The following is a 57,671-nucleotide window of genomic DNA, read 5'->3' as shown; positions in this document are numbered from 1 at the left end:
AAAAGCTAATATAGCTTTTCCCATAGCACTACAAAAGGCAGGTACCCTTCTACCTATATCTAACTCTATTCTTAGAGGCTCCTTTGTAATTATTTTATCTAGATATACAACATCGTACTTATCTAATATTCCTATGTTTACAGTCTCATGGCACAACTCGAATAACTCTTCCAAAAAAGGTCGTGCTACTTTTCTTAAAGGCATTCTATTTGCCACTTTATTTCCCAGCTCAAACAGCTTTATCGTTGCATAATATTTCCCATTTATATTATTTTGATTCACATATCCCATGTGTTTAAAGGTGCCTAATATTCTGTGAATCGAACTCTTTCCTAACCCCGAAGCCTTGCTTAATTCTAAAATACTCATCTCATCATATTCAGATAAAATTTCTAGCACCCCGAAAGATTTAATTAAAGAGTTTATATAATAGCTCTGTTTTGAATTATCATTTTCTATACTTTCCACTATAGCGTCCTCCAAAGTACAAATTTTAATTAATTATATCATGTTTTATACATATTTTTCCATATCAGAATTGATTATAAATTTGAAAACGAATCTTAAATGTATTTATATTTCTAATAAATTATAAAAACCCTATAAATTTAGACTAAAGCTAAATTTATAGGGTAATTTTCTTATTTGCGTCTTATTTTATTAACAGCAGTTACGACTGAAACTGTTATTATTGTAGATATTATCGCTTCTGGAATACCATTAGCTGCAGCAATTGTAATTATACCTTTTTGAGCAGCACTAGTACTTAAATGCAGTGCTTTTGCATATGGTTCTAAGTATAGTAAATAAATCATTCCTAGAACTCCGCAAGTATTAGTCAGTGAACCTATTGCTGCTGCAACAGACATGTTTAGTACCTTAAAGTTAGTTTTTATAGCCTTATACGTATAATAAGACGTTAATGCTATAAGTACTCTAGGAAGTACTGATACCAGAGGGTTCAAAAATATAAATGATACTGGTGTTGGAGTAGTTATAGCTTGTACAATACTGAAAATACCAAATATCAAGCCAACCATAGCCCCTACTACAGGCCCCTCTAAAATAGCTCCTATAATAACAGGAATATGCATTATAGTAGCCTTTACCGGTGGAATAGGTATAAACCCTAATCCAGTTACTCCTAGTACAATTGATATTGCTGATAGCATTCCAATTGTAGTGATTTGTCTTGTGTTAAATCTTGTTGTCGTTCTTAATCCTCTTTCCATAGTTTCCTCCGTTCTTATTCCTACTTTGGATATAATTCGGAATAGTTTTAATAAAATAGATGTTCAGTTTCATACGAATACCGACATTTTAATTTTATCACTTAAAATAAAAATTTCAATATGTAAACAATTAATCTAAATTACATAAAAATACTAAATTAAACGTCAATTTTAACAATTATAAAAATAAAAAAATGATTGTGCTTTAATTGATTTTAAAGCACAATCACCGTCATTATTTAGATAATTCTAAAGCTACATCAGCAGCAAGTTTTGCATTATTGTAAACAAGCTTAATATTTGATTCTAAGCTATTTCCGCCTGTTATTTCTTTTATTTTAGCAAGTAAGAAAGGGGTTGATTCCTTACCTTTTATTCCTTTTTCTTCAGCTTCTTTTACTGCATCTTCAATTGCTTTAGTTATTGTATCATAGTCCATTTCATCTTCTTCTGGAATTGGATTTGTAATTACAAGTCCTCCATTTAGACCTAAATCCCATTTTGCTTTTATTGTATCTGCTATCTCTTTAGCAGAATCAACTCTATAGTCTACTTTAAAACCGCTTTTTCTAGTATAGAATGCTGGCAATTCTTCTGTGCCGAATCCTATTACAGGTACCCCGTTAGTTTCTAGATATTCCAAAGTTAAACCTAAATCTAAGATTGATTTTGCACCAGCACAAACTACTGCCACATTTGTATGAGCTAACTCTTGAAGGTCAGCTGATATATCAAAAGTTTCTTGCGCTCCTCTGTGAACTCCTCCAATACCACCAGTAGCAAAGACTTTTATTCCTGCAAGTGCAGCTATTATCATTGTAGTTGCTACTGTAGTTGCTCCATCTAGTTTCTTAGCAACTATAAATGGTATATCTCTTCTACTTGTCTTAAGCACATTTTGGCTTTTTCCTAAGTGTTCAAGCTCTTCATCATTTATTCCTACTTTTAATTTTCCATCTAGTATAGCAATTGTTGCTGGCATAACGCCTTTATCTCTTAGTATTTGTTCAACTTTTTTTGCTGTTTCAACATTTTTAGGATATGGCATACCATGTGATATTATAGTAGACTCTAATGCTACTACTGGCTTTCCTTCTTCCAATGCCTTTTTTACCTCTGGTTTTATATCTAAGTATTTTTCTAACATAATTTTAACTCCTCCATTTTTTTAATTACATTTTCATGTGACATATTAGGATTTATTGTATTACTATGAGACAGAGCTAATATAGAAGCGCTCATAGCAAATCTTACTGAATAATCTATTGTAAAATCTTTAGTTTTACCATAAACAAGTCCTGCTACAAATGCATCTCCTGCACCTGTTGCATTTACTACCTTAATTCTTGGTGTTTTTACTATATTTTCATCTATGCCGTCATTATAGTAAACCCCTTCTTCCCCTAATGTAATAAATACTCTTTTTATGCCTTGGTTTAAGAAATACTCTCCACATCTTTTTAAATCATCGTTACTTTTTATTTCTATACCTGAAAGAATTTCAGCTTCAATCTTATTTGGCTTAATAGTATGGAAATTACCAATAATATTTTTTACCTTTTTTGCTTTTGACGTAGATACTGTATCTAGAAAAAATTCTGTGTCTCTATTGCTTGTAACAATATGTTCTATAGTTTCTTCAGGAATATTTGTATCTACAACACATATACTGGAGTTTTCTATTACATGTTTCTTCTTTTGTATAAACTCCGCTGTCATGCCTTCAAAAATATCCATATATGCAATAGCTGCATGCATATCTCCCTCTTCATCAAGTATACATAGATAAGTAGAAGTAGATTGTCCTTCAAGTATTAAAGAGTGCTGCATATCCATTCCTATAGCTCTTGCTTCATCTAGTATCTTACTTCCGTATACATCATCTCCTAAAGCCGTAATGAGTTTAACTTCTGATCCAAGCTTTTTAAGATTTTCACCTATATTTCTACCTACACCACCGAGAGATATTTTAACTACTCCAGGATTAGAATCCTTAGTAATCAGCTTCTGATTAGGAAAGCCTTGAATATCAATGTTCGCACCACCTACAATACAAACATAGGGTTCTTCATTCAATATATAGCCTTTGCCCTTTATATATCCCTTCTTCATCAAGTTTGTTATATGCACTGCAGCAGAAGAACGGGTAATACCTAAAGCATCAGAAAGCTCTTTCTGTGCTATCATTGGATTTTGTTTAATTAGCTTTAAAATTTCTTCTTCTCTATTAGTCATAAAATTCCCCTCAATGTTAAATATCTTATTTTCTTAACTTTTGCTTATTAACTTAACTTATGTTTATATTAACATAATGTAATATATTTTGCAACCATAAAAAATAAAAAGCTGAAAAAACTTATCAGAGCAATTTCATAGTTAGTTTTCCTGTAAGCCAGCTATGTTATTCAACCACTCAATTTTAAAGTTTCTTCAGCTTTATTTTTATCCGATCGCTACCATTGCTAACACCCCCATCTTCTATCAAAGTGGGGGATAATCACTGCTACGCGCCTGGATAAGTTCTGCTAAGGTTCAGATGAAGAAAGTCATCCTTATAAGCAAATTCCATCCTAACCTAAGAATCACTTGATAGTGCTGATTCAAAGATTTTTAGAACATCCTCAGCATTTAGTTTTCTAAAGTTACCTATCTCACCATATCTTACTGCACCTTTAGCCATTGTTTCTAGATTTTCTCTATCTATCCCAATCTCTTGGAGCTTTGTTGGTAAACCTAGAGATACAAAAAACTCTCTTGTCATATCAATAGCCTTGTTAGCTATTTCAAATTTATCTCCTTCTGAATCAATTCCCCAAACGTTAACTCCGTACTCAACAAAGCCATCTACTGTATCATCATTTAAGATGTATTTCATCCAGTAAGGAGTTAACAATGCCAAACCAACACCATGAGTTATATCGTAGAATGCACTTAATTCATGCTCCATAGCATGCACAGACCATTCAGTTTCCTTACCATAGCTTATTAAACCGTTAATTGCCAAACTTGAAGTCCACATTAAATTTGCTCTTGCCTCATAGTTCTCAGGTTCCTTATATGCTATAGGACCATATTTTATACAGGTCTTAAGCATTGCTTCTGCCATTCTGCTTTGAAGGTAAGCAGATTTAGTATTACTAAAATAGTTTTCATAAATATGGCTCATTATATCCGCTGTTCCTGCTGCCGTTTGACTAGCTGGAACAGTAAAAGTATATGTTGGATCTAAGATTGAAAATTTTGGTGACATATCTGGATGTGCTGTTGCTAGTTTTTCATTTGTATCTAAATTACTTATTACCGCAAATGGATCCATTTCTGAACCTGTTGCTGCAAGCGTAAGTATTGTACCAATAGGCAGCACCTTCTGTATTGGCGCTTTTCTAGTTAAGAAATCCCATGGATCTCCATCATAGTAATTAGCTGCAGCAATAACCTTTGCACAGTCAATTACACTTCCTGCGCCTACAGCTAAAATAAAATCTATGTTATTTTCCTTACAAAGCTCTGCTCCTTTTCTTACACTTGTAATCCTAGGGTTAGGCTCTACCCCTGATAGCTCTAAAAATTGTATATTTGCGTTATTAAGTATTTCTACAACTCTATCGTATAGTCCGCTTTTTTTTATACTTCCTCCTCCATACACTAATAAAACTTTAGAGCCATATTTCTTTACTTGCTCTCCTAAAACACTTATTTGGTCTTTTCCGAAGAAAACCTTTGTTGGAATATCATAATTAAAGTTTAACATTTTTACATTCCTCCTTTTGTTTATTTGTTATATTAATTATATTTCTGTGAAAAAATCCTTTCAATACAGTACTTTTTAGTTTCATAGTTTCTCTAAGGTTACTTCTAAATTTATCTTCTTAATCCCTTTCAACAGGAAAGCCTTCCTGAAAATACTCTTTAGGATATAATAAATCAATAATCTTATCTTTACTACACTTTCCATTTTCCATAAATACATCTGGTATACCCTTAAGAGATATTCTTACATTTTGAATATTAAATATATCACAAACATTCTCTATGCATTCCACCACTGACTTATCTTTATTTGATTTTATATACTTCTCTATTTCTTCATTTTTTAGCCATTCTACGTCACTTGAATAATTTTCATCGAAATTTACCACAGTACATTTTAATTTGCTTTTATCATTTCCCGAGATAGAAGACATAAAAAAGGTTTTTACCATAATATCATCAAAAGGTAGACTATACCCAGCAAAGATAATATGCTTTGCATTTTTCATCAACAGTCCCATTTCAGTTTTTATTTCTTCTAAAGGAGGTATACTTCTCTTTTTGGCTAAAGTCTGCATTATTAAAGGCATATCATATGGATAAGTTACTTGGCCGCAGTAAGGACATTCAATTGCTCCTCTTCTATATTCACACTCTTTCTTGGTTTTATACTTCCAGTTTTTCTGAAGTCCTCCAAATACTGATGGTCCAAAAACCTCAGTAGAGAGCCTATCCCATTTAGCACCAAAGGTAGTTATATACTTTCCACACTCAGGGCATATCCTTGAACCAAATACACCATGAGGGAATAATATTTTTCCTATCCTTACTATTCTAGATGGATATTTATAATCATTAACCCTTTTACATTGAGATTCATCAGAGGTATACCATATTTCCGATTCATCCTTTCCAATCTCCGTTGATGCTATTCTAGTACCAAAGTCATCAAATAATCTAAGCTTTAATCCATCCTTCATGTACATAGGATTGTCATTTTCTTCTTTATGAGCATTAAAAATATTCCAAAGAAGTATTGGATCCCAGTTAAAGGATACTATTGCATAGGAGTAAAGGTAAAACCTTCTTGTATCCCTTTTATACCCCCTATCTTCAAAGCACTTAGCTTCTTCTTTCATAAGTTCTGTCAAAATTTTTGAAAATTGATAGTATGGATTTACAAGTTCTTCGTCCATATAACCTGGGCTGCTTTGCACACTAAGTCTTTCCAGTTCTTCAATGAGCAGAATTAGACACCTTTTAGCACCAATAATTCTCTCAACTCTTAGAAATTCTGTTTTGCCATTGCAAAATGCGTTGAATCCCATACCATTCTCTATTAGTTGATCTAGCATTGTAAAAAGCTCATGCATGTTTAATTTAGTGTTAGTATTTATAATAGTTGCTAATGCCTTTAAATCATATATTTTTGATAGCTTAGAGTCTTTAGTTAAATCCTCTATTACCAGTTTTTTAAAAGCATTTTTTAGTTTTTCATTCTTATTTTCTAAAAATGAAAAGTCATTTTTATTAATTTTTATTACTAATTGTATTAATTCCTTTGTTGCATATAATCCAAGTGATTTAGTAGCTCCCGCACCCCATAAAATTACTGTTTCAGGCCAGTATCTCTCCGGCATTTTATCACCCCTATCATTTATACTATCTTTATTTCGTAAGTTAAAAATTTTGCGAGGCAAAATTTTAATAGAGGACAGAGGACAATTGACAGAGGACAGTGAAGGTGAGTTTTCTTCCTTACGTCAGAAAACTATCATATCTTTAAGCTCGTTTCGCTAATGCGAAACATTGCATTATATATAATAAAGATTTTTCGCAGCGTAGCGGAGAAAAATTCTCCTTCACTGTCCTCTGTCCTCTGTCAATTGTCCTCTAAAAAAATTACGTCGTAATTTTCTTACAAGTGTATATTAACCTTTATCTATAATTTATATTTGGAATTCAAAAATTTTTATTCGAATTTCATTTTGAGTGTTAGAGCGGGTAAGTCACCGGATAAAATTTCTCTTTATTGTAATACTATATTTGAAATATACTATTATGCCTGAAGGGAGAATCTTTATGAAAACACTACATTATAATGTATCTGGCTTAGCAGGAACTCAAAGTAAAACTAAAGTAAAAAATGCCTTGGACGAAATTGAAGGTGTTCAAGATGTGGCTGTAGATCTTGCTAGAGGAACTATTGAAATACAATACAATGAGCCAGCTAACCCTGGACAAATAGAACACTGCATAAGGCACACTGGTTATGATATAACTTCTGAAAATACAAAATGAAGTCTGGATATAGGGTGCTAGGCCAAAAGTTAACTTATACTTCGGGCTATGTTTCCAAGCTTCATTCCGTTAAAATCTTTTAGCCAGTCTAAAGCTTGTGTTTTAGACGACCTAAGAACTTAGATAAACTCGCTATGCTCAAACACTATCTAAGGTTCTAAGGTTGTCTTAAAACCCTTCGCTAAGACTGACACAAAGTTTTTAAATCTACCTTCAGCTTTGGAAACATATCCCTTCGTATAAGTTAACTTTCTGGTTACTTTCCCTGCATATTTTTTCTACTTTCTTTCTAAAGTTTTAAATAGGTGCTCATATTTGTTATCTTCGTCAATTTTACATTTCTTCAGTTCAATAACTTTCCAATCCTTTTCATCATATTTAGGAAAAAAAGTATCTCCTTGTATGTCTGCATCTATTTCAGTTATGTACATCTTATTTGTATATGGAAATAATAATGAAAAAATTTCTTCTCCACCTATTACAAAATATTCTTTTTCATCTTTAATATATTTTTTTAGATCCTCTTCATTATTAACTATAGTAACTCTGTTATCATCCACCTTATAATTTTTATCTCTTGTAAGTACCACGTGATGTCTGTCTGGTAATATCTGCGGAAGAGATTCAAAGGTTTTTCTTCCCATAATCATTGTCTTAGTTTTACCTGTTGTAATTTCTTTAAATTTCTTTAGATCATCTGGTAAATACCAAGGTATTTTGTTATCCAATCCTATAACATTATTGTTTGATATTGCAACGACAAAACTTAGCATTTTCTTTCCTCCGCTTCAAAACAACTTTATTATTATATATATTTTACCTCTTAAATGTTTTATTTATCAATATAAAGTTAAAGCTGCTGGATCACTTCTTCCAGCAGCCTCATATTATACTATAATTATATTTTTACATCCGTTCTTGCTAGCTATAACCTTAAGCTCTTCCATCATTTCATCATTAGGTTGAACAGCTTCTATTTTATCCGTACGTACTCCAATAGGTCTATATTTTATAATCTTATACCTTATTTCAGGATTTAATGATGCTATAAGTTTGCTTATTTCATTTACATTATTAAAATTATCTAAAACACCTGGCACTATTACAGTTCTAACCTCGTATAACTTATTTATGCCAGCAAGATACTCTGCGTTTTTTAATACTATATCATTGTCTCTTCCTGTTAGCTTTATGTGTTCATCCCTATCAAAGGATTTTATATCTAACATTGCCATATCCATTAGATCTACAAGATCTTTATTCTTACTAAAGTCTGTAGATCCATTTGTATCAACAAATACTGTAAGATCTAACTTTTTTACCTTTTCAAATAAATCTACTAAGAATTTATTTTGAAGGGTACATTCTCCTCCTGATACGGTTATCCCTGAAATAAAGGGCTTAACTTTTATAACTTCTTGTAATATTTCACCTACACTCATTGCTTTTGTCTTAGGACCGCAACTATTCTTACATACCTTAATACATTCTCCGCAATCCTTGCATTTTTCTTCCTGCCATATCACTGAGTCACCTACCATAGATATAGCGCCAAATTTGCAGCTGAATAAGCAGGTTCCACACTGAGCACATCTTTTTATTGTTTCAGGATTATGGCAATATAGGCAGTCAAAATTACATCCTTGAAAAAATATAGCCATCCTATTTCTTGGTCCATCTACCATACTAAAAGGAATAATTTTATTTACTAGTCCTTTAGACATTATCTCTTACCTTTCTTTCAAGTATTCTTGAGTTTTTCACAGCTCCGAGTCCAAGGGCTACTGTGTCCTGAAGTACCTGTTCCCCTCTATTTAACTTTTCTATATCAGATTTTTTTACTAGATATCCTGTTATTCTTATTACATCGCTATCTGATGAGTATAAGGAGAAATATCTCATTCCTTCTCTAAAGGCACCTTTTATTATATCCAATACGGCTCTAGGATTATTTTTTGCTGTTATTTCAAAAGGGAATATATCGCCTATGCCTGATGGGAAGTATTTATGGAATTTAGCACTTTGCAATAAGTGAACAGGTAGTTCTGGCTCCTCACCAATAGGTATTCTGCATCCTGGACTTGTGCCTTTATCTGTTTCAATTCCTACCTGAGCATGTAATAAAAAGTGATTATCAGTTGCACCACAGTATGGATTTATTCTGTTGTTCACTATTTCATACATTTTATCAATAATTGAAATTCCTAATTTATTAGCACATTCGCTATGTCCAAATCTATCCTTCTTTTCTTCTGCTTTTAGTAAAGTATTTACACACTCAGCTAATCCAAACATCCCAAACATAGCTGAAAATCTATCTTGACTTATTAAGCCTTCCTTTACCAAGAAACTGCTTTCAAAAAATGAGCTTTCCTCTACAATAAACTTTATTCTCTCATCAATATAATCTGACATCTTTGACATAGCATCTGTGAGTGTATTATTTATAAATTCTTCTACACTGTTAGCTTTTTTAGATAATCCAGCTAAATTTAGTCTAACTAATGTATAACTTCCTCCCCCTATATATAATCCATTGTAACAACTTGCAATACCGTAATCACCATACTTATTAAATTCTTCAGAAAACATCTCATGATTTGCAAAGCTTGGCTTTGCTGTAACTAATGCTGTACTTACTGCATCTGCTGCAAAATCATCGGAAGTATCTTTGCTATACTTTAAAGTTATATTAGGTATAGCTGTTTGAAGTTCTCTTTGAACTTTTAATATTATTCTTCCAGCTTTAGTCTCCATAGGTCCGATATTAGCATGGCAAAAAGAATCAGTTATAGTTCTATCTATGTGCAATAAAAATAATTTTATTGCCTTGTATGCTTCTTCTTCATTATCTATAAATGGATCAAGCAACGTATCAATATTTCCTATATATACTGGCATAGCAGTAATTGACGGAACATGCTTGTACAATATCAATAAATTATTAGTTGCTTCCCATATATCCTTTGCAGGCTCTAAACCTAGAAATTCACTTCCCCGATTCATAAATTTTTCATAATCTGGAACTATATATCTTGGTCTGTATGGGGCATTTCCTTCATTTAAGTCACAAATTATCCCCTCATCTCTTAATTCCTGTATCTCTTTACTTATATTCAGTACATTTAGGCTGGCCTCAGCCTCTCGAGCAAGAGTTAAAACCTTTTGCTCATATGTTAACGTTTTATCTTTTATTACATTTAAAGTATTTTCCATATTACTTCAACTCCAAATAAAATTATTTTTACTTATTATAATTTTATAGTCATTATCGCATTTTGCAAAGTCTTTATTTTCCAAAATATTAAGCGAATAAGATTTCTCCAGAATACAATTCTGGAGAAATCTTTATTTTTAATAATTTAATCTAAATTTTAATACAGGCTTTGAAGCTTGATTGTATATAAGAGTTAATTGAGGATCATTCTTAGGTACTTCAAATGTTACTGTGCCATCTACCTCTCCCCCAGGCACCAAACTTCCTGAGTCCAGTCTTCTATTAAAGCCCTTTGGAGCTGGGCTTTTTATCTGTCCTTTTGAATTTTGAAGCTGATAAAATGCTTCATTATAGTCTATATTACCACTTCCGATGTTTTTTTCCTTTAAGGTAACTATTATAAATTCATTCCCCTGCCCTGATTTTATATAATCATCTCCAAAAGACTTTTGAAAGTTAGTTATTATAATAGAAGTACTGCCTATCCTGGCCTCCTCATTAATTCCATATATTTTTCCTTCTGAATTTTTGCTGATACTAGTACTATTATTTATTGTCATAGGATTAAATGCTTTAAATAAATTTCCTGTCATTGTATTTGCTAAATTTTCATTTGGTTCTATAAGCCACATATTTTTATCTTTATTTTTAACAAGTTTTATATCCACGTCGTTGGTAACAGTAGGAACTGAAGATTCATTGAGATTCTTAGTGTAGTACTGCTCTATTAACTGATTTATATTGTCCTGTGTCATTTGCTCACCATTTAACGCTTTGCTATACAAGCCTGGGAATATATCTGTTACCATTTTTCCACTGATTTTATTCAAATCTGGTGAGGTAATCTTTGTTTTAGCTATGGCTGTATCCCCAGAAGTATTTGATGATATTACTTGATAACTTAATTTTGAAAATATTAGTTTAGCAAGTCTCTCATATTCAGGTCTATCAAACTTTAAACCTCCTACACTTGCTGAATCATTTCTCGATAAATACTTTGAGGCTGTTTGAATATCAGATTTTTTAAGTGCATCAAAAAAGTTATTTATTGTGGTATCTGGCTTCACAGCACAACCGATTAGAGATAATACTACTATTAAACAAGTTGAAATGCACAATAGTTTTCTAATTTTCTCCCTCATATTTTCCTCCTTAATGCATCATCAAAGTAATTTTCATATATTTTCCACGTATTACTTATATTTTTCCTTAACTTCTTAATAATTATTACATATTCTTTCTTATTCAGATATAACTTTAAAAGTCATCCTATCTTGATATTGTCATTTCTACTGATGCAAGGACTTCTTTAAATCCTAATTTCATTTTTCAAATTAAGAACTTACCCAAACTTACTAATAGACTAATATTTAATTGACAAAATTTATTATGTTTTGTATCATTTAATTGTTAACAACTATTTAAAAAATCAGTTAACAATAGTTACGTAATAGGAGGCCATTATCTATGAAAATGGAAACTAGAGAATTAATTCTAGTATCACTGTTCGCAGCTCTAACAGCTATAGGCGCCTTTATTAGAATTCCAATTCCCTATGTACCATTTACTCTTCAATTTTTGTTTTGTGCTTTTGCTGGAATACTCTTAGGTTCAAAACTAAGAGCTATATCACAGATAGTCTACGTTTTGGTTGGACTAATAGGAGTTCCTGCATTTACAGAGGGAGGCGGATCGGGATATATTTTTAAGCCAACCTTTGGATATCTAATAGGTTTTATTGTAGCGGCTTATGTAATTGGAAAAATAACAGAAAAAATAAAAGAACTAAATTTAATAAAAGCACTATTAGCTACTCTATCAGGATTATTTTTCGTATATTTATTTGGCGTTTCATATTTATACCTAATCTACAATTTATATTTAGGACAAATCAAAAATGTAGAATGGGCAATATTTTATGGATTTACAGTATGCATAGGTGGTGATTTATTCTTAAGCTTAGTTGTAGCAGTAACTGCTATAAAAGTAGCAGCCTTTGCTAAAAAAAGTAGACTGACATTAAATTAAATGTAGGAGAGAATAGAATGGAAAGTATAGTCTTAAAATTAGAAAAGAAGATAAATGAAGGAGGAAAGGTTAATTTTGAAGAAGCTCTTCTGCTTTCTAAAGTAAAAGATATAGAAGAACTATTTAAAGCAGCAGATAGAATCCGTAATAAATTTAATGGAATAAAAGTGGATTTATGTTCAATTATGAATGCAAAATCAGGAAGATGTTCTGAGGACTGCAAATATTGCGCTCAGTCAGCCCACTACCATACTAGTGTAGAAGAATACAGCCTAGTAGATGAAAAAGAGGCTTTAAAGTTGGCAGTGGAAAATGAAAAAGAAGGAGTAAATAGATTTTCCCTTGTTACTAGTGGCAGAGGGCTACAGGGGGAGGACTTTAAAAAAGCCGTAGGCATATATAAATTCCTTAAAGAAAATGTGAAAATAAAGCTTTGTGCCTCTTTAGGAATAATAGGTTATGAAGAACTTGTAGAATTAAAAAAGACAGGAATCTCAATGTACCATCATAATCTAGAAAGCAGCAGAGAATACTATGAAAAAATATGTACAACCCATACTTATGACGAAAGAATAGAGACTATAAATAATGCAAAAAAGTCAGGCTTAAAGATCTGTTCTGGTGGAATTATAGGCATGGGTGAAAGCATGGAGGACAGGATAAAACTAGCTTTAGAACTTCAAAATTTAGAAATACACTCTATTCCTGTTAATCTGCTGAATCCTATAAAAGGTACACCTTTAGAAAATACCCATCCATTAGCTCAGGAGGAAATATTAAAAACCATAGCCATTTTTAGATTTATAAATCCTAAGGCTTATATTAGATTAGCTGGTGGAAGAAATCTTTTAGAGGGCTTTGGAGTAAACTGCTTTAAAGTAGGTGCCAATGCTACTATCACCGGAAATTATCTAACTACTTCTGGGAATAAAATTGCAGAGGATATAAAAATGATAGAAAACTTAGGATTAGAGGTAGGTATAAAAAAACGCACTTACTAAAAAGTAAGTGCAAGAATAAAAGATTAAATATATTTAAATTAACACCTGGTTTATTATAAGTTCTCATACTGCAGTTTGTAAAGACTATAATAAAAACCTTTTTTGGCCATAAGTTCCTTATGGTTTCCTATTTCTTTTATTTCTCCTTTATGCAAAACAATAACAGTATCAGACTTCTTTATAGTTGATAGTCTGTGCGCTACTGCAATAGTAGTTCTGTTTTTCATAAGCTTTTCTAAAGCCTCTTGAATTATTGTCTCTGTTTCTGTATCAATATTTGAGGTAGCCTCATCCATAACTAAAATTGACGTATTAAAAACCAATGCTCTAGCAAAAGAAATAAGCTGTCTTTGTCCCATCGAAAGGGTTGTTCCTTTTTCATTAATCTTATGCTTATATCCATCATCAAAGTTTTCTATAAAATAATCTGCATTTACATGTTGGGCAGCTTTTTTCACATCTTCTAATGATATTTCTTTATTAAATAACTTTATATTAGTTTCAATGTCTCCTGCAAATAAAAATACATCTTGAAGTACTAATCCTATATTTCTTCTCAGCTCCTCAGTTTTTATATCTTTTATATTTATGCCATCAATAAGTATTTCACCTTTCTGATTTTCATAAAAACCGCAAAGCAAGTTTATAATACTTGTTTTCCCCGCTCCTGTAGCTCCTACAAAAGAAACAGATTGTCCAGGCAATATTTTAAAAGAAAGATTCTTTAAAATCCAGTTTTCAGATTCATAAGCAAACCACACATTTTTAAATTCAATTTCTCCTTTTGCCTTATTTAAATTACATCCATCGCTATGCTGGTCCTCAATTTTCTCATCTAGTATACCAAATATTCTTTCAGAAGAAACCATGGAGCTTTGATATGTGTTATATTGGTCCGTAAGCTCAATAATAGGTTGAAATAATCTATTTATGTAATTAATGAAAGCATAAAGAGTTCCTACTTCTATAGTTCCTTTAATGAGCCTTGTACCTCCATAAAATAATATAAGTGCTAATGATAAGGTTTTTACTACATCCATGAAGGGTCTAAAGACACCAAAAAGTATGATTTGCTTTAAGTTTGCATTGTAATATTCTTCATTTATATTTTGAAACTCATTGTATTTTTTGTTCTCCATGTTAAATATCTGAATAATTTTCATACCAGATATATGTTCTGATAAAAAGCCGTTTATAGAGGATAATTTATTTCTTATTTCACCAAAAATTCTTCTTGCTCTTTTTTTAAATAAAAGTGTAACTCCAAACATTAACGGCGTAACTAAAAGACATATTACAGTAAGCTTTAAGTCCAAACTTATCATAACTAATACTATTCCTATCATAATAAATACATTCTGCAAAAAACCTATTACTACATCTGTAAACATATCATTTAAAGAATCTGTATCATTGGTAACCCTTGTCACTATTTTCCCAATCGGGTTTTTATCGAAATAGGATATAGGAAGCTTTTGTATATGACTAAAAACTTGCTGCCTCAAATTCATAATTATTTTTTTAGCTGTACGCTCCAAAATATAAGTTTGAAAGTAACTTAAAATAAATTCTATAAGCATAAGTACAAGATAAATTAAACCTAAGAATTTTATTCCTGCTTCACATTGATTTGCTGTTAAAGCACCTGATAAGCCTTTTCTTATATAATCATCAATTACTATTTTTACAATATAAGGTCTTGCTAGCTGAGCAGCTGATACTACAAGGATTAAAGTGAGCGACAGCAAAAAATACTTCCAATAAGGACCTACATATTTTATTAACTTTTTTGTTGATTCTCTATCACCTTTTTTATAATTTTTTTCATCAGTTCTAAATCTTTTTCCCGAAGAACCTTGTGAAAATCCCCCGCCGCCGAAACCTCTAGGCATAAACATCCTCCTTAGTAATTTTCAGATCTCTCCTGCAATATCTGTTTTTCATACATTCTGTGATATAACCCACCTATTTTCATAAGATCTGCATGAGCACCTCTTTCTACTATGCTTCCTTTGTCTAGTACAATAATCTCATCTGCATGTTTTATACTAGAAACTCTGTGAGATATAATCAGGCATGAACAATCTTTTATAATATATTTTAATCCATCCAATATATTTTTTTCTGTCTCTGTATCAACTGCTGATAAACAATCATCTAATACAATTATAGAAGGTTTTTTTATTATAGCCCTAGCAATGGATATCCTCTGTTTTTGACCACCAGATATATTTACACCGCTTTCACCAAGCATAGTATCAAATTTATCTGGAAAGTCCATTATATTATCATATACCTGACTTATCTTTGCTGCATCCTCTATTTGTTTTATAGTATAATCTCTTTGAGAAAAAGCTATATTATATTTTATTGACTCAGAGAATAAAAAATTATCCTGAGGTACATATCCTATGTTATCTCGGAGAACCTTAACAGGTATTTCTGTAATGTCCATATTGTCCATTATAAGCTGTCCTTTCTCTTGAGGATTGTACAATCTTAAAATTAAATTTGCTAAGGTGGACTTCCCACTTCCAACCTTTCCAACAATGGCTACAGTTTTTCCAGGCTCTAAAGTTAAATCTATATTTTTTAGTACAGGTTTAGACTCCTTACTATATGAAAAAGTTAAGTTTTTAAAAACTACTTTTCCGCTAAGTTTAAGATTATCAAACTTATTTTTAAAATCTGATTTATCATGTACTTCAGGTTTTTCATTAAACAATTTCTCTATTCTACCTTTTGATGCCTCTCCTCTTTGAACTATATTAACAATTCTTCCTATAAACTTTATAGGTCTAATTAAAACTCCTATATAGCTGTTTACAGCAATAAAATCTCCTATAGTTATTTGTTTTTTTAATACTAAAGAAGAACCATAAACCAATACAATCAAATAAGAAACAGCACTTAAAAATTCAATTAAAGGATAAAATACTCCCCAAACCTTAACCAGTTGTATGTTTGTCTCATAATTTCTTACATTTATTATCTTGAAATTCTCAATTTCCTCTTTTTCCTGTACAAAGGTTTTTATAACTCTAATACCTGCGATATTTTCCTGGACTTTTTCAGTTAAACTAGCAAAAGATTCTTGTACTTTTTTAAATCTATTATTTATTACAATCCCAAACTTTGCTACTACAACTATTAAAATTGGTATAGGTAAAAAAGCCATGATCGTGAGTTTCATATTTATAGTTTTTCCCATAGCTATTATACTTAGAAGCATAAGGAAAAATGTATCTATAATTAAGTTAACACCTCTACCTAAAGCTAAACGTACTGCATTAACATCGTTTACTGAAAGTGCCATCAGTTCTCCAACACTGTTTTTGTTAAAGAAACTCATAGAAAGCTTTTCTAAATGTTTAAATATTGCATTTGTAGTTTCGTATTGAAATAATATTGATGCACCTGTTATCTGTAGCCTGCTTAAGTAGTTTAATACAAAAATAGATATTGCAATAATTACTATAATAGATGAGTACATGCCAACATTGTTAGCATTTATACTTCCAGTTTGAATACCATCTATAATTTCCCCGGTAATTCTTGGAATAGAAACTTGTAGAATATTTATTAAAAGTAGAGCCATTGCTCCCTTTGCATATCTCATTCTATTTTTAAATATAAAATTTTTTACTCTTCCTGCCACCCTGTCACCTACCTTGCATAATATTTAAGTTAATTATATTCCAATTGGTGCCAGGTAGCAAACAAACATAAGAATAAATTTACTATCAAATAATTAAAGCCTGTAAACAACAAATCTTGTCTACAGGCTTTAATTACCTATAATCTTATCAAGTGATTCTTAGGTTCAGATGGAGTTGCTTATAAGGATGACTTTCTCCATCTGAACCTTAGAAGAACTTATCCAGGCGCGTAGCAGTGCTTATCCCCCAGTTAAGCAGAGAGCCTAAATCTTAAGCAGGCATCCAAAATCTATGATTTTGAGATGATCGCTTACACAGCGTGCTGATTTAGTGCGAATCGCTTACTCCTTCGACAATAGGAGAAGGAGTTTCATACAAAGAATGGAGGTGTTAGCAATGGTAGCAATCGGATAAAACTTTTCTTAATTGTTTTAATAATAATACCCCTACTATTGCAGGAATAATTTGCCCTATACATATGCTTATAGCTAGTACTTTATATGGAACATGTATTAAAAGTGATAGCCAAATTGGAACTACAAGTCCTGGTATAAAAACTATAGGAAGTGTTACAAACCAGTCATTTAGATTAAGTTTCTTAATCAAATAAGCAAGTCCTGAAGCCAATATTCCAACTGCTGCTCCACCGACCATATCAAAAATTCCAAGTCCCCCCATTAGTGTGTTGCTAATAAGGTTTGCTATTCCCATTGGTACAATTAAAAATGGAAATATTCCACCTAATGCATATAATGAAGTGGCAATTCTAATTTGATACTGTCCAAAGGCAAAACTTTGTGTAAAATACATAACTATTACATACATTCCGATAACAAGCCCAGAAATGACTAATTTTTTTATAGAAGATATATTTTTATCTTTAACAACATTAATTTGCATATTGACTCTCCTTTTAACTATATAAAAACTAACTGACCGCCTAGCAACCCTATAGATTATATTCTATAGGATCTTTATATCCTGCTTCCTTAAAAGCCTTTAATCTTAACATGCAGCTATCACAAGTTCCACAGGCTAAAGCTTCTCCCTTGTAGCAGGACCATGTTAAGCTATAATCTACTCCAAGCTCCATACCGAGCTTTATTTCTTCAGCCTTTGTCATATTAAGAAAAGGAGCATGTATTTTTATTTTTCTTCCCTGTTCTACCGCACAAACAGTTCCATGATTGATTGCATTTTCCATGGCATTTATAAATTCTTCTCTACAGTCTATATATCCGGAGTAGTCAACCTCACTTACACCTATGAATATATCCTGAGCGCCTATAGCTTCTGCATAGGATGCAGCATAAGCTAAAAATATCATATTTCTTGCTGGAACATAGGTAACGGGTATGTCTTTACTATCCTCTTTTCCCTCAGGAACCTCTATATTTTTATCAGTTAAAGCAGAGCCTCCCCAAACGTTCATGTTAGTAGTAACAATTACATGTTCTTTAACTCCTGCTTTTTCCACTACATTTTTAGCACAATTAAGCTCTTTATCGTGCCTTTGCCCATAATCAAAGGATACCGCATAAACTTCAAAGCCTTCTTTTTTAGCTAAATAAACTGCCGTACTAGAATCCAAGCCTCCAGACAACAAAACTACTGCTTTTTTCATTACAATCCCATCCTTTCAGCATAATAACAACATCCTAAAGCTCCATTAAATTGAGCATCTTGTAAATTTATTATTTCAGCATAATCTTTTTGCAAATATGTTTTTAAAGCATTATTTCTTGCTACTCCACCTGATAAAACTAAAGTCTTACCATAAAACTTTTTAAGCAAAGGTTCTAATCTTTTATATAAGGAATAATTTACCCCTGCGCAGAGTCTATTCATATCGATTCCCTCAGCAATTTTTCCTATAAGCTCCGATTCTGAAAAAACTGCACAAGTTGAGTTCAGTTCTACTGGATTTTCATAGTATTCAAACATATCATTTAAGGGCATTTCAAGAACATTTGCCATATTTTCTAAGTATCTTCCACAGGATGCAGCACATTTTTCGTTTAACTCTAAATCTGTTATGATTCCTTTTTCAACCTTAACTACCTTTACATCCTGTCCACCTACATCTAAAAGAATAAAATCTTTAAGCTCTGTTTGAAATAGTACTCCATAGACATGAGCTTTTATCTCATTTATAGGAGTAAAAAAACTTAAATCTGTATTATTTCTTCCATAACCAGTGGATACTGCTGAATCTATTTGTCCTACATCTAGTTTGTCAATATTAACTATTATTTTTCCATCGAAACTACAGTAATCTCTATAAAAAGACATAGTACTTATCTTAAACCTTTTTATTATTTTTTTATCATCTAACAGTACAAGCTTTACTTCTCTACTTCCTAAATCTATACCAAGTCTTCTCACATCTTCACCTTCTTTATTATCTGCATTAAGCTATTTTTGAAATTTTTTCAAGTCTAACAACATATCTAAAAATGCCTCGAGCCTAAGCTTTGTTCTCGCATCCAAAAAATTCAACTTATCTCCTTCTACATTAAGTACAGGAATATCTAGCTGCTTTTTCATTACTATGTCTTCTATTTGTCTGTAGCAAAAAGCCTGAGTATAATGTATTATTCCATCTATTTTTCTTTCTTTTATTTGCTTTTTTATATCCTTTAATCTAAATTTAATATCATAAGGGTAAGTATAATCATAATACTGTTCATATATATTTTCCGCTTTATCAGCCCTTGGGAAAGCAAATTCTCTTTGAACTTCATTGTATACAAAATGAGCATCAAAATTTTCAACATAATCATATATATCACAGGTCATTGGCGGAACACCTATATATCCAAGTCTTATTTTTTTATCAATAGGGCTTCTTTTTTCTATTTCTTCAATTTTTTCACGAAGCTCTTCCTCAAATTTATCTACATTACTATTAAAATCACTGCAGCTTACCTGATATAAGTGGTTTTCAAAACCAGACACCTTGTTATTAATAAAGGTAAGCTCATCTAATTTTCTTGCCTTAGCTCTTGCTTTATTTAACCTTTTTCTTATCTTCTCAACATCACTTAAATTTACATCAAACATATCCATGAAGTTATCTAGTGATCTTTTAACATCCTCTAATTTACGTCCATGTGGATATGCAAAAGGGTAAATTTTAACTCCCTGCATATCTAATACTTCCTCAAGCGCCTTTGTATTAGAGCAGTCGCCTTCTGTAACTCCCACTAGTTCTTTTATTTCATGCTCAACACATACTCCATACATACCTTTTTTCCAAGCACAGCAGCTTTTTGGGAATCCTTTCCTTTCAGCTATATCAATATACTTAGAGTAATCTTCTGATGTAACAAAAATATTATTAAGATCAACAACTTCATAGTCAGCAGCAATTAAGATTTCTATAGGTACTGTAGTCGTTACTCCAATCTTTTTCATAGTTCACCTCGTTGGGATATTGTTCATATTTAACCAATAAAAAAAGGGCTTAGCCTGCCCTAAAAAATACGAAATTAAACTAAAATGACCAACAAAAAATAGAAAGAGGCACTCCGCCCCTCATATACAAACAATCTACTAGTCTTAATAGTTAATTCCATAGTTTTGTTTATAGACAGGATGGTTACGAACTGTCTTATTCGGTTTTATAAATCTTAGTATATTTTAATATACCTACATAAGTTTGTCAAATGGCTTCCCTTCCTTCTTTCGAAAAAATAAGCACAAGTATTTCTACTAGTGCCTTTGTGAAATATATATTTAATTATAAGGGGACAGCTATTTTCTCTAAGTCTTTATTAACTTAGGACAATTATTATTATAAATGGTAATTGTTACATTATTGTGTCGTCTAAGTTAAATAACTATTTATTTTATTAACGTTTTGTAAAATAAATAACCACCTGAAGTTAATAAATACTTTTTTAGGAAAGCTACCAATATATTTATATAGATTCTATCAAAAAAATTTTTATAAATCCGTAACATTTTTCATCCTAGTACATATTATAGTACTGTATGTAAGAATTTTATGGAGGTACATTAATGTACAGAAACGAAAATTTAGATTCTAATCAAAATCTTAATGAAGTAGTTAGTCCAAATCTTGATGAAACTCGTCGTCATCATCATCACCATCATCATGGCCATTATAAACATCATCATTTCGGAATGTGTTGTCCTATGATGTTCTGTTGCCCAATGATGCATGGTCAGCAAATGATGCCTCATCAGATGATGCCATCACAGGTTTCCCCTGCTCAAATGATGCCTACTCAAACAATGCCGTATAGCATGGAACATAAAGAAAAATGTAAATGTATGGATCATATGAAATATAGAGATGATGAGGATGATAACGCTGATGAGGATTTCAGACAATATTATCATCGCCCTTACCACCATCATTATTATCCATATTATCCGTATTACCCTTATTATCCATATTATCCTTATCATCCATATTATCCTTATCATCCATATCACCACTATCACCATCGTTAATAAAAAACTCTATCTAGTATGTACTAGATTAACTAAACATAACTGCAGTTTAAGCTGCAGTTATAATTTTTTCACTATTTTCTTTGGAAAATAGTGAGCGCCTACGTCCATATTAGTACTATGAAAAGGATGTACATAATGTACTTTTCAATGATTTACTTTATTAATTTTCTGAAAATTAAGAGGAATAAATAATGTATTTGTAGAATGGAGTAAATATACATTATTTTAAGGAGGAATTTTTATGAAATCATTGAAAGGTACAAAAACTGCTGAAAACTTAATGAAGGCATTTGCAGGAGAATCCCAAGCAAGAAACAGATATTCATATTATGCTTCTGCTGCAAAAAAAGAAGGATACATACAAATTTCTAATTTATTTATAGAAACAGCTGAAAATGAAAAAGAGCACGCGAAAAGATTTTTTAAATTTCTAAATGAAAACTTAAAAGGAGAAATAGTAGAAATAAATGCAGCATTTCCTGTTTCTCTAGGAGATACTAAAACAAATCTTCTTGCAGCGGCAAAGGGTGAGAATGAAGAATGGACAGACCTTTACCCTGAATTTGCAAAGACTGCTGAAGAAGAAGGTTTTCCCGCTGTAGCAGCGGTTTTTAATAAAATAGCTGAAGTAGAAAAGCACCACGAAACAAGATATAGAAAATTACTTGATAATTTAAATAATAATATGACATTTACAAAAAATGAAACTGTTTTATGGAAATGTAATAACTGTGGATACATCCACGAGGGTGAAAGCGCTCCATTAGCATGTCCTGCTTGTGCACATCCACAAGGATATTTTGAAGTGTTTGTAGAAAATTATTAAAAAAATCATCTCAAAACATACTTTTATGAAGGATTTATTGATAATCCTTCATATTTTTTTAAAACCTCCTGAATATTATAGTAATGTAGTTTACTTATCTGGAGGTATATTCATGTATCGAAATGAAAACCAAGACCCTAATCAAAATGCTAATCAAGAAATCAATCAAAATTTAGATGATACTCGTCACAAACATCATCACCACTGCAAACATGATTATGAAATGTGTTGCCCTATGATGTATTGTTGTCCTATGATGTGCGGTCAGCAAATGATGCCATCACAGGTCTCTCCTGCTCAAATGATGCCGACGGAAATGGATTATAAAGAAAAATGTAAGTGTGAGGATCATATGAAGTATAGAGATTATGATGACAGCGATGATGATGACGAATTCAGACAATATCATCATCGTCCATATTACTATGGTTATCCACCTTTCCCATTCTTTATGTTCTATCCATTCTATTAATCTCATGGATGATTATAAACTTTATTAACAATGTATAACTTTAACATAGAGATAATTGAGTTTTATATCTCAATTATCTCTTAATATTTTTAGAATACTTCCTCGGAATAAAATTGAATCTTTGTTCCATCTCTATATATTAATTGAAATTCATAAAATTGGCTTCTATCAGTATCCTTATATTTAATATTTTCAACATCTTCATATTCAATTACAAACCTTCCCTTTTCATCTGATATACTTACATTGCTGTATTTAATGAAACTACTGCTAACCCTACTCTTTTTAACTCCTTCTGAGAATTCAATTGACTTTAGCTGCATACAAGTTATACAACTGCAATAATCTGAATTCATTTTAATTACAATTTTTTTGCCAATAAAGGAATTTAAAAGTTCTTCTAACTGTTCACGTGTCATTACGTACCTCCCATTACTATTCTATATTATTTAAAATTATTTTCATTTATCCGATCGCTGCCATTGCTAACACCCCCATTCTTTGTATGAAACTCCTTCTCCTATTGTCGAAGGAGTAAGCAATTCGCACTAAATCAGCACGCTGTGTAAGCGATCATCTCAAAATCAGCACTCTGTGTAAGTGATCATCTCAAAATCATAGATTTTGGATGCCTACTTAAGATTTTGGATGCCTGCTTAAGATTTAGGCTCTCTGCTTAACTGGGGTGATAAGCACTGCTACGCGCCTGGATAAGTTCTTCTAAGGTTCAGATGGAGAAAGTCATCCTTATAAGCAAACTCTATTTGAACCTAAGAATCACTTGATAAAACTAGACTATCTAAAACTATATATTATCTATTTCGCTTATAATATACAATTTTGAAGAGTATAACTATCTACTTATTGAAAAATTAAAAATAAAAAGTCAGATAGTGTATTGTCCTATCTAACTTTTTTACTTAATTACATAATATAATGTATAATACTTTATTATTTGGTTAATATTTAAATAACAGTCTAATACTGTTATAGTTATTTGACTCCCCATTTAAATATATCATATACAAAACAGCTCTAATAAGAGTTGTTTTGTTTTTTTATAAAAACTTCATTACCTATTTAAGATTTTCAAGTTTTATTTTTAAACTTATAGCTTGTTTAACCTCTTTTAGAGCACCATCAATTTCCGAAGTGTATTTCTTTCTTTTTTCTCCATCTTCAATAATATTGCCTGCTAGACTTTCTAATATATTTATTTTCTCAAGCTCAATTTTATAAAAATTATATCTATCTAAGCAGTCATTTATTATTTTATTTTGAACTTCAATTAATTCATCAATAGCCTTTCTCCTAAGATCCTGCCCATTTATCTCTTGAAGTATGTCCATACATCAATACCCCCTTTACTATTAAAAAAATAATTTTAGATTATTATTTAATTTATTTATAATGCAGCTAATTTGTGATATTTATGTACTAATTTTCATAATGGAAATAGTTATCAATATTTTATATTCAAAATAGGCCTTGTTTATTCTTTTAATTTATAAGTATATAAATTAATTTTCAGTATTAAAATTTTATAATTTAAAAGGAGGGTGTCCCCTCCTTTTCTTAGTTTAAATACTACTTTCTTCTAACTATAGCATCAGTCATAACTGCAGCTCTCTTATTTTCTTTTATATCGTGTACCCTAACAAAATCATATCCCTTCATAATTCCTATAACAGTAGTGGCAACCGTACCTTCAACTCTTTCGTCCGATGGTAAGTCCAAAGCATTTCCAATCATCGATTTTCTGGAAGTTGCCAAAAGCACTGGATATCCTAATTTATTTAGTTCTTCTAAATTATCCATTACAATTAAATTTTCTTCATAATCCTTTGCAAAGCCTATACCTGGATCTAATATTATATTTTCTGGTTTTACTCCAGCCTTTAATGCTATGTTTACACTTTCCTCCAAATCCTTTAAAACATCTTCCATAAGGTTACTATAATTCCTATTGTCTCTATTATGCATTAAGCAACAGGGCACTTTGTACTTCGCAGCTACTTCTGCAATATATGGATCTTTCTTAAATCCCCAAACATCATTTATTAATGCCGCCCCTTCTTTTATTGCCATCTCTGCAACTCTACCTTTATAGGTATCAATTGATATTGGTACATCTATTTCCTTGGACAATGCTCTAATTACAGGAATGACTCTTTCTAATTCCTCTTCCTCTGATACAGGCTTATGATTAGGTCTTGTAGACTCTCCCCCTATATCTATTATATCTGCACCTTCAGCTACCATTTCCTTAGCATGATTTATTGCTATCTCTATATCGTTAAATCTTCCACCATCAGAAAATGAATCTGGGGTAACATTAAGTATCCCCATTATGTAGGTTCTTTTACCAAGTTCAAAGTCTTTTTTTCCTATTCTCATTATTTTTGTCATAGTATTCCTGGCTAGCTGTGACTTTATATATAGGGAAACAAACTAGATATAAGTTAACTTACCGACAAGTGACCCTATAATCCTCAACTAATATTCCAGATTCCCTCCTTGTTAATATTTTTCTTTTATATAATTTTCATAATATTGTCTTATATTTTCTATAATAATATTGTCTTGAAACTCCTTATTACACAGAGTTGATACCTTCATAATTCCCATAACGCTATTAGTTAAAAAAATACCATCAGAAGCTACTAAATCTTCTTTTTGAAATTTTCCTTCTACTACTTCAAAATTGTTTATAATGAATTTTCTTACTGTTCCATTAAGCAATCCGCAATCAACAGATGGCGTATATATTTTTTCGTTTTTAATAAAATATACATTTGAAATACTACCTTCTGCCAAGTTATCTTCCGTATTTAAAAATAATACTTCATTATAACCTTCATCAATGCATTTATCGTGTTCCAAAATATTTTCAAGATAATTTAGTGACTTTAAATAAGTCATTGTTGAATACTTATTTCTTCTTATAGAACTTATTTTTACACTAAAGCCTTTTTCATATTGTTCTTTTGAATAACTGTTTTTTCTATCAGTGAAAATAACATTTTTCTCTGTGGCCACTAATTTTAAAATACAATCTGTACATTTTAATTTATCTATCGCATATATTACATCATCTTCTTCTATGTATCTATTAATCCCTATAACTTTAAGGTCATTATTTATTCTATTCAAATGCTCTTTAAGAAACACTGGCTTATTCTTAACTAATATGGTTTCAAAAAGTCCTCTTCCAAAATAAAAACCTTGATCCAAAAAAACTTTTTGCCCCTCTATCAGTTCCCCATTCAAAACTATCATAAGTATTATCACACCTTTTAAGAATTTTGCGACGCAATATTTTTATTTTACGAATTGCAGCTATAGCACTCTCATCAAAGCTTTAGCCTTATCTAAAGTTTCTTGATATTCATCTTCTTTTAGAGACTCCCATGTAATTCCTCCGCCAACTCCAAGATAAGCTTTTTTGTCTTTCATAAGTATAGTTCTTATAACTATGTTGAAGTCAGCATTTCCGTCAAATCCGAAATATCCTATACATCCTGTATATATGTTTCTTCTTGTAGGTTCTAATTCTTCTATAACCTCCATAGCTCTAACTTTAGGTGCTCCAGTTATAGACCCTCCTGGAAAACAAGCTTTTAAACAATCTACTGCAGTATATTCATCTCTAAGTTCTCCTACTACAGTAGACACTAGATGGAATACTGTGCTGTATTCTTCTAATTTGAATAATTCCGTAACTTTTACGGAAAAAGGCTTACAGACTTTACTCAAATCATTTCTCTCTAAGTCTACAATCATCAATAATTCTGATTTATCCTTTTCACTATTTATAAGCTCCATCTTATTTTTCAAATCTTCTTCACAATTTTTTCCTCTGGGCCTTGTACCCTTAATAGGTCTTGTCTCAACAATATTACTTTTTATCTCTAAAAATCTCTCTGGTGAAGATGATACAATGCTGAAGTCCTCAATATTCATAAATGCTGCAAAAGGTGCTGGATTTATGTGTCTTAAATTTTTATAAACCTCATAAGGATCTTTTGTTGTATCACAACAAAATCTTTGAGTTAAATTGGTGATGTATATATCTCCAGTTCTTATATACTGTCTAACCTTTTCTACAGTATCTATGTACTCGTCTTTACCAAAGTTTGATGTGAATTCTGTATTGCTTTTATTTAATTCATCATATTTAACCCTGTTCCCTTTTAATATTCTATTTCTTATTTCTCCAACACTATTTTCACTTGACTTTAATATCCCTAAACCAGTAATATAGGTTTTCTTTTCTAGATTGTCAACTACAATAGCATTATCATAAAAATAAAAATAACAATCAGGTATTTTTACTTCTTCTAAAGCCATAATAGGAAACTTCTCTATAGTTCTCCCTAAATCATATGAAAAGTATCCAATAGCTCCTGCTATATATGGAAGTTCCGTATTATTTTCTACTTTATATATATTAATGAGCTTTTTAAGTTCTTCAAAAGGTTCTCCACTAACTTTTTCTCCATTTATAGTGCATATTTTTTCTTCATATTTAAATGTAGTAAAAGGGTTTAACCCTACAACGGAGTATCTTCCTAAATTTTTATATGCCATAGCACTGTCTAGAATCGAAGCTGTTTTATCCTCTTTAAATAATGAATATATATCAAAAGCATCTAGCTCTGTTTTTATTTCTTCAACCAAAACCTGCATATAACTATCCCCCAGTTCATTTATTTTTATCTAAGATATCCTCCAAAAATATACTAGCATACTATCTATTTATTTTTTTGAAGATACCTAAACTTATTAAATTCTCTTGCTTCTTCTAAAAAGCTTTTAAGCATTTGGTGTCCGAACTCTGTAAGTTCTGCTTCAGGATGAAACTGCACACCTTCAACAAGGTATTCCTTATGTCTAATTCCCATCACCACTCCATCAGAAGTTTCGCAAGTTACTTCAAGGCATTCTGGTATGGTCTTTCTATCTATTATCAAGGAATGATATCTTGTAACCTTCACTGGGTTTTTAATTTTTTTAAATACTCCACTATTTTTATGATAAACTTCAAACACCTTTCCATGTACAGGCTCCTCACCTTTAACTATATTTGCATTAAAGGCATATCCTATACTTTGATGTCCAAGACATATTCCTAGAATGGGAATCTTGCCGCTAAATTTTTTAATTACGTCTACACAAATACCGGATTGTTCAGGTGATTTAGGCCCTGGTGAAATTATAATTCCTTCTGGCTGCATCCTCTCTATATCTTCTAAAGTTAACTTATCGTTTCTACAGATTTTAACGTCTTCTTTTAGTTCTTCTAAATATCTTACCAAGTTGTACACAAATGAATCATAGTTGTCAATCATCAGAAACATGATCTTCCTCCTCGATATTAAATTATGCTATTTGTGAAAATGTTATCTATCTACATTATATCATTTTATTACAAATTATGTTATTCTGGACAGTCAAAAGTTCTATAAAAAAGTTAACCCTTTTAGGTAAAAGAAGGAATTATACCTACACTAAATGCTATTGAAGATAATTACAGTGATTTTTTAATTTTTAAAACTTTCTAAAATGTAATATTACAGTTAGGTAATGCCTTTTTCAGCTTCTCTTTCTCCTCATCACTAATTGGATTTCCAGCTAAATTAAGTTGAGTTAATTTAGTTAATCCCTTTAAAACACTTACATCACTGATTTGATTATTACTTAAATCGAGTTCACGTAGATTACTTAATTCCTTTAATGCACTTATATCATTTATTTGGTTACCATCTAATTTAAGAAGTATCAGCTTATTCAAACCTCTTAAACAACTTATATCACTTACTTCACTATTTTCAAGATCTAAAAACTCTAAACCAGTTAAATTTTCAATGCCAGTAATATCTTTTATCTTTGTATCGTCATCAGCTTTGATACATATGCTAAACATATATTGAACATCTTCTTTATAAAGACTACGTTTAAGTTCATACGTCTCATCGCCTAACTTTCCCATGCGATTTACTTCATCTCTTATATTCTTTTCAAAATTTGTATCTTTAAATATTATCTTTCCTGCATCTAAATCTTCCAAGTATTCTAAAGTTGATTTGCTAATTCCAGCCTCTCCACCAAGCACCTTAAATTTACTAAAGTGCTGTGATCTTATAAAATTCAATGTTTCATCACTAGGCTTATCTCCTACCAAAATTATTGGATTCCCATTTAAGGCTGCTGGAGCTGACCCACTTAATGCATCTGCAAATTTTTCTGAATAAGCTAGATATGCACTGTTTAAATCCAACTTGTCTGCAAAAGCCTCTATAATCTTTATATTATTTTCATATGTATTTGTTCCAACTATCCTTTCTACACTCGGAAAATTAGATATTACTTCATCGCTGATTACAGAACTGCCACCTAATACATAAGTCTTAGGAATACTTTTACTCGAAATAAAATTTTTAACTGAAGTAGGTATTTTATCTTTTGGTACTAGTATAATAGGCATATTCAATTTGCCCGCCATTGGTGATGCTGAAAGTGCAAATATAAAGTCGTCATCTATACTAACAATAATTCCATTATCAGTTCCTATTTGTTCTGCTACTTTTACTGAAGTTTCATTTCTATCTTGCCCGCTGTATCTTGTAGTCTGTATTCCTAAGCTCTTTATAGCTTGTTCAACGCTTTTGTTTACCACAAAATCTCCACCAACTATAAAAACATTTTTTACCTTAAGTCTCTTCAACTCATTTAATGTATTGGTATCAAGCTTATTCGATTGAGTAAGTAAAATAGGTGCATTATACTTTTTAGCTAAAGCTGATGCACTCAATGCATCTGGAAAATTTTCTCCGTTAACTATTACTGCATAATCAGAGCTTGTCCATTGATCATTTACAACCTCAGCGCAGGTTTCATACCTGTCGTTCCCCCATAACCTTTTACTCTCTATCAAAGACTCAGCTTTTGCAGGTGTCGCAACTGCAAGTACTAATGCTAGAACTAATCCATAGATAAAATTCAATTTTCTTTTACACATATAAACCTATCCTCTCTTGCTATTCTTATTAATACCTAACTTTTTATGTATTCCATAAATAAAAGAATTTCTTTGGAAATGCCAGCAAAACCACAAGTTTAATTTTAATAGTTGTAATATCTTTAACATCATACTTATGAAGATCTCTTTGTTGTTTATTTGATACCTCCCTTACCTCTTTAATGCACTACCCCCCCAATATGTATAGTTTACTACATATTGGGGGGTAGCTGAAGTAAAATTCCAAATATTTTGAAGCTATTTTGTTATGTCTTTAACCAATGTTTTTATATCCACGGTCTTATTTAGCATTCCATTTTCCTTTAGAAAATCTTGAGTTTTCTCCAATTCTTTTATGTCCTTATCTGTAATTTGCGGATTAAAATCATACCAGTTATACATTTCCTTAACCTTATCTATTGATATATTAGTTTCCTCTGAAGCTAATTTATATGTTTCTTCTGGGTTATTTTTCATAAAATCCAAGCTCTTTTCATGAACATTCATATATCTTTTAGCTATATCTAAATGTTTATCTAAAAAATCACCTCTTGCAGCTATTACTATACTGGCATCTAATATCCCTTCACCGGTAGTAACTATTCTAGCTCCTTTTTCTAGAGCCTGTGGAACAGCTGGACCTGCCACAAGAGCCACATCAACACTGCCAGACATTAAGGCAGAAACACCTTGAGGTATTCCCATATTTACAAACTGCACGTCTTCAATTTTCATATTTTCCTTCTGTAATGCTCCAAGAAGAAGTTGGTGCAGTATAGTTCCTTTAGGTCCTGCTATCTTTTTCCCTTTTAAATCCGATACTGTCTTTATTGAAGGGTTCTTCGTCATTATTGTAAATGCCTTTGGCGCTCTGCTGTACATACCTATTATTTTAATATTTACTCCATTAGCAGCAGCCATAATAACAGAGGTTGCTCCTATTGCATTACAAAAATCTAAAGATCCTGCTGCTACTGCTTCTGTCATTTTTGATCCCTCTGTAATTTCAGGGAAAGTTACTTTTATGTCGTCCTTTGAAAACTCATTTTCAAATAAGCTCTTCTTCTTTTCAATTATAGATGGTACATTCAAAGGAGCCTTTACATAAGAAATATTTATATTTTTAACCTTCTCTACTGATTGTTGTTTATTCTTATCGTCCTTTGAACCTTGAGTTGAAGCACACCCTGTTAATGATGCAATAATTAGTAGCATGCAGCTAAATATAATACCTGCCTTATTTAGAATTTTCATCTACATTATCCCCCTAATTTAAAAGAGGCTGTCTCAAAATGAATTTTAGCTACAATATATTGCACTATTTTTCTACTTTGAGACAGTTTCCTATATTTATATTACAGTTTAGAATCTTAGATCTCTTTCACCTTTTTCTATCCTTGCAAGCTTTTCTATTGTTTCCCTGCGAACTCTTTCATCTGGAATATTTAATAAATTCTTTTCTATAGTTTCTACTCCAACAGCACGTAATTCCTCATCTGCATAATCTATTAAATATTCTTTAAATGTTAATATTGCATTAGGTAAACAGAAATTGTGTATTGTGCCACTCTTTGCAAACTCCATAAATCTATCGCCAGTTCTTCCAGCTCTATAGCATGCAGTACAATAACTTGGAATATAACCGGATTTACAAAGATTTTTAAGAATTTCAGATGGTGTACGATGATCAGCTACTTCAAATTGAGGCTTTTCATCAGAATGCTTAAGTGCATTCTTCTCTGAATAGCTTCCAACCCCTACACATGAACCAGCACTTATCTGTGATATTCCAACTGATATAACCTTATCTCTAAAGTTTGATTCTTCTCTAGTTGAAAGAATCATTCCAGTATACGGAACTGCAAGTCTTAAAACTGCCACTATCTTTATAAACTGTTCATCTGTAATTAAATATGGAAACTCTTTAATGTCTACTCCATCTGCAGCTCTTAATCTTGGCATTGATATAGTATGTGGACCAACCCCTGTTGCTTTCTCAAGATGTTCAGCATGCATAAGCATAGCCACAGTATCATATTGATGATCATACAAACCATAAAGTACACCTATTCCTACATCATCAATACCTGCAGCTCTTGCTCTATGCATAGCTGTGGTATGCCAGTTATAATTATGTTTTGGTCCAGTAGGATGCAATTTTTCATAAGTTGGTTTATGGTATGTTTCTTGGAAAAGTGTATATGTTCCTATTTCTGCGTCTTTTAATCTCTCGTAATCCTCTACAGTAGTAGCTGCAATGTTAATATTTATACGTCTAATACTTCCGTTCTTAAATTTCATTGAATAGATAGTTTTAATACAGTCGATTATATAATCTAAAGAACAATTTTTAGGATCTTCTCCCGCTTCCAGCACAATTCTTTTGTGACCTAGAGCTTCGATGTGTTCTATTTCTTCTTTTATCTCATCCATAGTTAACTTTCTTCTTGGAAAATCTTCATTCGAACACTTATATCCACAATATTTACATCCGTTAACACAATAATCACTTACATAAAGTGGTGCAAATAGCACTATTCTGTTACCATAAATAGTTTCTTTTATCTTTCTTGCAGCACTAAACATTTCCTCCAGTATTTCTTTGTCCTCAATATTTAATAATACCGCTGCTTCCCTATGTGTAAGTCCCTTACAACTTTTTGCCTTTTCAATAAGACTCATCACATACTCTCTGTCATTTGCCTTTTTCTTTCCCTCTTCTATAGACTCTCTTATCTCTGAGTCTATAATAAACTCCTCTGCTAAATACTCTCTCATTTTTATTCCTCCTATAACTTTTCAAAATATTATTCTTTTAAAGTGATATATTTCAGTAAAAATTTGTAATTTTATTTCAAAAACAAGTGAAGTATATCTTCTCTTAGTTTTAAAAATCGTAAATCAGTTGTATCTCTATAATATTCTAGGGGTACTGATATTTCACTTGATACTTTCCCATCATCCATTACTACTACCTTTTGTCCTAAATAAATAGCTTCTTCAACATCATGAGTTACAAATATAACTGTCTTTTTATTTTCTATAAAAATATTTATAAATTCATTTTGAAGCTTTCTTCTATTAAAAGCATCCAGCGCTCCTAAAGGCTCGTCCATTAATATTATCTCTGGATCATAGCAAAGTGTTCTTCCTAAGGATACTCTTTGAGCCATACCTCCTGAAATTTGTGATGGATATGCATCTTTGAAGCTTTCTAAACCAAGCATTTCAAGGTACTTGTGAACTATGTAATAAGTTTCTTCCTTATTTTTATTTTTCAGAAGCGGAAATGCCATGTTTTGTTCTACAGTAAGCCAAGGCATAAGCCTTGGTTCTTGGAATACTATTCCCACTCTTCTTGATATATCTTCTTCTTTATTATCAGAAGTAAACTCTATTTCACCACAGGTTTGCTTTTCTAGTGAACATATTATTCTAAGTAAAGTAGTTTTTCCACATCCACTTTTTCCAACAATGGTGACAAAACTTCCATCTTCTATATATAAATTTATATTATTAAGAGCCAGAATTTCTTTATTATTTATATTAAAATTCTTGTATAGATTCTTTACTATAAGCCCTGCCATACTTCACCTCTTTTCCATGGAAGCGCATAAACTTATTTGTTAACTTAAGAAATATATAATCAATAACATATCCTAAAATGCCTATAGAAAAAATGCCCACTATAATAATATCTGGCCTTGATAACTGTTCTGCATCCATTATCATATAGCCTATACCAGATGATGCTGCAATTAATTCTGCTCCCATCAAAGCTCTCCAACTATATCCTAATCCTAGCTGTACACCTGTTAATATTGATGGAACCGCTTGAGGCAATATTATCTTGAAAAATTTATCTTTACTACTAAATTGAAAAACCTCTCCAACTTCTAAAAGCTTTTTATCGTAGTTTGTTACTCCATTTAACGTACTTGAGAATATAGGGAAAAAGGTTGCAAGAAATATAACTGATATCTTTGAAAGTTCTCCTATTCCAAACCATAATATTAGTATTGGAATCAGTGCAATCGGTGGAATATGTCTGTTAAACTCTAAAATTGGTTCTAAATATGGCCTTGTTTTTTCATTCATACCTACCAAAATTGCAAAAGGAAAAGCTACTGCAAAGGTTATAATAAAACCTATAAATACCCTATAAAAACTTACTGTTAAGTGCTTAAATAATACTCCACTTTTAATTAACGTATATGCAGCACTTCCCACTGATAGCGGGCTTGGTATAATATAATCATTAAATATATGTAATGCAGATCCTACACACCATATGGTAATAATGATAAATGGTATAAATAGTCCCCTTACTATCTTCATGTAATTCTCTCCTCGAAAATTATTACAAAAAACAAAAACTTTCCCTAAAATACTTTATCTATCAAATCAGCTTAAATTGAAAAATTTAAGCCATTGACTAGTTAGAATTTCTTCTTTTAAGAATAGAATTCTTTCTTAAATAGGAAATTCATTGTATTTTTAGGGAAAGTTAGATTATTCGCAAATTATAGATATATAAAATATATACCGACTACCTACTTATAAATCTACAATCCCTTCAGATCAGAACATTCCTCTCTGTTAGGTTAAAAATATAGATAGTGTTATTTATGCATCAAATATTCCAGAAGCTTTCCAAAATTATCTGAATTCATAAATAACTTGGTTAGTTATAATTTTATCACTATATTTGCTAATAATCAAATGTAATAATTTAAAATTTACTTTAATATTATTTATTCATATTGTTCTCCATCTTTATTGTTCCATCCACTTTCATTATAAGCTCTCTTTTCAATAGTTTGCTTTATCTGGTTTTTTGAAAACCTCGTTCCTTCTCTAAACCCTTTTTGTTTATAGTTTCTTTTGTCACCTATCTTCATATATAAATTCCCTCCGTTATTTACCAATTTATAAAAAGTTTTTGCACTTTTTTAATTAACTTATCATGCTTATTATTTATAATATCCTATAGTAATAGCTATTATACTTGTACATATTACCTATACTTTAATTCGTAATATAAAAAAATGCGAAGCATTTTTTAGAGGACAGTTGACAGTGGACAATTGACAGTGAAGGTGAGTTTTCTTCCTTACGTCAGAAAACTATTATATTTTTAAACTCGTTTCGCAAATGCGATACATCGACCAATGTACTCTAATTCCACTTTTTGTTTTTAACATAATATATCCTTAGAATTAGAGTTATTACAAAAGTAATGCCTAATATAAAAGTCATACTTGCCATCTTGTGGTTCGGAAAGTAAACCCATATAAACAAAACAGGTATGCATATGACAAAATCGCAAAGCAAAAACGCCATCACAACTAAATCGTTATTTTTAAGATAGTAATAATAATAGAAAGCTATATCCCAAATAGCTAGTGAAATCATAAATAATAGATATGAAATACTTCTAAATCCATTTTTAATTAAATCTCCACTAAAATACTGAATACCTTCACCACTATAGAATATACTAATAACTTGAAACAAGCATCCTATAATAAAAACAACAACACCTGCTTTAATAAGCATTTTTGTGAATATACTACGATTTCTCAATATATAGTTCATTTCATTTACTACAGAGTTGTCTTTTCCAAAGTTCTCTAGTGCCTTATCTATACTCTCCTCCTCACTTAATCCTTGCTTTTTTAACTCCTCAACTTCCTCATATAAATGCGTTCTCATTTCTTCTTTCAATATTTTTGTATCTTCATCTGCATTATCGAAATTCTCATAAATTTTATAGATATAGTCCTCAATTTTATTCATCTAATATAACCTCCATAAAATTATTTAATAATGATTTTAAAAGTGCCCATTCTTCTACCTTTCCTGAAAAATACTTCCTGCCTTCTTCAGTAATTCTGTAGTACCTTCTTCTTCCACCTCCGGTTCTTTCATCATCATTCCAATATCCTTCTAAATAATTCTTTTTTTCTAGCCTTTTTAAGGATACATATAAAGTAGCTTCCTTTATTTCAAATTTTTCTTTTGATTTCTCCTTTATTCTTTTAGCAATTTCATATCCGTACATATCATTATCTTGTAAAACACATAATATGATTGTGTCAATATAACCTTTCAGTATTTCTTTATCAAATTCCAATGAGTAAACCTCCTCAATAAATTTATTTTATTATATAAACTACTTTATAATGTTAAGTACTATTATACTATATAATAATGTAAACTACTATATTATGTGATGTAGTTTTGTAAAATTTTATAAGACATATTTATAAATTATTTGACAATAATTTTGCATTTATTTCTTAAAATACTTTAATTCACCAAATTAAAATATTAACCAACCAAGTTGATATAATATACTTTTAGTGGTATATTTATTTTACAGGTGTATATACACATGTAAAATAAATATGTATTCTGGGGGAACTTATATGGAGATTAATTTTAAAGATGAAATATTAAAATTAAAAAAAGAAAGAAATGCTATAATTTTAGCCCATTATTATCAAAGATCCGATATTCAGGATATAGCAGATGCAGTTGGCGACTCTTACTATCTAAGTAAAATAGCCAAAGATTGCAAGGAAAAAGTAATAGTCTTTTGTGGCGTAAAATTTATGGCTGAAAGTGCCAAAATACTTTCTCCTAAAAAAACTGTATTACTTCCAGTAATAGATGCTGGGTGTCCTATGGCAGATATGGCCGATGCTGAGGGTGTTGAAGAATTAAAGAAAAAGCATCCAAATGCAAAGATTGTATGCTATATAAATTCTTCTGCAGAAGTGAAAGCTATGTCTGATGTATGCTGTACTTCTTCCAACGCTCTAAAAATAATAAGAAATTTAGAAGAAGAGGAGATAATATTTTTACCTGACAAAAACTTGGGAAGTTATATTCAAGAACAAATTCCTGAGAAAAAATTTATTTTATGGAATGGGTTTTGTATAACTCACAAAAAAGTTAGACCTGAAGAATTAGCTAAAGCCAAAAATTTGCATCCTGATATACTAATTGCAGCCCATCCCGAATGCGAAAAACCTGTTAGAGATGCTGCAGATTTTATTGGAAGTACAGGAGAAATCATAAAATTTGTTAATAAAAGCTCTAATAAAAGATTTCTTATAGCTACTGAGGAAGGAGTTCTTCATCAAATGAAGCTAAATGACCCTAATAAGGAATTTTATATTCCTGGCGGCGGAATGAGTTGTATCAACATGAAAAAAACCTATTTAAAAGATGTATATAATTGTCTTTTAAACATGGAATATAATATAGAGTTAAAAGAGGAACTACGACAAAAAGCTTACAATGCTTTATCAAACATGCACAAGCTTGGAGGTTAAAATATATGGAACTTATTACCGATGTTTTGATTATTGGTACTGGTGTTGCTGGGTTATATTCGGCTCTAAACTTAAGCGATAATCTTAATGTAGTTATGATTTCTAAAGGAAGAAAAGATGAGTGTAATACTGCTTTAGCTCAAGGCGGAATATCTGTAGCAAGAGGATATACAGACATAGATCTTTTTACAGAAGATACCTTAAAAGCTGGGAAATATGAGAATGACATTGATGCTGTTAAAGTTCTAGTAGAAGAATCCATAGATAATATAAGTGCTCTTTGTAAACTTGGAGTAGATTTTGAAAGAGATATAGAAGGTTTATGTTTTACACGTGAAGGTGCCCATAGCATTAATAGAATTGTTTATTATAAGGACATAACTGGAAAAAGAGTTGAAGAAATTCTTTTAAATAAAGTAAAGTCAAAAAATAATATTACTATATATGAAAATTGTGAGCTAGTAGAGATATTAAAAAATAATAATATGTGCACTGGAGCAATTTGTATAAAAGATAATGAACAAATAGATATTCATGCTAAGGTTAGTATATTAGCAACAGGTGGCATAGGAGGAATCTTTAAAAATTCTACAAATCAAAGAATAATTACAGGTGATGGCATATCTATAGCTATACGAAATAATATAAAAGTTAAAAATTTAGACTATATACAATTTCATCCTACAGCATTCTTTGATGAGAGTCTAAATAGTAGAAAATTTCTAATTTCAGAATCAATACGGGGTGAAGGAGGAAAACTTATAAATAACAGAGGCGAAAGATTTGTAGATGAATTACTTTCAAGAGACATAGTTACAAAGCATATATGTGAGGAAAAGATAAAAACTAATTCTAAAAATGTTTATCTTGATGTTAGTTTTATGAGTAAAGATTTTTTATTAAAAAGATTTCCCAATATATATGAAGAGTGTTTAAAAAATGGTGTAGACATATGCAAGGAACCAATTCCAGTTTCTCCTGCACAACATTATTTTATGGGAGGAATAGATGTAAATTTATACGGACAAACCTCCATGAGCAATCTATATGCCTTCGGTGAAGTTAGCTGTACAGGTGTTCATGGCGCAAATAGATTAGCTAGTAATTCCCTATTGGAAGGTCTAGTATTTTCAAGAAGAGGTGCTGAGAAGATAAATAAGGAAATAAAAAGCATGCAAGTTAAAATAACAAAACCAGAAAAAATTCAATGCACCTTAGACTATTATAAAAATTTAAATAGAGATGTTTTAATTAATACATTATGTAAATTGAGAGGAGACATAAGGAATGAATTGGTCACTTGCTGATGATATTATAAAAAGTGCTCTTAATGAAGATATACAATATGGAGATATAACAACAGAATCTATAGTAGACAGCGGACAAAAAGCTGCTATAGAACTAATTGTAAAAGAAGATGGTATAATAGCTGGAATTGAAGTCTTTGAAAGAGTTTTTCATATCCTTGGAGATGCAGAGGTAAAATTATATATACAGGATGGAGCGGAAGTTAGAAAAGGCGAAAAACTTGGAGAAATCGTAGGCAACACTAAAACTTTACTTAGTGGAGAAAGAGTTGCCTTAAATTTTCTTCAAAGGATGAGTGGAATAGCTACTCTTACAAAAAAATTTGTAAAAAAACTTGAAGGAACTAATGTTAGACTTTTAGACACAAGAAAAACTACTCCTAATATGAGAATCTTTGAAAAATACGCAGTAAAAATTGGCGGAGGAACTAATCACAGATTTGGATTAAATGATGGAGTTTTAATAAAAGATAATCATATAGATGCAGCTGGTGGGATTAAAAATGCTATTGATTTAGTAAGAAAAAATGCTCCTTTTGTTAGAAAAATAGAAGTAGAGGTTGAAACCTTAACTCAATTGAAAGAAGCTTTAGAGTGTGGTGCTGATATAATTATGCTTGATAATATGAATATAGAAATGTTAAAAACTTCAGTAGAAATTATAAATGGCAAAGCTCAAATTGAAGCTTCTGGAAATGTTACTTTAGATACAATAGATTCTATAGCTAAAACTGGAGTAAATTTTATATCTACTGGAGCACTTACTCATTCTTTTAAAGTATTAGACATAAGCATGAAAAACTTAAGATATCTATAACTTTAATTTTTTAGAGGACAGAGGACAATTGACAGAGGACAGTGAAGGAAGACTTTTCTCCGCTACACTACGAAAAATCTTTAAATAAAAATATTGTAATTTTAGAAAACTTTCTATAGTATTAAACCTTCTTATAAAACTCAAAATAAGTATGTAATAGATAGTTTATGAGGAGGGCTTTCATAATGGGAAATGAACAAGACAGAGAAAAAAATTCCTTAATAGAAAAAAGAAGACTTGCAGAAAAAACTGAACATCGTTTAGATGAATTAATTACTACTGTGGAAAATTACACTAGAACTGAAAGACATCTTGAGCAATATTCAGAAATAGGCGATCCTAAAGGAAAAGCTCATGCAAGAGATATTCAAGCAGCTAGAAAGGCCGAAATTCAACATTTAAAAAATACTATAATATATGGTGATACTTATGACGATCATCCACTTGAAAATCTTAAAGAAAATATAGAAGATACAAAAGAATATGTAGAGCATTTTGGTTCAAAAATGGATGATCAAACTCTTAAAAATATAAAAGAAAAACAGGAAAATAGAGAAGAAACTTATGATCAATTAAGATTTGACTAAAACATTGAATAACTACCTTAGATAAAATTGTATTCTATCTAAGGTAGTTATTATTTTAAAAAATATTGATTATATTTCTCTAGCTGTTCTTTTTGTAGCAGCATTCAAAGCATTAAATAATACAAAAGCAGCTATAGTATTTATTAAAGTTGCAGGCAGCACTACTGATATAAATAATACCTTAAAACTTGCAGGCAAACCTACTGTTATTAAAGCTGCAAATAGAAATGATGATCCACTTACTATAGTGCCTATTACCGCAGTTAAAATAATTTTCACTTGATTATTAGGTATATTTCTTAAAGGTATCAATAAAAAGAATATTACATTCATAGTTACTAGTTTATCCACTATATTTGCTAACTGACCTCCAGGAAAAGTTGTTGTGGCAGCTGATAATAAACCTGCTACAATTCCAGCACTTAAACAAGTTTTATAATCGTCATTCAAAATTAATATGATAAATAGCATCACAAGAGAAAAATCTGGCTTCATTCCTAATAATATAGGTGGAGCAATTTGGTGAATGACTGCACCTATTCCTAGAAATAGTGAATTTATAATAATTCTTTTTAAATTTATTCTTGAATTCATAAAAAATCTCTCCTTTAAATAATAATTTTCTATATATTTATATTTAATGAAAATTCATGAGCGCTCTTAAAACTTTCACTAAAACCTCAAATAGATAGCTTATTTAAATAAGCTTAGTTTTTATACAAAATAAAAAACCCCATCCTAAAAATTAGGACGGAGTTATCCGCGGTACCACCTAAATTGTATTTAAAAATAATAATAATTAAACACCTCTCATCTTCAAGCACCAACATGCTCTAGCCATTATAACGTACGGCTAACGGTAACCACTACTCTTCAAGAATCTTGAATTTCGATTTACTCCTCTAAGGTCCATTCACTATTTGTTTTCATACTGAGATCCCACCACCCTCAGCTCTCTGTGATTAAACATAATAGCTACTCTTCCTCGTCAAAGGATTGCCATTTATTAATTTAATAACATTATAATACTGTTAATCTATTATTGTCAATATAAACAAACATTTTTTATCGATTTGCATAATATGCTAACAAATTCCAAACCTGTCCTTGGTAAATTCCCACTATTATCCTCTATTCTTAATATAAGTGGAAGCTCTATATGGTAGCTAATCCATCTTTTATCAATTATTGTTGCTGACTTGCTGGCCTTGTAGTATATTTTATTAAAGTCTGCATTTATATTTATTTTTTCAAGATTTCGTAAATCCTTATTATTCTCATCTTCTTCTAATTGAGCACCAATAATTCTTCTTATTTCATCTTTTAACTTTATTGCATAAAACTCATCTTCTTTACTTCCTGAAGATATTTCAATATCATTGCCACAATGTTCTACTCCATGACCATGAATTTCAACCAAATATTTTGGATTACATTTCTCTAATGCCACGTAATAATCACTATAATTATTGTTCTTCTTTTTATTTGGGTCTATAAAATAATTACATGCACATAAAAAGTTGCAATTTAAGCTTTCTGCTATGTTATATCCAACATACCCTGTGTTTTGATCTCCATATATATGTTCCTCACAGGGCATCATAAAAGTCCCTACTGGAGTATGATGTGGCACACCTATTACTATATTCGATTGATGATTCATTCTTGAAATTAATATACTTGTGTCATTTATTTTTAATATGTCTGCTATACTTGGATACAAAAAATCACCTCCAGATGCCAACTTATAGATATACTTATTATGTTCCGTCTGTAACAAAAGTTTTCTATTAAATCATTCCCTTTGCTGCAAATAATTGAATTTTTCCTAAATCAATGAATTGTTATAAATAGAATAAAACATGCCACACAGGGAGAAAATAAACTCTGAAAGGGGAGTTATAAATGGTTAAGAAAAAAGCTGAGGTATTTACAAAAGACAAGGAATATAAGCACAAAAATAAAAATCAAGAAACACGAAGAGTTGCTAAAGAAACACCGGGACTATCAGGAAAATTTTCAGCAAAGTAATCTTTTAATATGAATTAAAAGATTTATTTATTAAATAAAATTATAAAGGTGAGATGAATTTATGAGTAAGAAAAAGGTATTTAAAAAAGATAGTTCAAATAGTATCCTAAATTCCATAGCACAATCTATGAAAGATCATAATGAAAATAGTTTAGATTCAACAACTGGATATATGGACCACGGTAATGACTCTATTTACCAGGCAAAGGGAAGAGTTATGCGTAATAATGATAACGGTTCACACTTTTAAAACCATCCCTCTAGTTTTGTCTTGTGCATATTGCCTCTGGACAAAACTAGAGGGACTTTAGTTCATACCTATACTATACTCTTATCTTTATTAAATAAAGTATCATAAAAATAATTAATGATCTCACTTCTTTTTATTATCCCTATGAAAGTTCTATTGTCATCCACCACTGGAACAAAATTTTGATTTACTGAAAGCCTTAATAGGTCTTCTATGTTTGAATCAATAAAAACAGACTTATTACACCTACGTCTTGGTACTTCCCTAAGCATCACATCGTATGCATTATTAAAATTTAATCCAGGAGTATTTTTTAGCTTCCAAAGTAAATCTCCTTCTGTTAAAGTCCCTACATATTTACCCTTATCATCAATAATTGGGATCGCCGTATATCTTTCTTTTTCCATCAGTTCTAACACTTGTCCCATCGTTGTACTTAAAGTTGCATAAACTACGTCACTCTTCGGTGTAAGAAAAAATGCTATATTCATATTCTTCACATTCCTTTATTAATTATATGTATATTTTACAATAATATTTTATGTAAAGCGTCAATAAACTTACATTTTTACATATTTATAACTTTTAATATACCCCTTTATATAATCTGATTTTAATCCTCCTAATCCTTTTAAGTACTACAGCTATATTTTGCCTCATATAAATCTTTCTATACAGCTGTAAAATTTAAGCTAAATGCCTTACAATTGAAGTTACCATACTGTAAGGCATTTAATTAATAATTCTAGTCAACTTTATTTGAGTATTCAGTTTTAACATATAGAAGTTTTCTTAACATGTCAGTTATACGTTCTTCCATATTTTCATCTATGTCCACTTTATTCTTATCAATGTGTTCCAATGCTATTTTTAAACCTTTAATCGTGTTCTCAATTTCTTCCAAACTTAAAAGCATCAATATGTCCTCTCTCATTTTTGTTGCCCCCTTCTCCCATAAACTTTTAGAAACATATCTAGAGTTTTCAGTTTGAGACCTAATACGCCTAGTTATTCTAAAAATATACGATATAGTGAATTGAAATAAAATTTTATTTTTATTTTATTTCAATTTACAAATTATTAAGAAAATTAATTCGTTGATAATCTATATTTACCACAGATTATAGAAAATGACAAGTGACTTTTATAATTTTATCACTTGTCATTTTTCATCTGTATATTTTATGCTTTAAAATACTAGATAACCAATTTCGTTTCATAAGTTTAATTTGATACTAATAGATAAAACTTAAAAGTTTGCTATAAAATCATAATATTCTTCTAACATGTCTTCTGTGTATACTTTTCTACCCATTAGTCTATATATTATATCTGTCTTTTTATACCCTTCTTTATATACCCTATAATCTTTTAAAAGCCTCTTCAACATACCCTTATTTATTTGAAGAAGATTTACTAACTCATCTATTTTATAATAGTCTCTATATAATAAATCATTTAACCTTTGCTGCAATTCGAGTTTGTATTCTAAATCAAGCCTTCTGCTTTTATGCGGTCCGTTCTTCCCCCTATGGTGTTCAGAACAAAGATATTTAAAGTTAAGCGGGAAATCCACGCCTCCTTGGCTTCTATACACTATATGGTGTTTATCCGCTTGCTTACCACAGACTTCACATTTAAGCAAATTTTCCCCTCCCACTAATAGATTAAATTAATTCACATTTATATTATAATTATATCATAGCTTTATTATGATTACACTTGTTAAAAATTATGAAAATTGTTTAATTTATAATATTTTAAATTGTCATTGAATTAACTTACAACTATTGCTATGATATTCTATAACGAATATCATTGTATGTTTAACTAACGTTCTATGGGGGGTTTTATTCTTGAATTCATTGTTTAAAATTATTATTTCTATGATTATATGGGGAAGTGTAGGGCTCTTTGTAAAAAACATCGACTTACCTTCAATGGAGACAGTTTTTTTACGGGCAATTATAGCTAGTGCAGTACTTATATTATATGGTGCAGTACTTAAATTTGGCAAAGAAAATAATAAAAAAATAGAATTAGATGAAAACCAAAGGAAGGATAGAAAGAAAAATATTTGTTTTCTTATCGCTTCAGGCATAGCTATGGGATTAAACTGGATATTTCTTTTTCAATCCTATAAATATACTACCGTATCTAATGCTACTTTAAGCTACTATTGTGCTCCTGTATTTGTAATACTACTATCTCCTTTTGTACTAAAAGAAAAGTTCACTAAGTCAAAATTATTCGCTGTTATAGGCGCTATGGCCGGTCTTTTTTTAATAATGAGTAATCAAGCAACAACTGCAAATATTGCATTTAACCATACTAAAGGTGTTATATTTGGACTTATTGCAGCTATATTCTATGCTTCAGTGGTTTTACTGAATAAATATATTAAAGGTCTATCTGGATATGAAATGACAGTTATCCAAATTTCCACTGCAGCATTACTTCTCCTGCCTATTATATTCTATAGAAATAACCTTCATATATCTAGCATGAAAACAGCAATTTTTATATTGATTGTGGGAATAGTTCATACAGGAATACCTTATGTTGTGTATTTCTCTGCAATAAAAGATGTAAAAGCTCAGACAGTGGCCGTAGTAAGCTATATAGATCCAATTTCTGCTGTTATTTTTAGCACTATATTTTTGAAGGAAAGCTTAACCTTACTTCAAATCATAGGAGGAGCATTTATTTTGCTCTCAACCTTTTTAGGCAATAAAGAAAAGAAAGATGTTGAAGTTATACCTGAAATAGATAAAGTCTAGGAACTATTATTTTTAGGTATACATCGAATAAAACTTTTATACAATTATAATAAATGACAGGTTTGTGCAAACCTGTCATTTATTATTAATCCATATTAGATTTTATCTTTACTAACTTTTCTTTCAATGCATTAATACCTTGATCTCCACCCTTTAAGCTATTAAGTTCTTCAAGACTGCTTGATCCAACGCTTTGTAAGTTTCTAACAGCTTCTTCAATTTTGCTTTCGTCACCGGAGTTAACAGCATCTCTAAAGGAGCTAAAGGCATTCACATAAGAGTTTAATAAAGTACTAGCTTTATCTGCAGACTGTATATCAAGGTTTATATTGTTTATATAGGATTGTTTAAGAGCTTCAATTCCATTTGGCGCTTGAAGACTAGAAGCTTTATCTCTTAAACTAACTAAATTTTGCTTGTAAGTGTCCATAGCAGAGCTACAACCTTTATATAGTTCAATAAACTTATCTAATGTGCTCATCATTGTATCAGGATTTTCAAAACCTGCTAACATATCTTCTGATGTAACCTTATTCATAACATCTTGGAAATAACTTTCAGCCTTTGTACTCTCAGTTTTATAACTGTCACAGTATTCTGTTAGTTTATTTATATAATCTCTTTCTTCTTGAGTTATATATTCTGAACCTTTTAATAAATACTCAACTGGAAAATCTACTGAACCATATCCTCCAAGTAGAACTATATTTTTAAAATTGCCTCCATATATATAGTCCTTTTGTTTAGTTATATCTTGTCCATCAACAAGTACTATTGGAGCATTAAGCTTTGATGCTAATGCACTACCTGATAATGCATCTGGGAAATTCTCTCCATTTGCAATTACAGCTGTACCAGTATCTAAGTTAAAGTGTTTACACACACTTAATGAAGTCTCATATCTATCCTGTCCTGCTAATTTTATTATCTTATCATTTGATAATGATGGAAGCATACCTTTTATTTGATTTACAACATTATCTCCAACTGAAGCATAACCACCTATTATATATACTTGGCTAGGCTCAATATTTTTAATCATATCTTTAGCTTCATCAGATAAGCTTGATGTTGAAGTCATTATTATAGGATATCCTTTTTGTGCTGCAATACTTGAAACACTTAATGCATCAGCAAATCCATAAGCATTTGCTATAACTACAGGAGTTCCCTTTTCTACATTCATTGAGTTTACAATATACTTATTAGTATCAAATCTGTCTTTTCCACCTAATCTAACAAAGTTATTATAGCCTTGATTCTTCATATAGTCCACGAATTCATTGCTAATAGATGCTGTTCCACCTAATAAATATATAGTTCCATTCTTATCCAAATGGTCTTTTATGTACTGTATGCTATCTGCGCTATCATTTACAGTTCCACCAGCTAACACTATTGGCGCATTTAGTTTTTTAGAAAGCACACTTCCAGCTAAAGCATCCGGAAAATCCTTCCCACTTGCAATTATAATATTTTGAACTGTTCCACTGTTGAAGTTGTTTGAAATACTAATAGATGTTTTATATCTATCAGCTCCATACAATCTACTAACATTGAACCCATCTTTTGCAAATGCTACATTTGAAATTCCTAATGTAATAGCAGCAGCTGCAACTAAACTAACTATTTTTTTCATTCATTTGTCCCCCTTGTAACCTTATTAATAGAATTGTAACATAAAGAGTTAAAATGTACATTATGAAAATGCAGGAAGGTGTTAAAATTTAATACTTCCCTGCAATAAAATCATAATATTCAATCTATTTCACTGATGCTCTTACCACACTTTTTATATCTAATTGAACTGGATTTTTAATGGTATCTACTACTGGTCCCTTGTTTTTTATGAAATCTGTTAATGCTTTGACTTGCTGATCGTTTGCATCAGTATCCAGATATACATTACATTTTATATTATTAAAACCTGGCTTAACATTTTGTACTAACATACCATCTGAATCTAAGTTCCCTTCAATCTCAACATAAACATCCTTTAAATTGATATTATTACTTTTAGCATAATTCATCGAAACAAGTGCTTCACAGCCACCTAATGCGCAAAGAACTGCTTCCATAGGATTCATATTAGCGTTTGCGCCTTGTGTTGTTGAAGTTGGTTCTAGTATAATACTAAATCCATTACATTCACATCTTACAGCATTACCTTGCTCAAATTTTCTAGTTGTTGTTTTTACAGTTGTCATTGACATACTATTAATCACTTCCTTAATATTTTATATTACAACTTATTTTGTGTTTTAAAGTTATAGTCTATTCCTTTTGAAAGAATAAGAAACAAAAATAAAAAATAGCATCTTAAATTAAAAGATGCTAATAGAAACTAGGCTAACTTATCTATTCTTCTTTATTTGTTTAACAAGAAGAATAACTAAAAATATAAATAGTAGTACAAAAAACGGTGTTGAGCCATAATATATTATTTTATCAAATTCCATAATTCTTCATCCTCTCAAATAATTATGTTTAAATTTATTATCATAGGTGTATTCTATAAATATAAAATATTCTATGTTTCACTATAAAATCCTTTATTTCCTTCGATAATAAGAGTATTATTTTTATTATATCCTAATGAAGCACATTTTTTAGCTGTAAGTTATAAACATTCTTATAATGGGAGGTGTAACGCAACATGAAGTCAGCTTTATACTGGATAATTGCCTTTAATGCCATTATATCTATATTTGTAATAGTGCTAGAAAGGAAAAATCCCGAAAAAACTATAGCCTGGCTGCTAGTTTTTATATTAGTTCCACCAATAGGATTATTTTTATATATTTTTTTGGGACGTAACTGGAAAAAACATAAGCTTCATGATGAAACAAGAATAAATATTGAAAGATTAATATATGAAGCGATGAAAGGTATAAAAGATCATACCTATGCTCCTTTGATAGAATTATTATCGAAAAATAGTGAGTCTCCTCTTTTTAACAGTAATAGCATTAAAATTTATAAGGATGGTATCGAAAAGTTTGAAGCATTAAAAGAGGAATTACTGAAAGCTAAAAGTCATATTCATATGGAATACTATATAGTAAAAAGTGATGAAATTGGTAATCAAATAAAGGACATACTGATAAAAAAATCTCTAGAAGGAGTTAAAATCAGATTAATACTGGATAGAGTCGGATGTATAAGGCTAAGTAAAAATTATATTAAGGAATTAAAAGCTGTAGGAGTAGACATAGTACAATACTCTTACTTTTTAGCTCCAATCCTTAGGAAAATTAATACTCAAATTAATTATCGCAATCATAGAAAAATAGTTGTAATTGATGGGAAGGTTGGCTTTATAGGCGGAATAAATATAGGTGATGAATATGTAGGTCGCAGTAAATTCGGTTACTGGCGAGACACGCATATTATGGTTAAAGGAGACTTTGTATATGGTCTTCAAGCAGTATTTTTAGACGACTTTGCTACTATAAAAGAAGCCAACGAAGAATTTTTTTACTACGGAGATGACTTTGATGAGTTTTTTCCTGAAACAGAAGGTGGAGAAGATAAGTTAATGCAGCTTGTAAAAAGTGGTCCTGACTCAGAGTTTCCTGCCATAGAGCAGGCTGTTATAAAAATGATAAATATGGCAAAAGATCACATTTATATAACAACTCCTTATTTTATTCCTAGTGAAAGTATAATTAATTCATTAAAAATTGCTGTACTAAGCGGAGTTGATGTTCATATACTTTTTCCAGCAAGGTATGATCATATTTTAGTTTATTTTGCCTCAAGAACTTATCTTGAAGACTTAATCAAAACTGGAGTAGCGGTTCACTTCTATAACCCCAAGGGTTTTATACACGCAAAAACAACCTCTGTTGACGGCAAAATATGCACTATCGGCACCGCAAATATGGATATTAGAAGCTATGTACTAAACTATGAAATAAATGCTGTAATTTATGATGAAGAGATTACCGAACAGCTTGAAAATCTATTTTTTCAAGATTTAAAAGTAAGTAAGCGTATAACTGAAAACTATTTTAATAATCTTTCGCCGTTGGTCAAGGCATTTGAAGCCTTTTGCAGAGTATTTTCATCACTATTATAATGGAACAAAAACTTTGAATATCGCAAGTTAGGGCGGTATTCAAAGTTTTTTATTTTTAAAATTTATTTAGTGACCATTCATAGTAAAGAGGTGAAATCGAAATTATTAAGCAGCTTCCTTGTATTCATTGTTGAAGAGCTTCCTTATATTCAATATACTTTTACTCTTAACGCCAGTTATATATTGTGAGTATGGAATATAACTAACTATACTGAATAAAACTGGTGTTATTATTACCGTTATAATCCACGCTAGAACTCCTAAAACTAAGTAATCTTTGATATACAAGTTGATTCTGATTTCATTTACAACATAATTTATGACTATAATATGTGCCATATAAGACACAAAAGAGTATTTACCTATAAAGTTCATTACATTATAAATTCTCTTTTTATCTGATAAAAAGACACATATTATATAAAAGGCCAATATCGAAAATACTGGGTATAATAAAGATAGTACCCTAACAAATCCTACAATGTTTACTTCATTTAAATAGGCATATATAAACAGTAAAAAATAACCTATTAGTATTATACCTTTATACTCTAAAACTTTCTTTTTAAAATAACTATAATTTAAAGCAAAATAAATTCCTAAGACAAAATATAAAAACCAGAATAGTATAGATATGTTTACAATTCTATGCTGTATTTCAGATGGATTTCTAAATATAAGAAAACTAATATTATCAGCTATACTATTTTGATACTTTGATATAAAATAATATAGAACAACTAATCCTATAAAAACTGCTTTTCTAACTTTAGTGCCCATTAAATGAACTTTTTTTGCTACAAAAAGTATTATTGGAAAAAATAAGTATAATCTCACGATCATCCCCATATACCATAAGTGAAATCCACCATTACCTGCTATAACTTGTACTATAAAATCCTTAAATCTCTCTGTATTTCCAAGTTTAACCATATTAATTGCTGACCATATTATATAAGGTATAAAAATATATTCCAGTCTTTTAATATAATATTTTTTCCAATCAAATTTATCTGAGTAAACATAAAAAAGAGATAGCCCACTTATAAAAAGAAAGATTGGAACTGCTGTTTTAGCCATAACATATAAAAACTTTAATATTGTGTAATCAAAAAAATTAATGCCTTCAACATTAGAAAACCCTCCCACCGTATGTTGTGCCACAACAAAAATAAATGCAGTAGCTCTCAAAATGTCAATTTCTTTTAGTCTTGTTTTATTCATAAACGCCGCTCCTTTTTGTAAGTCTAAATATATTGTAATTATTTTTGATAATATAGACGTACTAGACCGAAAGTTAACTTTCTGGCTAGTTTCTCTTAAATATTTGATTCCTTAATTTTTAATATTAATTTATCATATAACTTCTGCATGTGAGGTTCATTGCTATATTCATTTATTTTTTCTATTTGAATCCATTTAATATCACTATTTTCATCGGATTTAACAATAAGTAATTCATCTTCATCGACCTCAACTAGGTAAGCAACAGACAAATGTAAATGTGCTGATACATATTTACCATTTTTCACATGCCCCAGTACAGGTAGTATGTCCAATGAGAATATATCTGGAATAATAGGTCGAACACTTTTTACTCCAGTTTCCTCTCTCGCCTCTTTAATGGCAACAGCTAATAAATTTTCTGCTCCATCTGCATGCCCTCCTGTCCATGACCATGAATTATATATATTATGGTGTATCATCAATGTTTTATCTTTTGCTTTGTTTAATATAAATGCAGAACTTGTTATATGCATAATCTCATTATTTCTAGTTAATACATCATCAAATGTATTTATGCAATGCAAAATTATTTCTTTATCTTTTTTCTCTTGTTCATTATAGGGTTTATATGTTTTTATTAAATCAATCCAGCTCATAATTTTTCTCCCTTTCGTAATAATATCAACTCTTTTTCAAAGCTGCTTGTCTATATTAAAGCCCAATGTGATTATACACCATTTTTTACATTTAAAGAATATTTAAGTTAACTATTAACACATTATTTATGTATTACCTATCAAATAATTTTAGTGTCATACATAGATTTTTTAAAATCGCATATACAGGTACTACAGCAAAGGCTGTAAAAGGTCCTCCTACAGCTATTGCTACTATTACTAGAAAGATATCTGTTAGAGGATGTATATTCATACTTTTAGCCATTATTGTTGGTACTACAACCCTTCCTTTCAAGGTCTGTACAATAATGAATACCAATACAAGCTTCAAAACCAGCCTCCACCCTATACTGAGAGCAATAACTACAGGAATTATCATTGAAATAAAAAAGCCTACAAAAGGTATAAACGCAAGAATAAAAGTTATCGTAGAGAGTAGTAGCGCACTTGGCATTCCAATAATCTTGTATCCTAAAAATATCATCAAACTTAGGGCAAGTGCTACTTTTGCCTGACCACTGACATAATGACTAAGTATAGAATCGCTCTCAGATAGTATTTCATCCGAGAGTTTTTTATATTTTTTAGGTACAAGAGAAACTATTTTATTTTTAAACTTATCTCCATCTTTCAACATATAAAATAATATAACTAATATAAGAAATACCACCGAGAAGGTGTTCATAAAATAACCTAAAATAGTTTTAAAACTTTTGCCTATTTTAATAATATATATTTTAACTACACCTGCTAATAGAGTATATATCTCATTAATATTAATAAATTGATTAATCCAATTTACAAAACCATCAATTTGATTTCCATCGTTAATAATAGTCATAAGTTGCTTAACTATCTGATCGAATTGATAGTAAGCATATTTACTAAAATACGATAAAATCCCGCATAATGTAAAAATAAATATACTAAGAGTAATTAAACTTGATTTTCCCCTACTAATACCTTTCTTAATAAAGTTATTATTAAGAGGTCTGATTATATAAAATAAAAGAGAAGAAACAAATAATGGAATCAAACAAGCTTTAGTTAATGCAGCTGCAAGTTTATGAATAAAATTAATCTTTCCTAAAAGTATAATCGAAAGTAATGTTAGGTTTATAGTTATAAGAGTAGTAACCAATCTATTCTTAATAATATTTATCCCCTCCAACATTAAACTGGAATCATTTAAGTAATATTATTTTGGTTATGTTTAAATGTATTTATTCTATATTTTATATGATCTATAACATTTTGTTATAGAATCTGCTTGTAAGAAGCTATTTATGTTAAGTAAATATAATTAATTACAATGTAATAAATATAAGTACATCTTTTTAAAATATTTATAATAAAATCTATCATTTTTAATTAACTTGATAATTTTCGAAAATTAATTTATAATCCTACTATGGGGCAATTCATAAATAGAATCATAAAAAGTAAAAGGGGGCTACAAAAGTGAATTTTGAAAATCTAAGAAATACAGATGAAAAAATATTTGCAGCTATTGATCAAGAAAAGTCAAGACAAGAGGAAGGAATAGAGCTTATTGCTTCAGAAAACTTTGCAAGTAAATCCGTTATGGAAGCTATGGGGTCTTTTTTAACAAATAAGTACGCAGAGGGATTACCTGGGAAAAGATATTATGGGGGATGCAATGTTGTCGATGTAGTAGAAGATTTAGCTAGAGACAGAATGAAAAAGCTATTTAATGCTGAGTATGTAAATGTACAACCACACTCAGGATCTCAGGCGAACATGGCTGTGTATATGGCTGTTCTTCAACCAGGAGATACAGTGCTTGGTATGGATCTAAATCACGGCGGGCATCTAACCCATGGAAGTAATGCTAGCTTTTCAGGAAAGCTTTATAATTTTGTTTCTTACGGAGTAAACAGGGAGACAGAAAGAATAGATTATGATGAATTAAGAGAGCTCGCATTAAAACACAAACCTAAAATGATAGTTTCTGGAGCCAGCGCCTATCCTAGAGAGATAGATTTTAAAAGAATAAAGGAAATTTGTGATGAAGTCAATGCCTATATGATGGTAGACATGGCTCACATAGCTGGAATTATTGCTGCTGGAAAACATATGTCACCTGTACCATATGCTGATTTTGTAACAACTACAACTCATAAAACCTTAAGAGGTCCAAGAGGTGGAGCCATTATATGTAAGGAAAAATATGCAAAAGACGTAGACAAGTCTGTTTTTCCTGGAGTTCAAAGTGGTCCTTTAATGCATATTATTGCTGCAAAGGCAGTATGTTTTGGCGAAGCATTGACAAATGAATATACTGAGTATATAGATCAAGTAGTCAAAAATTGTAGTGTTCTAGCAGAGGAGCTTTTGAAATATGGATTTAGATTAGTATCTGGTGGTACAGATAATCATTTAGTTTTAGTAGACTTAACAAATAAGAATATCACAGGAAAAGATGCAGAAAAACTCTTAGATAGCATAAGTATCACTGTAAATAAGAATACTGTACCATTCGAAAAATTAAGTCCTTTTGTTACAAGTGGTATAAGGCTAGGTACTCCGTCAGTAACTACAAGAGGCTTTAAAGAAGAAGAAATGAAGAAAATAGCATACTTTATAAACTATGCTATAGAAAATAGGGATACTAATTTATCAAAAATAAAAACAGAGGTAATAGAATTATGTAATAAGTATCCTGTTTATAAATAAATATTAAACCAAACATCAGCCATCTAGTGCTGATGTTTTTATTTTTATAAAAATTAAGAACAGAGGTCATATTTCCCATCTGTTCTTTGTTAAATTTGTTTTTTTATACTATATTTTCTTTACTTCCTTCTTTGATTAAGCCCTTTCTATAGGCAATAAGAAGCTTTTCCAAGTCTGCTATCTGCTCTGTTAAATCTTTACCTACATCTGTGTCTGCTACTCTTTTTCTACTTACTACATGCTCCAATATCATTGTTGATGAAATTATATCCTTATCTTCTTTTACCGCATTTTTAATAGCTGCAAAAGGCTCATGGGAAGTAAGTAACAGCCCATATGAATTATAAATCAAAGTATATCCTGCAATTCCAGTCTCCGGTTGATAAGCTTTGCAGAAACCTCCATCAATTACAAGGAGTCTTCCATTAGCTTTTATTGGACTTTCTCCTTCTTTTGTTTTTACAGGGATATGACCATTAATAATGTGTGAAGTCTTGGGATCAAGGTTAAATTCAGCTAATATATTTTTGCATACTTGATCGTTATCTCTGTATTTGTAGTAGTAATCTTTTTGTTCACGATGTGTACATTTATCATCAATAAAATATCTTTCGAAAGTAGTCATTCTAGCCTTACCGAATACTGGCGAATCTGGACCACACCATAAATACCACATCATATCCATTCCATATTTTTTCCCTTGTATATCCTCTTTAAAGAAATATGAATCTCTAGCCACACGATCTATTCTATCTAGTAAGTCCTTACCACTGTATTTTATAGTTCCTATTTTAACTTCTTTAAAGCTTCCATCCTCATTTAACGGAATACATCCATGGAATAAAACATTAGAGTTATATATTAAATACATACTTCCTTTACTATACAGAAACTTAATATGTCTTTGAAGCTTTTCACTGTTGATAAATGATCTTGTTAGTTTTCCCAACAAATCTACTTCCCTATCACTAAGTTTATAAGGATCATCCCATTCAATAGTTGGGAAGCTTGTATCATTTAGTTTATAAGTTTTATCATATAAATTAATTTCTCCTTTTTCTATATCTATATGATCTAAAACAAGTCTATCATCCATTTGAAATTCTGGGTGTCTTTTTATAATATGACCTTCAACTTTAAACTGAAGAATGGATATAGCTTTATGCATTTTAGCAAGTAGATCCATCTCTCCTGCACTGATATTCTTATCTAATGTTTTGGGAACAAAACCTTTACATTCATCTTCACCATAAAATTCCATAGCAAAAGTAGCTAATGGCAATAAGTTAATTCCATAACCATCTTCTATAGTTCTCAAATTTGCATATCGTAATGATATTCTAAGCACATTGCATATACAAGCTTCACATCCCGCAGCTGCTCCCATCCATAAAAGATCATGATTGCCCCACTGAATATCCACAGAATGGTGTTTCATTAAAGCATCCATAATTATATCCGCACCAGGTCCTCTGTCGTAAATGTCACCAATAATATGAAGCCTATCAACAACAAGCCTTTGGATTACACTGGCTATAGCTATAATAAAGTCTGCTGAGCGATCTATATCTATTATAGTTTTTATAATTCCATTATAATATGCTTGTTTATCAACTCTATCATCCTGCTCATGAAGTAATTCCTCAATTATATACTCAAAATTCTCAGGAAGAGCTTTTCTAACCTTAGAACGTGTATATTTTGAGCATACATTCTTACACAACTCTATAAGTTGATAAAGAGTTATCTTATACCAATCCTCTAAATTATTCTCCGTTTGTCTAATCAGATCCAATTTCTGCTCTGGGTAATAAATCAGTGTAGCAAGGGCTGCTTTTTGCTCCTCCCTTAAAGAATTTCCAAAAACATCATCTATTTTTCTTTTAATCACTCCTGAGGCATTTTTCAGCATATGTGTGAAAGATTCATTTTCTCCATGTACGTCGCTTATAAAATGTTCCGTTCCCTTAGGTAAATTTAAAATAGCTTGTAAATTTATTATTTCTGTACTTGCACTTGATATTGTAGGATATTGCTTGGCCAATAATTGAATATATCTTAAATCTTTTTCTATTATATCTAAGTTGTTTTCATCATAGAAAATCATCTTAATCTTTCTCCTTTAAAATATTGATGTATTTAGTATTAATGATATACTATATTACTTTTTTTCGGCGAATGATATGTATTATAATATCTATTATATAATTAGTATAACATATTTGTGCATAATAAAACAATTTCCATTTTCAATTATAAAACTCAACCTTTAAGCTTGTTTCTCAATTTTATTAAAGATTTATCCATTTTTTGTATAATACAGCATAGAATACTCTTTTATTTTTGCACAAAATAATTATATATTAATAAAACAGACTTACTGAAAAATTCTAATAGTAATTTATGCCATTATTTTAATTTTCCAAATATTCTCAAACAATTATTGATTTTCTACTTTGTTATGTTATAATTAATATATGATTAAGTTATTGTTGTTTTCACTAACTTTAATCCATTTATTTTAGGACTCTCCCCCTAAAATATATTATGTTTTTTCTCAGAGTTATTAATATTCTAATGCGACTTTTTAAGCACTTGATTTTTCTTTTTTAAAGGTTGCATTGGAATTATTTTTGTCTATAAAAAAGTTTCCAGTTGATTATACTGGAAACTTTTTATTACTTATATTTCTATGACAAATATTATCTTAATTCTTCTTTTAATACTTTTTCTAGTTTTTCAATGTCTTCCATGTCCATAGAGTCTACATCTTCTAGCTTATATTCTAATCCTAACTTAGTGTACTTATCTACTCCTAGTGTATGATATGGAAGAAGCTCTATTTTTTCTACGTTGTTTATGTTTTTTATTATCTTTGCCAGCTTTTTTATATGTTCTTCAGAATCTGTTAAACCTGGTACAACCACATGTCTTATCCATAGCTTAGTATTAGCTTTCTGCACTGCAGCCAAAAACTCATCAAAGCCATTTTTGCTCTGCCCTACAAGATTCCTATAGCCATCGTCATCTACATGCTTAATATCAAGAAGAACTAAATCTGTATATTTTAATATTTCATCATAATATTTTGGTATTCCGTATCCTGCTGTATCAATAACTGTATGAATTCCAGCTTCTTTACATAATTTTAATGTTTCTATAAGAAACTCTGGCTGCATAAGTGGTTCTCCACCTGAAAAAGTAACACCACCATCATTTTTAAAGTAGGGTTTAAATCTAATTAACTTTTTAAGTACTTCCTGAGGTGTCATCTCGTTTCCTTGTCCAAAAGCCCATGTATCAGGATTATGACAATATGCACATCTTAATACACACCCCTGCATAAATACTATGCATCTGATTCCTGGCCCATCAACTAACCCCATACTTTCAAAGGAATGAATTCTTCCCATTGTCATATTTATCTCCACCTTTTTATTTATAAGTATTATTTGCAAATATACCCGTTGTTATTAAAACAACGGGTCATTTTAATTATATATTCAATTATAGGGATTGGATAACATTAGGACTATCTTTAACATTTACTTACCTTATTATACTATACTAATAGGGGGAAGGTAAGGAGCCTTTTTTAAGCTCCTTTCCTTTTATAACAGCTCTATCTAGAATAATAGTGTTATTTATTACATTTTTTCATGGAATGTTCTGCTTATAACTTCTTTTTGTTGTTCTTTAGTTAATCTGTTGAAGTGAACAGCATATCCTGAAACTCTTATTGTTAAAGTTGGGTACTTCTCTGGATTTTCCATAGCATCTACTAAAGTTTCTCTTCTAAGTACATTTACATTTAAGTGGAATGCACTTTGTGCAAAGTATCCATCCATTAAGTTTACAAGGTTATTTATTCTGCTTTCTTCA

General features: G+C 30.5%; 58 protein-coding genes and 1 other annotated feature (1 of these 59 running past the window's edge). Of the genes, 15 read left to right on the top strand and 43 right to left on the bottom strand.

What is annotated here, in order from left to right:
- The 6 genes from I6U51_RS22745 to I6U51_RS22720 form a co-directional block, all read right to left on the bottom strand.
- Positions 1-468, bottom strand: the 5' portion of a protein-coding gene (locus I6U51_RS22745; protein ID WP_211144843.1) for an IclR family transcriptional regulator domain-containing protein. The gene continues 321 nt to the left of window position 1, outside the view; only the first 468 of its 789 coding nucleotides appear in the window; its start codon is at positions 466-468; its stop codon lies off the left edge, out of view.
- Positions 469-641: 173 nt separating this feature from the next.
- Complete coding sequence (locus I6U51_RS22740) at positions 642-1,232, bottom strand: ECF transporter S component (RefSeq protein WP_211144842.1); 591 nt, start codon at positions 1,230-1,232, stop codon at positions 642-644.
- A gap of 235 nt (positions 1,233-1,467) precedes the next feature.
- On the bottom strand, positions 1,468-2,379 hold the full coding sequence (locus tag I6U51_RS22735) for a pseudouridine-5'-phosphate glycosidase (protein ID WP_211144841.1): 912 nt from the start codon (positions 2,377-2,379) through the stop codon (positions 1,468-1,470).
- Positions 2,373-3,467, bottom strand: coding sequence for a PfkB family carbohydrate kinase (locus I6U51_RS22730; protein ID WP_211144840.1), 1,095 nt, complete (start codon positions 3,465-3,467; stop codon positions 2,373-2,375). The genes I6U51_RS22735 and I6U51_RS22730 overlap by 7 nt, the downstream gene beginning before the upstream one ends.
- Positions 3,468-3,807: 340 nt before the next feature.
- Entirely contained in the window at positions 3,808-4,983 is a 1,176-nt protein-coding gene (locus I6U51_RS22725; protein ID WP_211144839.1) for an iron-containing alcohol dehydrogenase, read from the bottom strand.
- Between the two features lie 118 nt (positions 4,984-5,101).
- Positions 5,102-6,622, bottom strand: coding sequence for a hypothetical protein (locus I6U51_RS22720; RefSeq protein WP_211144838.1), 1,521 nt, complete (start codon positions 6,620-6,622; stop codon positions 5,102-5,104).
- A gap of 442 nt (positions 6,623-7,064) precedes the next feature.
- Here I6U51_RS22720 and I6U51_RS22715 point away from each other — a divergent pair, with 442 nt between their 5' ends.
- Positions 7,065-7,283, top strand: a complete 219-nt coding sequence (locus I6U51_RS22715; protein WP_211144837.1) for a heavy-metal-associated domain-containing protein — start codon at positions 7,065-7,067, stop codon at positions 7,281-7,283.
- A 278-nt stretch (positions 7,284-7,561) separates the two neighbouring features.
- Here I6U51_RS22715 and I6U51_RS22710 read toward each other — a convergent pair whose 3' ends face one another.
- The 4 genes from I6U51_RS22710 to I6U51_RS22695 all read right to left on the bottom strand — a co-directional run bounded on the left by I6U51_RS22710 (position 7,562) and on the right by I6U51_RS22695 (position 11,642).
- Positions 7,562-8,056, bottom strand: a complete 495-nt coding sequence (locus I6U51_RS22710) for a dihydrofolate reductase (RefSeq protein ID WP_211144836.1) — start codon at positions 8,054-8,056, stop codon at positions 7,562-7,564.
- Between the two features lie 114 nt (positions 8,057-8,170).
- Entirely contained in the window at positions 8,171-9,007 is an 837-nt protein-coding gene (locus I6U51_RS22705) for a YjjW family glycine radical enzyme activase (RefSeq protein ID WP_211144835.1), read from the bottom strand.
- On the bottom strand, positions 9,000-10,499 hold the full coding sequence (locus I6U51_RS22700; protein WP_211144834.1) for a YjjI family glycine radical enzyme: 1,500 nt from the start codon (positions 10,497-10,499) through the stop codon (positions 9,000-9,002). Before I6U51_RS22700 ends, I6U51_RS22705 begins: the two co-directional genes overlap by 8 nt.
- Before the next feature lie 138 nt (positions 10,500-10,637).
- Complete coding sequence (locus tag I6U51_RS22695; RefSeq protein ID WP_211144833.1) at positions 10,638-11,642, bottom strand: DUF4352 domain-containing protein; 1,005 nt, start codon at positions 11,640-11,642, stop codon at positions 10,638-10,640.
- Between the two features lie 331 nt (positions 11,643-11,973).
- On the opposite strand from I6U51_RS22695, the gene I6U51_RS22690 reads away from it, so the two are divergent.
- Positions 11,974-12,528 (top strand): biotin transporter BioY, encoded by a 555-nt coding sequence (locus I6U51_RS22690; RefSeq protein ID WP_211144929.1) that lies wholly within the window; start codon positions 11,974-11,976, stop codon positions 12,526-12,528.
- Positions 12,529-12,545: 17 nt separating this feature from the next.
- A complete protein-coding gene (gene bioB, locus I6U51_RS22685) occupies positions 12,546-13,529 on the top strand; it encodes a biotin synthase BioB (RefSeq protein ID WP_211144832.1) in 984 nt (327 codons plus the stop codon).
- Between the two features lie 53 nt (positions 13,530-13,582).
- On the opposite strand, the gene I6U51_RS22680 is transcribed toward bioB, so the two are convergent.
- The 6 genes from I6U51_RS22680 to I6U51_RS22655 form a co-directional block, all read right to left on the bottom strand.
- Positions 13,583-15,421 carry an ABC transporter ATP-binding protein gene (locus tag I6U51_RS22680; RefSeq protein WP_211144831.1) on the bottom strand — a complete coding sequence of 613 codons (1,839 nt, stop codon included), beginning with the start codon at positions 15,419-15,421 and terminating at the stop codon, positions 13,583-13,585.
- An 11-nt stretch (positions 15,422-15,432) separates the two neighbouring features.
- The gene (locus I6U51_RS22675; protein WP_211144830.1) at positions 15,433-17,148 is read right to left on the bottom strand and encodes an ABC transporter ATP-binding protein; all 1,716 of its coding nucleotides are present in this window, start codon (positions 17,146-17,148) and stop codon (positions 15,433-15,435) included.
- A gap of 430 nt (positions 17,149-17,578) precedes the next feature.
- Entirely contained in the window at positions 17,579-18,088 is a 510-nt protein-coding gene (locus I6U51_RS22670) for a QueT transporter family protein (protein ID WP_211144829.1), read from the bottom strand.
- Between the two features lie 49 nt (positions 18,089-18,137).
- Complete coding sequence (gene queC, locus I6U51_RS22665) at positions 18,138-18,812, bottom strand: 7-cyano-7-deazaguanine synthase QueC (protein ID WP_211144828.1); 675 nt, start codon at positions 18,810-18,812, stop codon at positions 18,138-18,140.
- On the bottom strand, positions 18,812-19,573 hold the full coding sequence (locus tag I6U51_RS22660; protein WP_211144827.1) for an acyl-CoA dehydratase activase: 762 nt from the start codon (positions 19,571-19,573) through the stop codon (positions 18,812-18,814). Before I6U51_RS22660 ends, queC begins: the two co-directional genes overlap by 1 nt.
- 30 nt (positions 19,574-19,603) lie before the next feature.
- Positions 19,604-20,605, bottom strand: coding sequence for a 2-hydroxyacyl-CoA dehydratase family protein (locus tag I6U51_RS22655; RefSeq protein WP_211144826.1), 1,002 nt, complete (start codon positions 20,603-20,605; stop codon positions 19,604-19,606).
- A 606-nt stretch (positions 20,606-21,211) separates the two neighbouring features.
- On the opposite strand from I6U51_RS22655, the gene I6U51_RS22650 reads away from it, so the two are divergent.
- From I6U51_RS22650 to I6U51_RS22640, 3 genes are all read left to right on the top strand, one after another.
- A complete protein-coding gene (locus tag I6U51_RS22650; RefSeq protein WP_211144825.1) occupies positions 21,212-21,670 on the top strand; it encodes a hypothetical protein in 459 nt (152 codons plus the stop codon).
- 244 nt (positions 21,671-21,914) lie between these two features.
- A complete protein-coding gene (gene rbr, locus I6U51_RS22645) occupies positions 21,915-22,499 on the top strand; it encodes a rubrerythrin (protein WP_211144824.1) in 585 nt (194 codons plus the stop codon).
- A 112-nt stretch (positions 22,500-22,611) separates the two neighbouring features.
- Positions 22,612-22,971: a hypothetical protein gene (locus tag I6U51_RS22640; protein WP_211144823.1), complete on the top strand. Its 360-nt coding sequence runs from the start codon at positions 22,612-22,614 to the stop codon at positions 22,969-22,971.
- 89 nt (positions 22,972-23,060) lie between these two features.
- Here the strand turns inward: I6U51_RS22640 and I6U51_RS22635 are convergent, their stop codons facing one another.
- From I6U51_RS22635 to I6U51_RS22570, 14 genes are all read right to left on the bottom strand, one after another.
- Complete coding sequence (locus tag I6U51_RS22635; RefSeq protein WP_211144822.1) at positions 23,061-23,390, bottom strand: hypothetical protein; 330 nt, start codon at positions 23,388-23,390, stop codon at positions 23,061-23,063.
- A gap of 657 nt (positions 23,391-24,047) precedes the next feature.
- A complete protein-coding gene (locus I6U51_RS22630; protein WP_211144821.1) occupies positions 24,048-24,320 on the bottom strand; it encodes a hypothetical protein in 273 nt (90 codons plus the stop codon).
- A 238-nt stretch (positions 24,321-24,558) separates the two neighbouring features.
- Positions 24,559-25,368 carry a dihydropteroate synthase gene (folP, locus tag I6U51_RS22625; protein WP_211144820.1) on the bottom strand — a complete coding sequence of 270 codons (810 nt, stop codon included), beginning with the start codon at positions 25,366-25,368 and terminating at the stop codon, positions 24,559-24,561.
- Positions 25,369-25,491: 123 nt separating this feature from the next.
- Positions 25,492-26,250 carry an aminotransferase class IV gene (locus tag I6U51_RS22620; protein WP_211144819.1) on the bottom strand — a complete coding sequence of 253 codons (759 nt, stop codon included), beginning with the start codon at positions 26,248-26,250 and terminating at the stop codon, positions 25,492-25,494.
- A gap of 60 nt (positions 26,251-26,310) precedes the next feature.
- The gene (gene pabB, locus I6U51_RS22615) at positions 26,311-27,660 is read right to left on the bottom strand and encodes an aminodeoxychorismate synthase component I (protein ID WP_211144818.1); all 1,350 of its coding nucleotides are present in this window, start codon (positions 27,658-27,660) and stop codon (positions 26,311-26,313) included.
- Between the two features lie 65 nt (positions 27,661-27,725).
- Positions 27,726-28,331 (bottom strand): anthranilate synthase component II, encoded by a 606-nt coding sequence (locus tag I6U51_RS22610; RefSeq protein WP_211144817.1) that lies wholly within the window; start codon positions 28,329-28,331, stop codon positions 27,726-27,728.
- A 200-nt stretch (positions 28,332-28,531) separates the two neighbouring features.
- The gene (locus tag I6U51_RS22605) at positions 28,532-29,992 is read right to left on the bottom strand and encodes a cell wall-binding repeat-containing protein (protein WP_211144816.1); all 1,461 of its coding nucleotides are present in this window, start codon (positions 29,990-29,992) and stop codon (positions 28,532-28,534) included.
- 258 nt (positions 29,993-30,250) lie between these two features.
- Entirely contained in the window at positions 30,251-31,246 is a 996-nt protein-coding gene (locus tag I6U51_RS22600) for an ABC transporter substrate-binding protein (protein WP_211144815.1), read from the bottom strand.
- 108 nt (positions 31,247-31,354) lie between these two features.
- A complete protein-coding gene (gene hydG, locus I6U51_RS22595) occupies positions 31,355-32,770 on the bottom strand; it encodes a [FeFe] hydrogenase H-cluster radical SAM maturase HydG (protein WP_211144814.1) in 1,416 nt (471 codons plus the stop codon).
- Between the two features lie 71 nt (positions 32,771-32,841).
- A complete protein-coding gene (locus I6U51_RS22590; RefSeq protein WP_211144813.1) occupies positions 32,842-33,579 on the bottom strand; it encodes an ABC transporter ATP-binding protein in 738 nt (245 codons plus the stop codon).
- A complete protein-coding gene (locus tag I6U51_RS22585; RefSeq protein WP_211144812.1) occupies positions 33,539-34,330 on the bottom strand; it encodes an ABC transporter permease in 792 nt (263 codons plus the stop codon). The genes I6U51_RS22590 and I6U51_RS22585 overlap by 41 nt, the downstream gene beginning before the upstream one ends.
- A gap of 416 nt (positions 34,331-34,746) precedes the next feature.
- Entirely contained in the window at positions 34,747-34,893 is a 147-nt protein-coding gene (locus I6U51_RS22580) for a hypothetical protein (protein ID WP_178907044.1), read from the bottom strand.
- A 277-nt stretch (positions 34,894-35,170) separates the two neighbouring features.
- Positions 35,171-35,791 (bottom strand): permease prefix domain 1-containing protein, encoded by a 621-nt coding sequence (locus tag I6U51_RS22575; protein ID WP_211144811.1) that lies wholly within the window; start codon positions 35,789-35,791, stop codon positions 35,171-35,173.
- Positions 35,784-36,128 carry a PadR family transcriptional regulator gene (locus I6U51_RS22570; RefSeq protein WP_211144810.1) on the bottom strand — a complete coding sequence of 115 codons (345 nt, stop codon included), beginning with the start codon at positions 36,126-36,128 and terminating at the stop codon, positions 35,784-35,786. Before I6U51_RS22570 ends, I6U51_RS22575 begins: the two co-directional genes overlap by 8 nt.
- A gap of 295 nt (positions 36,129-36,423) precedes the next feature.
- Between I6U51_RS22570 and nadA the strand changes: the two genes are divergently transcribed.
- The 4 genes from nadA (at position 36,424) to I6U51_RS22550 (ending at position 40,046) form a co-directional block, all read left to right on the top strand.
- On the top strand, positions 36,424-37,335 hold the full coding sequence (gene nadA / locus I6U51_RS22565; RefSeq protein WP_211144809.1) for a quinolinate synthase NadA: 912 nt from the start codon (positions 36,424-36,426) through the stop codon (positions 37,333-37,335).
- Positions 37,336-37,340: 5 nt separating this feature from the next.
- Positions 37,341-38,642, top strand: coding sequence for an L-aspartate oxidase (locus tag I6U51_RS22560; protein WP_211144808.1), 1,302 nt, complete (start codon positions 37,341-37,343; stop codon positions 38,640-38,642).
- Positions 38,623-39,459 (top strand): carboxylating nicotinate-nucleotide diphosphorylase, encoded by an 837-nt coding sequence (gene nadC, locus I6U51_RS22555; protein ID WP_211144807.1) that lies wholly within the window; start codon positions 38,623-38,625, stop codon positions 39,457-39,459. Before I6U51_RS22560 ends, nadC begins: the two co-directional genes overlap by 20 nt.
- 185 nt (positions 39,460-39,644) lie before the next feature.
- Positions 39,645-40,046 (top strand): hypothetical protein, encoded by a 402-nt coding sequence (locus I6U51_RS22550; RefSeq protein WP_211144806.1) that lies wholly within the window; start codon positions 39,645-39,647, stop codon positions 40,044-40,046.
- 69 nt (positions 40,047-40,115) lie between these two features.
- Here the strand turns inward: I6U51_RS22550 and I6U51_RS22545 are convergent, their stop codons facing one another.
- Together I6U51_RS22545 and I6U51_RS22540 are read right to left on the bottom strand one after the other, a co-directional pair.
- Positions 40,116-40,640 carry a tryptophan transporter gene (locus I6U51_RS22545; protein WP_211144805.1) on the bottom strand — a complete coding sequence of 175 codons (525 nt, stop codon included), beginning with the start codon at positions 40,638-40,640 and terminating at the stop codon, positions 40,116-40,118.
- 149 nt (positions 40,641-40,789) lie between these two features.
- Positions 40,790-41,047, bottom strand: a binding site (T-box leader).
- Between the two features lie 44 nt (positions 41,048-41,091).
- A complete protein-coding gene (locus I6U51_RS22540; protein WP_246517627.1) occupies positions 41,092-41,769 on the bottom strand; it encodes a hypothetical protein in 678 nt (225 codons plus the stop codon).
- Between the two features lie 182 nt (positions 41,770-41,951).
- Between I6U51_RS22540 and I6U51_RS25225 the strand changes: the two genes are divergently transcribed.
- A complete protein-coding gene (locus I6U51_RS25225) occupies positions 41,952-42,077 on the top strand; it encodes a hypothetical protein (RefSeq protein WP_281396546.1) in 126 nt (41 codons plus the stop codon).
- Positions 42,078-42,138: 61 nt separating this feature from the next.
- A complete protein-coding gene (locus I6U51_RS22535; protein WP_211144804.1) occupies positions 42,139-42,327 on the top strand; it encodes a hypothetical protein in 189 nt (62 codons plus the stop codon).
- Positions 42,328-42,395: 68 nt separating this feature from the next.
- Here I6U51_RS22535 and I6U51_RS22530 read toward each other — a convergent pair whose 3' ends face one another.
- The 3 genes from I6U51_RS22530 to I6U51_RS22520 all read right to left on the bottom strand — a co-directional run bounded on the left by I6U51_RS22530 (position 42,396) and on the right by I6U51_RS22520 (position 43,972).
- Positions 42,396-42,818, bottom strand: a complete 423-nt coding sequence (locus I6U51_RS22530; protein ID WP_211144803.1) for a CBS domain-containing protein — start codon at positions 42,816-42,818, stop codon at positions 42,396-42,398.
- Positions 42,819-43,072: 254 nt separating this feature from the next.
- Positions 43,073-43,261: a hypothetical protein gene (locus I6U51_RS22525; protein ID WP_211144802.1), complete on the bottom strand. Its 189-nt coding sequence runs from the start codon at positions 43,259-43,261 to the stop codon at positions 43,073-43,075.
- A 315-nt stretch (positions 43,262-43,576) separates the two neighbouring features.
- Entirely contained in the window at positions 43,577-43,972 is a 396-nt protein-coding gene (locus I6U51_RS22520) for an HNH endonuclease (RefSeq protein WP_211144801.1), read from the bottom strand.
- Between the two features lie 211 nt (positions 43,973-44,183).
- Here I6U51_RS22520 and I6U51_RS22515 point away from each other — a divergent pair, with 211 nt between their 5' ends.
- Entirely contained in the window at positions 44,184-45,107 is a 924-nt protein-coding gene (locus tag I6U51_RS22515; RefSeq protein ID WP_211144800.1) for a DMT family transporter, read from the top strand.
- A gap of 85 nt (positions 45,108-45,192) precedes the next feature.
- On the opposite strand, the gene I6U51_RS22510 is transcribed toward I6U51_RS22515, so the two are convergent.
- Positions 45,193-46,746, bottom strand: a complete 1,554-nt coding sequence (locus I6U51_RS22510) for a cell wall-binding repeat-containing protein (protein WP_211144799.1) — start codon at positions 46,744-46,746, stop codon at positions 45,193-45,195.
- Positions 46,747-46,870: 124 nt separating this feature from the next.
- The gene (locus I6U51_RS22505) at positions 46,871-47,320 is read right to left on the bottom strand and encodes an OsmC family protein (protein ID WP_211144798.1); all 450 of its coding nucleotides are present in this window, start codon (positions 47,318-47,320) and stop codon (positions 46,871-46,873) included.
- A gap of 443 nt (positions 47,321-47,763) precedes the next feature.
- On the opposite strand from I6U51_RS22505, the gene cls reads away from it, so the two are divergent.
- Positions 47,764-49,188 (top strand): cardiolipin synthase, encoded by a 1,425-nt coding sequence (gene cls / locus I6U51_RS22500; RefSeq protein WP_211144797.1) that lies wholly within the window; start codon positions 47,764-47,766, stop codon positions 49,186-49,188.
- 105 nt (positions 49,189-49,293) lie between these two features.
- On the opposite strand, the gene I6U51_RS22495 is transcribed toward cls, so the two are convergent.
- The 3 genes from I6U51_RS22495 to I6U51_RS22485 all read right to left on the bottom strand — a co-directional run bounded on the left by I6U51_RS22495 (position 49,294) and on the right by I6U51_RS22485 (position 52,266).
- The gene (locus I6U51_RS22495; protein ID WP_211144796.1) at positions 49,294-50,412 is read right to left on the bottom strand and encodes an acyltransferase; all 1,119 of its coding nucleotides are present in this window, start codon (positions 50,410-50,412) and stop codon (positions 49,294-49,296) included.
- A gap of 95 nt (positions 50,413-50,507) precedes the next feature.
- Positions 50,508-51,071, bottom strand: a complete 564-nt coding sequence (locus I6U51_RS22490) for an NUDIX hydrolase (RefSeq protein WP_211144795.1) — start codon at positions 51,069-51,071, stop codon at positions 50,508-50,510.
- Positions 51,072-51,204: 133 nt separating this feature from the next.
- Positions 51,205-52,266 (bottom strand): AI-2E family transporter, encoded by a 1,062-nt coding sequence (locus I6U51_RS22485; protein WP_246517626.1) that lies wholly within the window; start codon positions 52,264-52,266, stop codon positions 51,205-51,207.
- A 287-nt stretch (positions 52,267-52,553) separates the two neighbouring features.
- On the opposite strand from I6U51_RS22485, the gene glyA reads away from it, so the two are divergent.
- Positions 52,554-53,789, top strand: coding sequence for a serine hydroxymethyltransferase (glyA, locus tag I6U51_RS22480; RefSeq protein ID WP_211144794.1), 1,236 nt, complete (start codon positions 52,554-52,556; stop codon positions 53,787-53,789).
- Between the two features lie 103 nt (positions 53,790-53,892).
- Here the strand turns inward: glyA and I6U51_RS22475 are convergent, their stop codons facing one another.
- The 3 genes from I6U51_RS22475 to I6U51_RS22465 all read right to left on the bottom strand — a co-directional run.
- Positions 53,893-55,896, bottom strand: a complete 2,004-nt coding sequence (locus tag I6U51_RS22475; RefSeq protein WP_211144793.1) for a fructose-1,6-bisphosphatase — start codon at positions 55,894-55,896, stop codon at positions 53,893-53,895.
- Positions 55,897-56,491: 595 nt separating this feature from the next.
- The gene (pflA, locus tag I6U51_RS22470; RefSeq protein WP_211144792.1) at positions 56,492-57,208 is read right to left on the bottom strand and encodes a pyruvate formate-lyase-activating protein; all 717 of its coding nucleotides are present in this window, start codon (positions 57,206-57,208) and stop codon (positions 56,492-56,494) included.
- Between the two features lie 228 nt (positions 57,209-57,436).
- Positions 57,437-57,671, bottom strand: a 235-nt coding sequence (locus I6U51_RS22465; RefSeq protein WP_281396538.1) for a glycine radical domain-containing protein, incomplete at its 5' end; no start/stop codon positions are given.

This window comes from Clostridium aciditolerans, assembly GCF_016316925.1.
In the GTDB taxonomy this organism is placed as follows: Bacteria; Bacillota; Clostridia; order Clostridiales; family Clostridiaceae; genus Clostridium_AM; species Clostridium_AM aciditolerans.
This window is presented reverse-complemented; position numbering and strand designations above follow the sequence as displayed.

What these genes read in the sequence shown, in the direction of transcription:
- I6U51_RS22740 (WP_211144842.1), bottom strand. Translation starts at nt 1,232, where the DNA reads ATGGAAAGAGGATTAAGAACGACAACAAGATTTAACACAAGACAAATC.
- I6U51_RS22735 (WP_211144841.1), bottom strand. Translation starts at nt 2,379, where the DNA reads ATGTTAGAAAAATACTTAGATATAAAACCAGAGGTAAAAAAGGCATTG.
- I6U51_RS22730 (WP_211144840.1), bottom strand. Translation starts at nt 3,467, where the DNA reads ATGACTAATAGAGAAGAAGAAATTTTAAAGCTAATTAAACAAAATCCA.
- I6U51_RS22725 (WP_211144839.1), bottom strand. Translation starts at nt 4,983, where the DNA reads ATGTTAAACTTTAATTATGATATTCCAACAAAGGTTTTCTTCGGAAAA.
- I6U51_RS22720 (WP_211144838.1), bottom strand. Translation starts at nt 6,622, where the DNA reads ATGCCGGAGAGATACTGGCCTGAAACAGTAATTTTATGGGGTGCGGGA.
- I6U51_RS22715 (WP_211144837.1), top strand. Translation starts at nt 7,065, where the DNA reads ATGAAAACACTACATTATAATGTATCTGGCTTAGCAGGAACTCAAAGT.
- I6U51_RS22710 (WP_211144836.1), bottom strand. Translation starts at nt 8,056, where the DNA reads ATGCTAAGTTTTGTCGTTGCAATATCAAACAATAATGTTATAGGATTG.
- I6U51_RS22705 (WP_211144835.1), bottom strand. Translation starts at nt 9,007, where the DNA reads ATGTCTAAAGGACTAGTAAATAAAATTATTCCTTTTAGTATGGTAGAT.
- I6U51_RS22700 (WP_211144834.1), bottom strand. Translation starts at nt 10,499, where the DNA reads ATGGAAAATACTTTAAATGTAATAAAAGATAAAACGTTAACATATGAG.
- I6U51_RS22695 (WP_211144833.1), bottom strand. Translation starts at nt 11,642, where the DNA reads ATGAGGGAGAAAATTAGAAAACTATTGTGCATTTCAACTTGTTTAATA.
- I6U51_RS22690 (WP_211144929.1), top strand. Translation starts at nt 11,974, where the DNA reads ATGGAAACTAGAGAATTAATTCTAGTATCACTGTTCGCAGCTCTAACA.
- bioB (WP_211144832.1), top strand. Translation starts at nt 12,546, where the DNA reads ATGGAAAGTATAGTCTTAAAATTAGAAAAGAAGATAAATGAAGGAGGA.
- I6U51_RS22680 (WP_211144831.1), bottom strand. Translation starts at nt 15,421, where the DNA reads ATGCCTAGAGGTTTCGGCGGCGGGGGATTTTCACAAGGTTCTTCGGGA.
- I6U51_RS22675 (WP_211144830.1), bottom strand. Translation starts at nt 17,148, where the DNA reads ATGAGATATGCAAAGGGAGCAATGGCTCTACTTTTAATAAATATTCTA.
- I6U51_RS22670 (WP_211144829.1), bottom strand. Translation starts at nt 18,088, where the DNA reads ATGCAAATTAATGTTGTTAAAGATAAAAATATATCTTCTATAAAAAAA.
- queC (WP_211144828.1), bottom strand. Translation starts at nt 18,812, where the DNA reads ATGAAAAAAGCAGTAGTTTTGTTGTCTGGAGGCTTGGATTCTAGTACG.
- I6U51_RS22655 (WP_211144826.1), bottom strand. Translation starts at nt 20,605, where the DNA reads ATGAAAAAGATTGGAGTAACGACTACAGTACCTATAGAAATCTTAATT.
- I6U51_RS22650 (WP_211144825.1), top strand. Translation starts at nt 21,212, where the DNA reads ATGTACAGAAACGAAAATTTAGATTCTAATCAAAATCTTAATGAAGTA.
- rbr (WP_211144824.1), top strand. Translation starts at nt 21,915, where the DNA reads ATGAAATCATTGAAAGGTACAAAAACTGCTGAAAACTTAATGAAGGCA.
- I6U51_RS22640 (WP_211144823.1), top strand. Translation starts at nt 22,612, where the DNA reads ATGTATCGAAATGAAAACCAAGACCCTAATCAAAATGCTAATCAAGAA.
- I6U51_RS22635 (WP_211144822.1), bottom strand. Translation starts at nt 23,390, where the DNA reads ATGACACGTGAACAGTTAGAAGAACTTTTAAATTCCTTTATTGGCAAA.
- I6U51_RS22630 (WP_211144821.1), bottom strand. Translation starts at nt 24,320, where the DNA reads ATGGACATACTTCAAGAGATAAATGGGCAGGATCTTAGGAGAAAGGCT.
- folP (WP_211144820.1), bottom strand. Translation starts at nt 25,368, where the DNA reads ATGAGAATAGGAAAAAAAGACTTTGAACTTGGTAAAAGAACCTACATA.
- I6U51_RS22620 (WP_211144819.1), bottom strand. Translation starts at nt 26,250, where the DNA reads ATGATAGTTTTGAATGGGGAACTGATAGAGGGGCAAAAAGTTTTTTTG.
- pabB (WP_211144818.1), bottom strand. Translation starts at nt 27,660, where the DNA reads ATGCAGGTTTTGGTTGAAGAAATAAAAACAGAGCTAGATGCTTTTGAT.
- I6U51_RS22610 (WP_211144817.1), bottom strand. Translation starts at nt 28,331, where the DNA reads ATGTTTCTGATGATTGACAACTATGATTCATTTGTGTACAACTTGGTA.
- I6U51_RS22605 (WP_211144816.1), bottom strand. Translation starts at nt 29,992, where the DNA reads ATGTGTAAAAGAAAATTGAATTTTATCTATGGATTAGTTCTAGCATTA.
- I6U51_RS22600 (WP_211144815.1), bottom strand. Translation starts at nt 31,246, where the DNA reads ATGAAAATTCTAAATAAGGCAGGTATTATATTTAGCTGCATGCTACTA.
- hydG (WP_211144814.1), bottom strand. Translation starts at nt 32,770, where the DNA reads ATGAGAGAGTATTTAGCAGAGGAGTTTATTATAGACTCAGAGATAAGA.
- I6U51_RS22590 (WP_211144813.1), bottom strand. Translation starts at nt 33,579, where the DNA reads ATGGCAGGGCTTATAGTAAAGAATCTATACAAGAATTTTAATATAAAT.
- I6U51_RS22585 (WP_211144812.1), bottom strand. Translation starts at nt 34,330, where the DNA reads ATGAAGATAGTAAGGGGACTATTTATACCATTTATCATTATTACCATA.
- I6U51_RS22580 (WP_178907044.1), bottom strand. Translation starts at nt 34,893, where the DNA reads ATGAAGATAGGTGACAAAAGAAACTATAAACAAAAAGGGTTTAGAGAA.
- I6U51_RS22575 (WP_211144811.1), bottom strand. Translation starts at nt 35,791, where the DNA reads ATGAATAAAATTGAGGACTATATCTATAAAATTTATGAGAATTTCGAT.
- nadA (WP_211144809.1), top strand. Translation starts at nt 36,424, where the DNA reads ATGGAGATTAATTTTAAAGATGAAATATTAAAATTAAAAAAAGAAAGA.
- I6U51_RS22560 (WP_211144808.1), top strand. Translation starts at nt 37,341, where the DNA reads ATGGAACTTATTACCGATGTTTTGATTATTGGTACTGGTGTTGCTGGG.
- nadC (WP_211144807.1), top strand. Translation starts at nt 38,623, where the DNA reads ATGAATTGGTCACTTGCTGATGATATTATAAAAAGTGCTCTTAATGAA.
- I6U51_RS22550 (WP_211144806.1), top strand. Translation starts at nt 39,645, where the DNA reads ATGGGAAATGAACAAGACAGAGAAAAAAATTCCTTAATAGAAAAAAGA.
- I6U51_RS22545 (WP_211144805.1), bottom strand. Translation starts at nt 40,640, where the DNA reads ATGAATTCAAGAATAAATTTAAAAAGAATTATTATAAATTCACTATTT.
- I6U51_RS25225 (WP_281396546.1), top strand. Translation starts at nt 41,952, where the DNA reads ATGGTTAAGAAAAAAGCTGAGGTATTTACAAAAGACAAGGAATATAAG.
- I6U51_RS22535 (WP_211144804.1), top strand. Translation starts at nt 42,139, where the DNA reads ATGAGTAAGAAAAAGGTATTTAAAAAAGATAGTTCAAATAGTATCCTA.
- I6U51_RS22530 (WP_211144803.1), bottom strand. Translation starts at nt 42,818, where the DNA reads ATGAATATAGCATTTTTTCTTACACCGAAGAGTGACGTAGTTTATGCA.
- I6U51_RS22525 (WP_211144802.1), bottom strand. Translation starts at nt 43,261, where the DNA reads ATGAGAGAGGACATATTGATGCTTTTAAGTTTGGAAGAAATTGAGAAC.
- I6U51_RS22510 (WP_211144799.1), bottom strand. Translation starts at nt 46,746, where the DNA reads ATGAAAAAAATAGTTAGTTTAGTTGCAGCTGCTGCTATTACATTAGGA.
- I6U51_RS22505 (WP_211144798.1), bottom strand. Translation starts at nt 47,320, where the DNA reads ATGTCAATGACAACTGTAAAAACAACAACTAGAAAATTTGAGCAAGGT.
- cls (WP_211144797.1), top strand. Translation starts at nt 47,764, where the DNA reads ATGAAGTCAGCTTTATACTGGATAATTGCCTTTAATGCCATTATATCT.
- I6U51_RS22495 (WP_211144796.1), bottom strand. Translation starts at nt 50,412, where the DNA reads ATGAATAAAACAAGACTAAAAGAAATTGACATTTTGAGAGCTACTGCA.
- I6U51_RS22490 (WP_211144795.1), bottom strand. Translation starts at nt 51,071, where the DNA reads ATGAGCTGGATTGATTTAATAAAAACATATAAACCCTATAATGAACAA.
- I6U51_RS22485 (WP_246517626.1), bottom strand. Translation starts at nt 52,266, where the DNA reads ATGTTGGAGGGGATAAATATTATTAAGAATAGATTGGTTACTACTCTT.
- I6U51_RS22475 (WP_211144793.1), bottom strand. Translation starts at nt 55,896, where the DNA reads ATGATTTTCTATGATGAAAACAACTTAGATATAATAGAAAAAGATTTA.
- pflA (WP_211144792.1), bottom strand. Translation starts at nt 57,208, where the DNA reads ATGACAATGGGAAGAATTCATTCCTTTGAAAGTATGGGGTTAGTTGAT.